Origin of the sequence: Colwellia sp. 1_MG-2023 (assembly GCF_030546755.1) — a bacterium.
GTDB lineage: Bacteria > Pseudomonadota > Gammaproteobacteria > Enterobacterales > Alteromonadaceae > Thalassotalea_H.
In genome coordinates this window covers 1-57671 of sequence record NZ_JAUOPE010000013.1, presented here as the reverse complement: position 1 = coordinate 57671, position 57671 = coordinate 1, and the positions used below count along the sequence as shown (strand labels likewise).

49 protein-coding genes and 3 tRNA genes (1 of these 52 running past the window's edge) are annotated in these 57671 nt (G+C 35.4%); 21 read left to right on the top strand and 31 right to left on the bottom strand.

The features are described from left to right. From Q4493_RS14385 to Q4493_RS14370, 4 genes are all read right to left on the bottom strand, one after another. Nucleotides 1–5, bottom strand: partial view of a TonB-dependent siderophore receptor gene (locus Q4493_RS14385; protein ID WP_303453980.1) — the beginning only. 1942 nt of this gene lie to the left of the window's left edge; only the first 5 of its 1947 coding nucleotides appear in the window; its start codon is at nucleotides 3–5; its stop codon lies beyond the left edge, outside the window. A 21-nt stretch (nucleotides 6–26) separates the two neighbouring features. After that, nucleotides 27–2402 (bottom strand): PVC-type heme-binding CxxCH protein, encoded by a 2376-nt coding sequence (locus tag Q4493_RS14380; RefSeq protein ID WP_303453978.1) that lies wholly within the window; start codon nucleotides 2400–2402, stop codon nucleotides 27–29. A 204-nt stretch (nucleotides 2403–2606) separates the two neighbouring features. Then, complete coding sequence (locus Q4493_RS14375; protein WP_303453976.1) at nucleotides 2607–4433, bottom strand: ATP-binding protein; 1827 nt, start codon at nucleotides 4431–4433, stop codon at nucleotides 2607–2609. Between the two features lie 7 nt (nucleotides 4434–4440). Next, a complete protein-coding gene (locus tag Q4493_RS14370) occupies nucleotides 4441–6720 on the bottom strand; it encodes a TonB-dependent receptor (protein ID WP_303453975.1) in 2280 nt (759 codons plus the stop codon). A gap of 259 nt (nucleotides 6721–6979) precedes the next feature. Here Q4493_RS14370 and Q4493_RS14365 point away from each other — a divergent pair. The 5 genes from Q4493_RS14365 (at nucleotide 6980) to Q4493_RS14345 (ending at nucleotide 9817) form a co-directional block, all read left to right on the top strand. Continuing rightward, nucleotides 6980–7070 (top strand) — tRNA-Ser (locus tag Q4493_RS14365). Between the two features lie 527 nt (nucleotides 7071–7597). Next, entirely contained in the window at nucleotides 7598–7972 is a 375-nt protein-coding gene (locus tag Q4493_RS14360) for a hypothetical protein (RefSeq protein WP_303453973.1), read from the top strand. A gap of 109 nt (nucleotides 7973–8081) precedes the next feature. Beyond that, nucleotides 8082–8453: a hypothetical protein gene (locus Q4493_RS14355; RefSeq protein WP_303453971.1), complete on the top strand. Its 372-nt coding sequence runs from the start codon at nucleotides 8082–8084 to the stop codon at nucleotides 8451–8453. A gap of 227 nt (nucleotides 8454–8680) precedes the next feature. Continuing rightward, complete coding sequence (locus Q4493_RS14350) at nucleotides 8681–9430, top strand: hydratase (RefSeq protein WP_303453969.1); 750 nt, start codon at nucleotides 8681–8683, stop codon at nucleotides 9428–9430. A gap of 84 nt (nucleotides 9431–9514) precedes the next feature. Continuing rightward, nucleotides 9515–9817 (top strand): YdeI/OmpD-associated family protein, encoded by a 303-nt coding sequence (locus tag Q4493_RS14345; protein ID WP_303453967.1) that lies wholly within the window; start codon nucleotides 9515–9517, stop codon nucleotides 9815–9817. A 36-nt stretch (nucleotides 9818–9853) separates the two neighbouring features. On the opposite strand, the gene Q4493_RS14340 is transcribed toward Q4493_RS14345, so the two are convergent. The 3 genes from Q4493_RS14340 to Q4493_RS14330 form a co-directional block, all read right to left on the bottom strand. Further along, nucleotides 9854–9930, bottom strand: a tRNA-Pro gene (locus Q4493_RS14340). A gap of 117 nt (nucleotides 9931–10047) precedes the next feature. Then, nucleotides 10048–11742 (bottom strand): DUF3413 domain-containing protein, encoded by a 1695-nt coding sequence (locus Q4493_RS14335; RefSeq protein WP_303453964.1) that lies wholly within the window; start codon nucleotides 11740–11742, stop codon nucleotides 10048–10050. A gap of 83 nt (nucleotides 11743–11825) precedes the next feature. Then, on the bottom strand, nucleotides 11826–12038 hold the full coding sequence (locus tag Q4493_RS14330; protein WP_303453962.1) for a DUF1414 domain-containing protein: 213 nt from the start codon (nucleotides 12036–12038) through the stop codon (nucleotides 11826–11828). Nucleotides 12039–12115: 77 nt separating this feature from the next. Here Q4493_RS14330 and yejK point away from each other — a divergent pair, with 77 nt between their 5' ends. The 5 genes from yejK to Q4493_RS14305 all read left to right on the top strand — a co-directional run bounded on the left by yejK (nucleotide 12116) and on the right by Q4493_RS14305 (nucleotide 16856). After that, on the top strand, nucleotides 12116–13177 hold the full coding sequence (yejK, locus tag Q4493_RS14325; RefSeq protein WP_303453959.1) for a nucleoid-associated protein YejK: 1062 nt from the start codon (nucleotides 12116–12118) through the stop codon (nucleotides 13175–13177). Between the two features lie 111 nt (nucleotides 13178–13288). Then, nucleotides 13289–14320, top strand: coding sequence for a dihydroorotase (gene pyrC, locus Q4493_RS14320; protein WP_303453956.1), 1032 nt, complete (start codon nucleotides 13289–13291; stop codon nucleotides 14318–14320). 9 nt (nucleotides 14321–14329) lie between these two features. Continuing rightward, the gene (locus tag Q4493_RS14315) at nucleotides 14330–15211 is read left to right on the top strand and encodes a 6-carboxytetrahydropterin synthase (RefSeq protein WP_303453955.1); all 882 of its coding nucleotides are present in this window, start codon (nucleotides 14330–14332) and stop codon (nucleotides 15209–15211) included. Then, nucleotides 15204–16043: a M23 family metallopeptidase gene (locus tag Q4493_RS14310; protein WP_303453953.1), complete on the top strand. Its 840-nt coding sequence runs from the start codon at nucleotides 15204–15206 to the stop codon at nucleotides 16041–16043. The genes Q4493_RS14315 and Q4493_RS14310 overlap by 8 nt, the downstream gene beginning before the upstream one ends. Before the next feature lie 24 nt (nucleotides 16044–16067). After that, nucleotides 16068–16856, top strand: coding sequence for an ABC transporter substrate-binding protein (locus tag Q4493_RS14305; RefSeq protein WP_303453952.1), 789 nt, complete (start codon nucleotides 16068–16070; stop codon nucleotides 16854–16856). Nucleotides 16857–17451: 595 nt separating this feature from the next. Here Q4493_RS14305 and Q4493_RS14300 read toward each other — a convergent pair. The 10 genes from Q4493_RS14300 to rluC form a co-directional block, all read right to left on the bottom strand. After that, nucleotides 17452–18693 carry a tyrosine-type recombinase/integrase gene (locus Q4493_RS14300; protein ID WP_303453949.1) on the bottom strand — a complete coding sequence of 414 codons (1242 nt, stop codon included), beginning with the start codon at nucleotides 18691–18693 and terminating at the stop codon, nucleotides 17452–17454. A 149-nt stretch (nucleotides 18694–18842) separates the two neighbouring features. After that, nucleotides 18843–20054 carry an EAL and HDOD domain-containing protein gene (locus tag Q4493_RS14295; RefSeq protein ID WP_303453946.1) on the bottom strand — a complete coding sequence of 404 codons (1212 nt, stop codon included), beginning with the start codon at nucleotides 20052–20054 and terminating at the stop codon, nucleotides 18843–18845. 128 nt (nucleotides 20055–20182) lie between these two features. Further along, nucleotides 20183–21388, bottom strand: a complete 1206-nt coding sequence (locus tag Q4493_RS14290) for an ectonucleotide pyrophosphatase/phosphodiesterase (RefSeq protein WP_303453943.1) — start codon at nucleotides 21386–21388, stop codon at nucleotides 20183–20185. 94 nt (nucleotides 21389–21482) lie between these two features. After that, the gene (locus Q4493_RS14285) at nucleotides 21483–22040 is read right to left on the bottom strand and encodes a phosphoribosyltransferase (protein WP_303453941.1); all 558 of its coding nucleotides are present in this window, start codon (nucleotides 22038–22040) and stop codon (nucleotides 21483–21485) included. A gap of 81 nt (nucleotides 22041–22121) precedes the next feature. Next, nucleotides 22122–23045: a M20/M25/M40 family metallo-hydrolase gene (locus Q4493_RS14280; RefSeq protein WP_303453938.1), complete on the bottom strand. Its 924-nt coding sequence runs from the start codon at nucleotides 23043–23045 to the stop codon at nucleotides 22122–22124. 34 nt (nucleotides 23046–23079) lie between these two features. Further along, complete coding sequence (locus Q4493_RS14275; protein WP_303453935.1) at nucleotides 23080–24267, bottom strand: tetratricopeptide repeat protein; 1188 nt, start codon at nucleotides 24265–24267, stop codon at nucleotides 23080–23082. A 247-nt stretch (nucleotides 24268–24514) separates the two neighbouring features. Further along, nucleotides 24515–24946 carry a hypothetical protein gene (locus Q4493_RS14270; RefSeq protein WP_303453932.1) on the bottom strand — a complete coding sequence of 144 codons (432 nt, stop codon included), beginning with the start codon at nucleotides 24944–24946 and terminating at the stop codon, nucleotides 24515–24517. A gap of 144 nt (nucleotides 24947–25090) precedes the next feature. After that, nucleotides 25091–25378, bottom strand: coding sequence for a hypothetical protein (locus tag Q4493_RS14265; protein WP_303453928.1), 288 nt, complete (start codon nucleotides 25376–25378; stop codon nucleotides 25091–25093). 112 nt (nucleotides 25379–25490) lie between these two features. Continuing rightward, complete coding sequence (locus Q4493_RS14260; RefSeq protein WP_303453926.1) at nucleotides 25491–26138, bottom strand: HAD-IA family hydrolase; 648 nt, start codon at nucleotides 26136–26138, stop codon at nucleotides 25491–25493. Nucleotides 26139–26149: 11 nt separating this feature from the next. After that, nucleotides 26150–27106, bottom strand: a complete 957-nt coding sequence (rluC, locus tag Q4493_RS14255; RefSeq protein ID WP_303454138.1) for a 23S rRNA pseudouridine(955/2504/2580) synthase RluC — start codon at nucleotides 27104–27106, stop codon at nucleotides 26150–26152. A 595-nt stretch (nucleotides 27107–27701) separates the two neighbouring features. Between rluC and rne the strand changes: the two genes are divergently transcribed. Beyond that, nucleotides 27702–30695, top strand: coding sequence for a ribonuclease E (rne, locus tag Q4493_RS14250; RefSeq protein ID WP_303453924.1), 2994 nt, complete (start codon nucleotides 27702–27704; stop codon nucleotides 30693–30695). 128 nt (nucleotides 30696–30823) lie between these two features. Here rne and Q4493_RS14245 read toward each other — a convergent pair whose 3' ends face one another. The 5 genes from Q4493_RS14245 to Q4493_RS14225 all read right to left on the bottom strand — a co-directional run bounded on the left by Q4493_RS14245 (nucleotide 30824) and on the right by Q4493_RS14225 (nucleotide 38502). Beyond that, nucleotides 30824–32026 (bottom strand): hypothetical protein, encoded by a 1203-nt coding sequence (locus Q4493_RS14245; RefSeq protein WP_303453921.1) that lies wholly within the window; start codon nucleotides 32024–32026, stop codon nucleotides 30824–30826. A 106-nt stretch (nucleotides 32027–32132) separates the two neighbouring features. Then, nucleotides 32133–32705 carry a tRNA-(ms[2]io[6]A)-hydroxylase gene (locus Q4493_RS14240; protein WP_303453919.1) on the bottom strand — a complete coding sequence of 191 codons (573 nt, stop codon included), beginning with the start codon at nucleotides 32703–32705 and terminating at the stop codon, nucleotides 32133–32135. Nucleotides 32706–32800: 95 nt separating this feature from the next. Beyond that, nucleotides 32801–36529 (bottom strand): choice-of-anchor U domain-containing protein, encoded by a 3729-nt coding sequence (locus Q4493_RS14235; protein ID WP_303453914.1) that lies wholly within the window; start codon nucleotides 36527–36529, stop codon nucleotides 32801–32803. A 76-nt stretch (nucleotides 36530–36605) separates the two neighbouring features. Further along, nucleotides 36606–37187, bottom strand: coding sequence for a hypothetical protein (locus tag Q4493_RS14230; RefSeq protein ID WP_303453911.1), 582 nt, complete (start codon nucleotides 37185–37187; stop codon nucleotides 36606–36608). A 133-nt stretch (nucleotides 37188–37320) separates the two neighbouring features. Next, complete coding sequence (locus tag Q4493_RS14225) at nucleotides 37321–38502, bottom strand: hypothetical protein (protein WP_303453909.1); 1182 nt, start codon at nucleotides 38500–38502, stop codon at nucleotides 37321–37323. A 451-nt stretch (nucleotides 38503–38953) separates the two neighbouring features. On the opposite strand from Q4493_RS14225, the gene asnB reads away from it, so the two are divergent. Next, nucleotides 38954–40618, top strand: a complete 1665-nt coding sequence (asnB, locus tag Q4493_RS14220) for an asparagine synthase B (RefSeq protein ID WP_303453907.1) — start codon at nucleotides 38954–38956, stop codon at nucleotides 40616–40618. A 166-nt stretch (nucleotides 40619–40784) separates the two neighbouring features. Next, a complete protein-coding gene (locus tag Q4493_RS14215) occupies nucleotides 40785–41561 on the top strand; it encodes a hypothetical protein (RefSeq protein ID WP_303453905.1) in 777 nt (258 codons plus the stop codon). Between the two features lie 326 nt (nucleotides 41562–41887). On the opposite strand, the gene Q4493_RS14210 is transcribed toward Q4493_RS14215, so the two are convergent. Next, nucleotides 41888–41978, bottom strand: a tRNA-Ser gene (locus Q4493_RS14210). Nucleotides 41979–42118: 140 nt separating this feature from the next. On the opposite strand from Q4493_RS14210, the gene Q4493_RS14205 reads away from it, so the two are divergent. The 6 genes from Q4493_RS14205 (at nucleotide 42119) to Q4493_RS14180 (ending at nucleotide 44965) form a co-directional block, all read left to right on the top strand. Then, nucleotides 42119–42721: a DNA-3-methyladenine glycosylase I gene (locus Q4493_RS14205; protein WP_303453903.1), complete on the top strand. Its 603-nt coding sequence runs from the start codon at nucleotides 42119–42121 to the stop codon at nucleotides 42719–42721. Nucleotides 42722–42842: 121 nt separating this feature from the next. After that, nucleotides 42843–43511, top strand: coding sequence for a Bax inhibitor-1/YccA family protein (locus Q4493_RS14200; protein ID WP_303453901.1), 669 nt, complete (start codon nucleotides 42843–42845; stop codon nucleotides 43509–43511). A gap of 80 nt (nucleotides 43512–43591) precedes the next feature. Further along, nucleotides 43592–43966 carry a sulfurtransferase complex subunit TusD gene (tusD, locus tag Q4493_RS14195; protein WP_303453899.1) on the top strand — a complete coding sequence of 125 codons (375 nt, stop codon included), beginning with the start codon at nucleotides 43592–43594 and terminating at the stop codon, nucleotides 43964–43966. Further along, nucleotides 43966–44337, top strand: coding sequence for a sulfurtransferase complex subunit TusC (tusC, locus tag Q4493_RS14190; RefSeq protein WP_303453896.1), 372 nt, complete (start codon nucleotides 43966–43968; stop codon nucleotides 44335–44337). The genes tusD and tusC overlap by 1 nt, the downstream gene beginning before the upstream one ends. A 2-nt stretch (nucleotides 44338–44339) precedes the next feature. Further along, nucleotides 44340–44633, top strand: coding sequence for a sulfurtransferase complex subunit TusB (gene tusB / locus Q4493_RS14185; RefSeq protein WP_303453893.1), 294 nt, complete (start codon nucleotides 44340–44342; stop codon nucleotides 44631–44633). After that, the gene (locus Q4493_RS14180; RefSeq protein WP_303453891.1) at nucleotides 44633–44965 is read left to right on the top strand and encodes a TusE/DsrC/DsvC family sulfur relay protein; all 333 of its coding nucleotides are present in this window, start codon (nucleotides 44633–44635) and stop codon (nucleotides 44963–44965) included. The genes tusB and Q4493_RS14180 overlap by 1 nt, the downstream gene beginning before the upstream one ends. A gap of 16 nt (nucleotides 44966–44981) precedes the next feature. Here Q4493_RS14180 and Q4493_RS14175 read toward each other — a convergent pair whose 3' ends face one another. Together Q4493_RS14175 and Q4493_RS14170 are read right to left on the bottom strand one after the other, a co-directional pair. Continuing rightward, entirely contained in the window at nucleotides 44982–45182 is a 201-nt protein-coding gene (locus Q4493_RS14175) for a hypothetical protein (protein ID WP_303453889.1), read from the bottom strand. A 125-nt stretch (nucleotides 45183–45307) separates the two neighbouring features. Then, complete coding sequence (locus Q4493_RS14170; RefSeq protein WP_303453887.1) at nucleotides 45308–46756, bottom strand: glyceraldehyde-3-phosphate dehydrogenase; 1449 nt, start codon at nucleotides 46754–46756, stop codon at nucleotides 45308–45310. A gap of 155 nt (nucleotides 46757–46911) precedes the next feature. Between Q4493_RS14170 and Q4493_RS14165 the strand changes: the two genes are divergently transcribed. Then, entirely contained in the window at nucleotides 46912–47715 is an 804-nt protein-coding gene (locus tag Q4493_RS14165; RefSeq protein ID WP_303453886.1) for a DUF2989 domain-containing protein, read from the top strand. Between the two features lie 12 nt (nucleotides 47716–47727). On the opposite strand, the gene msrB is transcribed toward Q4493_RS14165, so the two are convergent. Both msrB and gndA read right to left on the bottom strand, forming a co-directional pair. Beyond that, nucleotides 47728–48114 carry a peptide-methionine (R)-S-oxide reductase MsrB gene (gene msrB, locus Q4493_RS14160; protein ID WP_303454136.1) on the bottom strand — a complete coding sequence of 129 codons (387 nt, stop codon included), beginning with the start codon at nucleotides 48112–48114 and terminating at the stop codon, nucleotides 47728–47730. Between the two features lie 2 nt (nucleotides 48115–48116). Continuing rightward, the gene (gene gndA, locus Q4493_RS14155) at nucleotides 48117–49640 is read right to left on the bottom strand and encodes an NADP-dependent phosphogluconate dehydrogenase (protein ID WP_303453884.1); all 1524 of its coding nucleotides are present in this window, start codon (nucleotides 49638–49640) and stop codon (nucleotides 48117–48119) included. 239 nt (nucleotides 49641–49879) lie between these two features. Here gndA and gap point away from each other — a divergent pair, with 239 nt between their 5' ends. After that, nucleotides 49880–50875: a type I glyceraldehyde-3-phosphate dehydrogenase gene (gene gap, locus Q4493_RS14150; RefSeq protein ID WP_303453880.1), complete on the top strand. Its 996-nt coding sequence runs from the start codon at nucleotides 49880–49882 to the stop codon at nucleotides 50873–50875. 229 nt (nucleotides 50876–51104) lie between these two features. Here gap and Q4493_RS14145 read toward each other — a convergent pair whose 3' ends face one another. The 4 genes from Q4493_RS14145 to rlmKL form a co-directional block, all read right to left on the bottom strand. Beyond that, the gene (locus Q4493_RS14145; protein WP_303453878.1) at nucleotides 51105–52859 is read right to left on the bottom strand and encodes a DUF3466 family protein; all 1755 of its coding nucleotides are present in this window, start codon (nucleotides 52857–52859) and stop codon (nucleotides 51105–51107) included. 25 nt (nucleotides 52860–52884) lie between these two features. Next, nucleotides 52885–54801: an ABC transporter ATP-binding protein gene (locus tag Q4493_RS14140; protein ID WP_303453875.1), complete on the bottom strand. Its 1917-nt coding sequence runs from the start codon at nucleotides 54799–54801 to the stop codon at nucleotides 52885–52887. Nucleotides 54802–54867: 66 nt separating this feature from the next. Continuing rightward, nucleotides 54868–55119, bottom strand: coding sequence for a glutaredoxin family protein (locus Q4493_RS14135; protein ID WP_303453873.1), 252 nt, complete (start codon nucleotides 55117–55119; stop codon nucleotides 54868–54870). 5 nt (nucleotides 55120–55124) lie between these two features. Next, complete coding sequence (gene rlmKL, locus Q4493_RS14130) at nucleotides 55125–57251, bottom strand: bifunctional 23S rRNA (guanine(2069)-N(7))-methyltransferase RlmK/23S rRNA (guanine(2445)-N(2))-methyltransferase RlmL (RefSeq protein ID WP_303453870.1); 2127 nt, start codon at nucleotides 57249–57251, stop codon at nucleotides 55125–55127. Nucleotides 57252–57671 lie beyond the last annotated feature (420 nt).

The following is a 57671-nucleotide window of genomic DNA, read 5'->3' as shown; positions in this document are numbered from 1 at the left end:
TTCATTTGATCGTCTTTTAGATGATTTTATTGGTCGTTTGCTGATGGGAAATCTTCAAGCAATTCTTGTTCGGTATAAGCTAAGCTTCTATCGGTTGTATCGTTGAGTACCTTATTGACCGACTCTATAGAGATGAATGAGCCTTGGTTCCCCCAGCTATTACGTAAATAGCCAACGAGGGCACTAATTTCGGCTAAGCTAACATTATTATTGCCCTTTAACCCAGGCATATCGATGCCCGGATTATATAAAATACCATCCACATGAATTGGTCCCGTTAACCCATGTAATAATAACGCGGTAAGACGGTCAGGATCGCCAGTTACCCATTCACTATTTGCTAATGGGGGGCCTGCAAAGTCAACACCTTGCCCTTCAGTTCCGTGACAACCTCCACAACCTGTAGCGTTAAAAACATGTTTACCTCTTAAATAAACCTGTTGGTCTTGTTCATTGAAATTGGCTTGAGGCTTATTGTTCATTTTAGGTTTGGTTATTAAGCTCAATAACTGCGCTTTAATTTCATTATCCGTTAAAAGCGCGATAAATGCTGCTTCACGCCCAGCTAAACCGCTTAATGCGAGACTACTAATTGTTGATGATTGCTGCCAGTTAATAACAAGCGACATTAATAATTTGTCGCTTAGTTCAAGGTTATATTGACCAAGCGTTGTAGCAAGTGCCATGGCAAAGTCATACGAAGTCGTTTCCTCGGCGTGTTGTTGTATCAAGGTATTAAGAAAGGTTTGTTTATGCTGCTTACTTAACTGACTTGAAAGGGTAACAACGTGTGCTTTGAGTTTATTCGATGAAGCGGTATTCGTGATCAGAGTACTTAGTAATGACTCAGATAAAGCGTTTAATCCTTCAAGGGTCCAAAGGGCACTAATTTGCTGATGATCTTTTAACGCTGTTAAGGCTAACTGAATTAATGGTTCTTTTACTGAAAGGTCTTGTCTTTCAATCAGTAATCGTTTGGCGGTATCTCTGTGCCAACTATTTTGATGGGTTAATAGATCGACCAATTGAGAGCTAGATAATTGGCTTAAATTAAAATTAGATTCTAGTGAATTATTTGGATCAAAAACGCGGTAAATGCGACCAAAATGCACACCTTTATCTAATTTATTCCCTAATATATATTCAGATAAATATTGAGTTAAGTAAAATCGATCTTGAATAATGCCTCGATACATATCAACAAAATACATACTTCCATCGGGGGCTGTATAGGTGTTTACTGGTCGAAAACGTTCATCAGTAGATGTTAGAAATTCTTGCTGATGGTAAAAAGGTTTACCAATGACAACAGCGTTTTGTTCTGAAATGTTAATCGCGGATATTAAATTACCTGCTGGCTCAGGGCTAAAAGCGTGACCATAAAACTGAGGCATGTTTGAACCTCTATAAATCACAGGCCCACTTACCGCCGTAGCTTTTATCATTTTATTGGCTTCATTGAGCTTACTTTTATCATAGGCTCTATTGATGCCAAGTGTTGGTCTGTTTGGGTAGACATTATTATCTGATAATCGTTTTTGGGTGTTTTCTGTAAATTTTATTTTTGGGTTTCGACTACTACTATTGGCAGGCACGCTATCAGCAATGAGCAACGTACTATTATTGGTGTAAAAAAGACGGCCATAATCATCTTTGGTAATACCCCATTGACCACGGTTTTCGGTACGAGCTTTCACTAATTGCCAGTCTTTGGTTTTATAAATAAGTTTACTGTCAGTTGGTAAAGAGGCATTTAACGGGTAAAGGCGGTATTTTTGATTAGATTTAGCGTTATATAACCAATTATCTAAACCATACATTAAGCCATTTTCTTTATGCTCAACATTTACTCCCGAGGCATAGTCATTATCAACAACGACAGGAGAGCCTGCTACGTCTTTACCATTTATCACAGTATGAGAAGCAAAATGTAAAGCGTTATCGTCAGCAAACAATATGCCGCCTTTTACGTGCGCAATAGCACGAGGAAGAGCGATACCGCTTAAGAAAACAATGCGTTCATCAATTTTACCATCCAAATCAGTATCTTCTAATATGACAATATGACCAACAGGATCTGTTTCACCTGTACCTGCGACATCAAGCATATAGTTGGTCATTTCAGCTATCCACATTCTGCCATTAGCATCAAAGCTAATTAATACCGGATCACGAACGAAGGGCTCAGCTGCGACATTTTCTATCGATAAATTATCTTGTAGTTGAAAAGCTTTCAAGGCATCAGAAGGGGATAATGGGTGTGACGACGGGCCATTAATCCACGCTTCATATCCAGCTCCATGAACATGTTCAATATTGTTGTCGTTTTCTGATTTATGATGAAAGTAAGTGACGAAAAGTAATGAGAGTAAACAAATACTGAAAAGTTTAAATTTATACATGAAAAAAAATACCGCTTTAGAAAAACAAAAAAATATAGGTATGACCAATTTATTTGAAGCTATCTTACGTTTAAAATTATCAACTAACAACCGTGTTCAACTAAATTTACTTGAATCGTTAATTGTTTGTAATAGCTTTATTAAATTAATGTTTTCATGAATTAACTAAGGTAATTTATAATAAAATTAATACATAAGACTACATTAAACAGGTAACCAATTTTTCAGTACTTTAAGCATTATATTTTTTTCAATAGGCTTTGCGATAAAGTCATTCATGCCGGTTGCTATACATTTTTCACGATCGCCTGTCATGGCATTTGCAGTCATCGCAATTATTGGTACATTTTTATATAAACCGCCACACTCGCCCGATCTGATCCGTTTAGTTGTTTCATAACCATCTAGCGTAGGCATTTGACAGTCCATTAAAATACAGGTGTAAGGATCATCTATTTTTAAAGAGAGTTTGAGTTTAGCGATAGCAATAGCACCATTATCTGCAACATCGCAATTTAAATTAAAACTTTTCAATAATTGAATAGCAACGACTTGGTTAATACGATTATCTTCGACTAAAAGTATTTTTATATTGGCCTGCCACACAGGTAGTTGAATTGAAATCGACTCTGCTGTGTTTTCAACACTATGTGATAATAACTCAATAGGAATTGAGACAGTAAACGTACTACCATGATGGTATTTACTCTCAACTGTAATATTTCCATTTAATAAATGACTTAATTGTTTTGAGATGGATAAACCTAATCCGCTTCCACCAAAATTACGGGTTGTAGAGCTATCGGCCTGTTGAAACGATTCAAATACTGTGGCTAACTTACCTTCATCAATACCCACACCCGTATCGATAATCGAACACACGAAATAATCGAGCTTGTCTTTATGAATTTGTTCAGCCTTGATAATAATTTGGCCTTCATTAGTAAATTTCACGGCATTGCCGATAAGGTTCAGTAAAATTTGCTTAATACGTAACGGGTCAGACTTCACGTGTTGGTGAGAAATTGCTGAAGTGTCTAATATTAAAGCTAAACTCTTGTTTCTCGCTAGATTTTCAACCGTGTGATAAATCTCGTTTAAAAGTTCTACTAAATTAAACTCAACATTTTCTATGGACAGCTTACCGGCTTCTATTTTTGAGTAATCTAACACTTCATTGACCACATCGAGGAGAATTTTACTTGAGGTAAAAGCAATGTTTATCTTTTCTTTATGTTCTGCTTCTAAATCTTCTTGTTGCAATAGTTCAAGCATACCCATGACACCGTTTATCGGGGTTCTTATTTCGTGACTCATATTTGCCAAAAATTCACTTTTCGTTTTATTCGCCTTTTTAGATTCCTCTAAAAGCTCAAGTGCTGATGTTTCTGCTTTGAGCATTCTAAATTGAAAGCGTTCTAACACTAAGTAGGCAAAGTAAAGGTAAATGATTAAGTTGATTAAATTGCCCGCAAAGTAGCCGTATGAGAGCCAAAGTGGATAACCAATAGCAATTGGATAAGTTAACCAATGCATGGCATATAAAACAAAGATGGATAAAAGATAGAATGGCCTTTTTAAATACATGTATTTTTTATTCTTTGACAGCATTCTCATTAAATATAATAAGAAAAAAGCTTGCGAGATAGAAAAAACGATCATGCTAAAAAATGAAGCATCTGCACCATATTTAAGGCCAAGGATTAGTAGGAAAAACAACAAAGCGTATGAGAACACTTTTACATATTTCTTTAAAGAGATGCTTTTATAAAAGAAATAATATAAGCCAAAGACTAAGAAAACTTTTTCAATTAATAATAAAAGCATATAAATCGTTTGTATTTCTTCTTGAGGAAGATACTCAGGTAAAAAATACAGATTTACTCTGCCTAAAAGTATAGCGATGACAGAGATTAACCAATAATAAGTACGAGATAGGGTGTTAGGAACTAACATAACCCAAAGAAAAAATATCGCTAATAAAGAATAAGCCGTGATCCCGACAATATTTATGATTGCTGATAATTCCATAATCTTATTACTCAAACGTCATTGTAAAAGTTAAGCCAAAAGTTCTTGGGCTTCCCCATACGCCAATAATGCCTGGCCCTAAAACATAACTATGCGCAATATATTGTTGGTCACTTAAGTTTTCACCCCAAAGAGTCCATTGATATTTTTCATCTTGCGAACGCCAAGTTAACCGGGCGTTTACTAAGTTAATTTGCGGCAAAATCACGTTCTGATTAATATAATCGCCCAGTTGCTCACCCGTATATTGGTAATTTAGATTGAATAAAATATGGCTAGCATTAGCTAAAGGGTAGTCAATATCAGCTGAAACAAAAGCTTTATGTGTTGGTGATTGGCGCAATGAAGAACCACTTAAATCAATCTCGCCATTAAAGGTTGTAATGATAAAACGATTTATTTCAGAATCTAAGTAAGCATAATTACTGGTTAATGAAAGATAGTCATTAACCAGATATTGCATTTCTATATCGGCACCGGTAATTTTTGACGTATCAATGTTGGTCGAAACGAAACTACCAAAATTAGGATTTAAAGCAGAAGGACCAAACCAAGTTACTTGTAAGTTTTCATAATCAGTATAAAAAGCACTGCTATTAACGCGTAATGTTTGATTTAACCAATCTGATTTCATCCCTATTTCATAACTAATCGCTTTTTCTGGCTCAACAAATTGCAACGATATATTTTCTAATCCTGGAGAACCTGGAAAGCCACCTGATTTATAGCCTTTTGACATGCTCGCATAGGCCATTATGTTTTTGCTAGGTGAGTATTGAATAGCGACTTTAGGCGAAAAGTCAGACCAAGTTTTATCAACTTGTGTATTAAAGGTTTCTTGTAAAATATTAAGACTGCCTTGGCCTGAATGACAATATGGACTATTGATGGTAAGTATGTTTTCTTGATGACCACAATTGATTGTCAAAAACTCAGCTTCTTTGGTATCGTGACTGTATCGGCCCCCTAATATCAGCTGCCAATCAGGCATAAATTGCCATTGTGCTTGTGTATATATAGCAGCGCTTTGCGTTTTATTCTTTTGACTCGAAACTTCATTTCCTAAGGTAGTTTGTCCGGTATCTTTAGAATTGAAATCAAGCTTATATTGTTCCAGACGGTCCGTTGACTCCTGTAAATAAAAAAGTCCAAGGGTGAAATCTAACTTTGAGTTTATTTGTGTTGTCCAACGCGACTCGATGGAATGTTGTTTAACTTTTTCATAAATATCATCATTAACATCAGCACCTAATATGTCATTATTGAGATCATAGTTGCCACCTAAAGGAACGCCAACGCTAGCCATTTCCCAATCCGACAAGTTATCTCGCCAGCCGAGTATCGTGGTGATTTTTCCATCTGCGAGTTGGTAATCATTTTGTATCGTGATACTTTCGCTTTCTCGTAATGAAAACCCAGAGATAGGAGAGGTTGCTAAATATGGTTTTCCTCCTAATGTTTGCCAGGTACCTACGTAGTCAAAATTACCATTAACAATGGGAGTTCTCCCCATGTCAGCTTGATCATCGGAATTCCTTTCATAAGATAAATACCATTGATAATTTGCTTCATTTATTGATAACTGAGCCCTAAAAATGTCGCTATCTTCATTTTGATTTTCTTCATTGAGCAAAATGTTTTGGGTAAAACCCTCATGTTCTCGATGGCTATAACTTATTTTACCTTGGATAAATTCATTGATGGGCCCAGAAATAGTACCGTTATAGCGTAAAATATTATAATTACCGACTGTCGTTGATAAGCTAGCTGTAAAATCTTCTTCTGGTTTTTTTGTGATGATATTAAGCGCACCGCCAATGGCATTTCTACCAAAAACCGTACCTTGTGGGCCTCTAAGTATTTCAACGCGTTCTATTTCGTAAAGTTCAGTATTTAAATGTGCTAATCGTCCCTGATATAAACCATCAATAAATATCGCCACTGAGCTATCCATACCAGCGCCATCTTCACTAGATAAAATGCCTCGAATTGACATATTACCTTGACCAGGCGCGAAGGAAGTAAATGACATGCCTGGGGTGATGTTAGCAATATCGGTAGCATTGTTGATATCTTGTGCGGTTATTTGCTCGTCATTGATCACTGAAGTGGAAATTGCAATTTTTTGTACGTTTTCTTTTTTAAACTGAGAGGTTACTTCGATAACTTCTAAAGTATTTTCTTGAGCATATACAGATAAACAGCAAAAGCTGGAGAGGAAAAGCCTAGATGTTTTTATTACCATAGTTTGGAAACAACTAAAATTTAATTTTATTAATAAAAACATAGCACAACCTTAAAGTTAATACAGTTTTAGCTATAATTTTTATTGTTTTATTATCTAATGGTTGAATGTTTTTTCACACTTTAGTTTTTTGCGAGACAAAGGATTAAATGGTTTATGTTGGTTAAAATATTCGATTGGAGAGTGCAAATGCATTTGAATGTACGATTTTTGATAAAAAAGTCAGAAAATGGCAAATAATCCTTTACAAATATATTACTAGTCCTTATTATTCGCACCGCTTCAAACGAAGCAACACATAGGTGAGATGGCTGAGTGGTCGAAAGCACCGGTCTTGAAAACCGGCAAGGGTTTGTAGCCCTTCTAGAGTTCAAATCTCTATCTCACCGCCATATTCTAAGAAACCGCATCTTTAATTAGTTGCGGTTTTTTTTTCGTTTTAAATTTGCATAATTAACTACAGGGTTTGTAGTGTTAATCCTTCGAGTAGAGTTCAAGCCTTTATCTCACCGCCATATTCTAAGAAACCGCATCTTTAATTAGTTGCGGTTTTTTTTCGTTTTAAATGTGCTAAATTAACTACAGGGTTTGTAGCGCTAATCCTTCAAGTAGAGTTCAAATCTCTATCTCACCGCCATATTCTAAGAAACCGTTAATTGAAAAATTAGCGGTTTTTTTTCGTTTTAAATTTGCTTAATTAACTACAGGGTTTGTAGCGCTAATCCTTCGAGTAGAGTTCAAGCCTTTATTTCACCGCCATATTTAGAAAAGCCCGTTACGAAAGTCACGGGCTTTTTGCTTGCGAGCTATCCTGTTATCAATGAGTTTCTCACCAATAAACATGATATTAGTTTGCTTCTATTAAAGCTTTAATCTACTTTATTTGTTCAGGTTCTTTCTAAGGGATTTAGGAGTTTACGTGTATTTTATTGCATCATTTGGATTGTTAATAATTGTCTTAAGTGCCATTATGATTATTGCTCCAAATTATTGGTCAAATGGAATTGTTCAGTTTAGTAAAAAAGAATATTTTCATTGGTTTGAAGTTACAAGCCGTTTACTTATTGGCTGTGTTTTTGTGCTATACAATGAAACAACACAACAACCTATGTTAATACTAGCGTTAGGCTATTTACTTATTTTCGTTGCTACGGGGCTTTTATGTATTGGTTCTTCAAAGCATCGTCAATTTGCTGTTTGGTCAGCTGATAAATTTAAACCAGTATTTAGGCCAGCAGGTTGTGGCTCTTTCTTTTTAGGTATGTATTTAATTTATATTTCTATCAGTATCTGAGCCGAAATCGAATTGTTTTGTTTTTTTAATTCATGTAATTTTTATCATGTTATTTTGTTACAACGGCTACTTTATTTTTAGTTTAGATCATTAAATTTTCGGAAGGTGTATGAGAACAAAAATTGAGGTAATTAATAACTCAGAAATTATAAAAGTTGTTTTTACAGGTAATGTCACCTTTGACGACCGAATAAATGTAATACATGAGCTATGTACAGATTATTACCCTTTATTTACTAAACTTAGAATCCTTATCGACACCAGACAAGTAATAAAAAAACTCACGGAAAGTGAGCAAATAATCTTAGGAACTTTTGTTGCTTCAAGAATAGAATTAAAAGAAGCGTTAGTGGCTGTGATCGTCGAGAAAAATATCATGCTTAATGAACAAGCCATAAAAAAATCCTCTCAGCTTGGTCATAATATCAAAGTATTTTATACAGAAAAGGAAGCTTTAACTTGGTTAAATGTTAAGTGCTGAATGTTATAGGCTTAACTGATTATTATAAATAGTAACGGTATCGATATCTGTCTATTTTTACTCTGGAAAACTGTTACATTATTTTTATCTTCCTCATAAATTTAACTTCTTAGTCAATAAATCTCCATAAATGTATAATAATATTCATATTCTATGGATGTTTACTTAGGTAAATTATTAGTTACTGAATTTGTGAACGTTCAATTTTTTTATCATTTGGAGATAACATGACAGCCTTTAAACAAGCTGCACAAGAACTTTTTAATCGCCGAAAAGCAGGCACTAAAGAAAGCCGACTTGAAGAATCATTTCGTCCTACCTCAATTGATGACGCTATGGCTATTCATGAAGAAATGTCTGACATTGCCGAAGTAGGCGGTTGGAAATGTTTATTACCTCCGGCAGAAGATAAAATTATTGCTGCTCCTATTTTTAATGTTCAAAAAGACAGCGCAATTGTTACGTTATTTGAAGATAACTCAGTTGCTCGTGTAGAGCCTGAAGTTTGCTTTGTTCTTAATCAAGATTTACCGGTTAAGACAGGTGACTATAGTGAAGCTGAAATTATCGAAGCAATTGGTAGTGCTCACATGGCGTTAGAATTAATGCAAAGCCGATTTTCTGAAGACGCAGAGCAGAGTTTTTATGAGAGTTTAGCTGATTGTATGTTAAATCAAGGGGTGTTTGTTGGCCCAGAAATCGATAAAAAAACGGCAATAGCGTTAAAAAAGATTAAAATAAACGTTACCCAAGGGGATGAGCTAAGAAAGCTTGATGGTGTTCACCCAAATGATCGTGCAATTGATGGCTTGATTTGGCTAGTCAATTATATGAATAGTCGTGGCCTTTCTTTAAAAGCAGGTGCTGCGATCATTACTGGTTCATTTAAAGGGATCGTAAACATGGCGTTTGATATTGAAACCAGCATAGAATATGAAGGCATTGGTGAATATTCGGTAACGTTTAAACGAGCTTAAAAATAAAAGATGCTCAGCTATTTACTGGCGATAAATAGCTGCATGCTTGTTAATTTTATCTTTTAAAATTTTATAGGAACAATAGTGAAAAGTACTATTTCTAATGGGCTAGTTCATAACATACCTAATGATTTAGCCCAATTGTTAGCAGATAAAGCAATGATTAAGCAGTGGGAAAGCCTAACACCTATTGGCCGAAATGAATTTATTTGTTGGATTGAAGATGCTAAGCAAGAAAAAACCAGAATAAAACGGCTCACTCGAACTATAGATGACTTAAATGAAGGTAAGAAACGCCCTTGTTGTTGGCCTGGCTGTATACATCGAACAGATAAAAAACCAAGCAAATGGCAACAAGATGTTTTGATTGACAAAAAAGCGAAATAAAAACTTAAACTAACGAAAGGATAAATGCATTAAATATGGTCGGAGTGGCAAGATTCGAACTTGCGACCTCACGTCCCCCAGACGCACGCGCTACCAAGCTGCGCTACACCCCGAATATTTAATTTTTAAGCACATGGTAAACCTAAGGAGGGATAATCAGTTTACCGCTTGTATGATAATGAATTAGTCAGTTAATGCAAAGAAAAAACTATAGCTGTTAGGCTGTTAGCTTATTTATTCGTCACTTTTTGTTGTTGAGCAAAACTTTTAATAAAATGTACACCATCAATCATTAATGGAAAATCAGAACTCACCATGATCGGCGATTCTAATTCACGAGAATAACTTTGAAAGTTACCATTTTGGTCAATAAACACTGATTTATCTTTATTAAAAACAATCATGCCGTTATCCATTGTATTAGCGATCACACGGTCATTGTTAATTTTTACCATGTCTTTGCCTGAACTGTAGGAACCGGCTGAAATATCGCAAGCTAGCCAGTGCTTCATTAAAGTAGGTTGAATATCCATATGGCTGGTTAAATGGTGTATTTCTTGTTCATTCTCATGTGGCAAAATAAATAACGCAGGTTTAATGGTTAAACTGGTTTCTTCGGTTTTATTGCCAACAGAGCTGATCCACACAATGTCTTTATTATTTTTATTTTTTTGAGAAAGTAATAGGGCATCAATAAACAATTCATATTGATAATGATCAGAGGCAGTAAAATAAAAAATATGTAAACCAGTGGATAAATGATTTAAGCGCTGGCTTAACACTAAACTGGAAATATCTTTTAAATGACTGACCTCATCAAAAAGCCCTTGGTAGTTTAATAAAGCAGCAGGCAAATCAGACATTGCTTCTTTTAATTCATCAACAACGGTTAATGACGCGCTTAAATTATTTGCTGTTAAGGCTGAAAAGAGTAACGGTTTTTTATTTTGCTCAACTACGCCTTGTTTATAGATAGAGGGCAAGCTATATAAGAGATTGAACCATGCATCTTTTGGTAACGCGTTATCAATGTGATTGGTTAATTGCAGTTTATTGCTGGTTGCACGTCGAGCAAATTGACTAATTTGTTGCTCGTCTAATAACCGATCGGTTAATACTAAAATAGCCGATTGCTCCACCTCTTTTAACTGCGCACATTGCTGGTTAAGTTCAGGGTAAGTTGGCAAAACATCTGTAAAAGATAACGGGCTAGTTTTACGGGCAATATAATCATCTTTATCAAACATGCCATATTTAGTCAGTAAAGTTTTGGCTGTTGACGGATACGATAAAGGCAAAACAGTATCTTGCCTTAAAATATCATAATTTAAATTAGCGTCTGCCCAAATATGTAATAGGTGACTGATAAAAAAAGCAGTTACTAATCCCATGACAATAAAACGAGCAAATACTGTTTTTTGCAGTTGCCTTAAGTGTTTCCACGCGTAATTACTTACCACCAATTGAAAAACAAGAATTGAGATAAACAATAAAACACTAACAAACCAAAAAACACAACTGTTATCAGCAATTTGCGTTTGTATTAATGCAATGATTTGATCGCTTGACGATGCATTTAAATGATATCCTAGGCGTGAATATATAAAAGCATCCAGTAAAAGTAATAATAACCCTAACGTGAAAACAAGCGAGGCAGAGCCTCTGATAAATCGTGTTTTAGGGTAAATAAGCGTGAGCGGAAAAATAAGTAAAACAAAACCAATAAAAGTCAAAAAACTCATATGACTTAACCAAGTCATCACTAAATACAGCTTACCTAGTAAAGTTTCAGGACTCGCTTCATTAAAAAGATACAACGAAGATAATAATATTGAGGCAATAATATTAAAAAACGTAAACCAATGGCTCCAACTTACTAAAGGTAATAGCCGTTTACTGTATGTAGAAGAACCAAATGAAACCATGGATACGTATGCGCTCTGTTTATTTTGTTATTAATTCAAAAGTAAGGTATTGAATTATCTATTTTATTGGTTTTATTAATTTTTTACTTTATAGACTGTTTTAATGCATTAGTAAAATTTTCTACCATCGCCGCTCGTTGGCTTTCGGGTACTTCATTATGAATAATGTCAGTAATGGTATTTCCTAAACACATTAAGGCTAGATCTGGTGTTACTTTTTCAGAAACAAGGACATTTAATAGCTCTTGGATAATTTTTTCTACACGTTCGTTCGAATACTTAGATACAATAGGCATATAATTTACTAAATAGCATTGGATAATTTGTCGTAAGTTTATCAAATGCGTTAACAATATAATACTGACCTTTAATTATGAGCTTAATTATTTCTAATATTGCACTACATTATTTATCGAAAAAAGAAGAAACGGGCGAAGTTTTGCTTCGTTTAGGACCTGAATCGGTTGACGTTACCCACAAAATAGAAAACTTTGTAGATGCCTTACACGGTATTTACAATAGCAAAGGCAGTAAAGCTTATGGTCATTTTGCTACTATTCCAGCAGAAGGTGATAAAGCACGCTTTGTTGATATTATGGAAAGCTATTTATCAGATGCACAAAGTTTTTATGACTTTAGCTGTCAGGCAGGTAATTTATTAAAAAATGAATTAGAGAAATACGAATTAGCGGAAACGGGCTATTTAGTAGTTTGTCATTATGAATATATGGGAGGCCGTTATTTACTGGCAGCAATTATTCCTATTTCAGAGCATTATTCAGTTGATGGCGAATTAAATATCTCGGCTGATCAACATCTTGATACGTCACGATTACAATTGGCGGCAAGAATCGATTTATTTGATTACCAACAAAATGCTAATGGCAATAAATATATCTCTTTTATAAAAGGCCGTGCAGGCAGAAAAGTCTCTGATTTCTTTTTAGAATTTTTAGGTTGTGAAGAAGGTTTAGACGCAAAAGAACAAACACAAACCTTAGTACAAGCGGTTGAAGACTTTGTTGCGGTTAATCAACTTGATGCACAAGAAAAACAAAAAACGCGCAAAGAATTGCTCAGCTATTGCAAAGAGCAAAAAGAATCTGCTCAAGATGTTTCAATCAAAGAATTAGGGCACGTTATTGGGGAAGAAGGCAGCGAGCAAGATTTTTACAAGTTTTGCCAAGACCAGTCTTATCCTATTGAAGAGTCATTTCCTCATGACCAAGCCGTTGTTAACAAAATCACTAAATATTCAGGCTTTGGTGCTGGGATCAGTTTAAGTTTCGAACGCAGCCATTTCGGACAAGATGTCATATATAATGCTGCGAATGAAAGTATCACTATTTATAAAGTGCCACCAAATTTGAAAGAACAATTATTGAGCTTATTACAAGCTCAAGACAAACAAGAACAACAAAATGAAGAATTCTAAAGTGTTAGCTTTTACTTGAAACACGTTTTGTGTAGCATTTCACTGCAAAATGACTTTAGAAATAAATCGAAAAATATACAGAAATACAGATAATTGAAAATAGGGTAAAAAATGACAACATTAACGATAACTCGTCCAGACGATTGGCATGTACATTTACGCGATGGTGATGCTTTAAAAACAACCGTTGCAGATATAAGCCGCTATTTTGGTCGTGCCATTGTTATGCCAAACCTTGTACCGCCAGTAACTAACGCCGAATTAGCTCAACAATACCATCAAAGAATAATGGCTGAAAAACCAGCCGAACATTTTCAACCGTTAATGGTGTTATACCTAACTGACAATACCACACCAGAAGATATCAAGCAGGCAAAAGCTAGTGGCATTGTGTTTGCAGCAAAATTATATCCCGCCGGTGCGACAACCAATTCATCTTCAGGTGTTACCTCAATAGATAATATTGCACACGTGCTAGCCGCCATGCAAGAAGTTGATATGCCCTTGTTGATCCACGGTGAAGTGACCGATAATCATATTGATATCTTTGACCGTGAAGCGGTTTTTATTGACACAATTTTAAAGCCATTAGTGGCAAATTACCCTAATTTAAAAGTAGTGTTAGAACACATCACCACAAAAAATGCGGTTGAATTTGTTAAGCAAGCCGGTGAAAACGTTGCTGCAACCATTACCGTGCATCATTTATTATATAACCGCAACCATATGTTAGTGGGGGGCATTCGTCCTCATTATTTTTGTTTACCAATTCTTAAACGCAACATTCACCAACAAGCATTAATTGAAGCGGCAACCAGTGGTTCAAGTAAGTTTTTCTTAGGAACAGACTCTGCGCCACATCCAAAACATGCCAAAGAATCATCGTGTGGTTGTGCCGGTGCGTATACAGCGCATGCAGCAATTGAGCTTTACGCTGAAGTATTTGAACAAGAAAATGCTTTAGACAAATTAGAAGGCTTTGCTAGTTTACATGGCCCTGCATTTTATAATTTGCCAGTTAATAGCGATAAAATCACCTTAGAAAAAACAACGTGGAATGTGCCAGAAACACTTAGTTTTGGTAATGATGTTGTTGTGCCTATTCGTGCAAACGATACCATTGCTTGGCAAGTAAAAGATTAAGGACAAAGTATGCAACTTTTTGTAAATGACTTAACCGTTATCGACTTTTCATATTGTTGTCCACTACGCGGCATTGTTGGTGAAAGCTGGATTGTTGATGTATTACTTGACGGCTCATTAAATGAAATGAGCATGGTGTTAGATTTTGCGGTAGTTAAAAAACAAATTAAAGCCATTATAGATGACGCGGTTGATCATAAATTGTTATTACCTATGAGTAACAAAATGATTGAATGTACCGACTCAACAGAAAATCAAGATCATGAATTTGTTGATGTATACACAGAACGGGCTGATTATTTTTTGCAATCACCTAAATGTGCTTTTGCTAAAATTGCCGCAGAAGAAATAAACATTACATCAGTGACCGAACATTTAACCGATATTATTTTGAGAGAATTACCTACAAATGTTCAAGGTTTGACATTAACTTTGCGTCCTGAAAATATTCCTGGTGATTATTATCATTACACGCATGGCTTAAAGTTACACGATGGAAACTGCCAACGTATTGCCCATGGTCATCGCTCTAAAATTACCTTTTTTATTAATGATGAACGATCAGCAGATCTCGAACATTTTTGGTGTCAGCGCTGGGAAGATATCTATATTGCTTCAGAAGATGATCGCGTCGCAAAAGCAGACATTCAGTTATCTGAACAAGCAAAAGCTAAATTAACGGAAGAACATCAGTACTTTGCCTATACTGCGCCGCAAGGAAGATTTGACATAGCAGTTGATAAAAACGTTTTAGAAGTGGTTGATTGTGATTCAACAGTAGAGTTATTAGCCGATTATATCGCCCGACAAATAAATAAACCTAAGCCAGGCCAAACGATCAAAGTTATTGCTTATGAAGGCGTTGGCAAAGGAGCTATTGCCAGTGCATAAACACAACATATTCACTAAATTATGCTTAATTGGCTGTTTTATCTTGAATAGTGCAATGGTAAAAGCAGTTGAACTTTCTTTTGAACTATCCGGTAAGATAGAACAGGGTGGTTTTGTTTTGGGTAAAATTAACGCGGGCAATGTGGTGAAGCTTGATGACAAAAAACTCACCGTTTCCGCTTCAGGTGATTTTGTTTTTGGCTTTAGTCGTGATGATGATAAAACGCATACCTTAACGATTACCGATACAAAGGGCAAAACGTTCACTAAAACGCTAACCCCTAAAACGCGACAATATAAAATACAACGCGTCGAAGGCATCGCTAAAAAAATCATGAAGCCAAACCCTAAAGCAGTGGCTAGAGCGAAAAAAGATAGCAGCCAAGTGAAAGCTGCTAGAGCTAAATTTAGTGATAATAACGCGTTTTCTCAAGGATTTATTGCACCTATACAAGGCATTATTACTGGCGTTTACGGAAGTCAGCGTTACTATAATGGCGTGCCAAAAAGCCCGCACTATGGCTTAGACTATGCTGGTAAAACAGGCGATCCTGTAAAAGCTCCGGCTAAAGGTACTGTTGTACTATATGTTGCAGATATGTTTTACTCAGGTGGCACCATGATCATTGATCATGGTCATGGCATCACATCAAGCTTTCTTCATTTAAGTGATGCTTATGTTAATGTTGGTGATACTGTTAACCAAGGTGATGTTGTTGCAGCAGTTGGCTCAAGCGGTAGGGCGACGGGACCACACTTAGATTGGCGCATCAATTGGTACCAAATGCGCTTAGATCCTATGTTAGTATTAAAAACTAAGCCTATAAAATAAAATAAAAGAAACATGAGGTAGATAATGATGAAAGGATTTATTAAAAAACTATCCGTTATTGGACTGTTATTTATTTCTTTTCATAGTTTATCTCAACAACCACCATTATCTGTAGGTTGGGAATTATGGTATCCCTATCAATATCATAATTCAAAACAAGAACTTACCGGTCTCGATTTAGATATTTTTAACGCCATTATTAAGCAAACAGAGCTTTCTGTAACGTATACCGAACTGCCTTGGAAACGTCATTTAAATTACCTAAAAACTGGCGATATGGACTTAGCAATGGGAGCTTCTTATAGTCAAGAAAGAGCTGAATATGCCGATTATTCAATTCCTTATAGGAATGAAACCGTAAAGTTATATGTTAAAAATGGCAAAGCAAACAGTATCATATTAAACAATTTAACGGATTTAATTGGTAGTCCCTATATGATCGGCGTTGAAGGTGGTTACTATTACGGTAAAGCATACCAAGAACTCATTAAACAGAATAAATTTCGCACTCAAATCAACGAAGTGATTGATATTGAACAAAATGTTCAATTATTACTCAAAGGGCATATCGACGGATTTTTAGTTGATCCTGTAACCATGAAAGCGTTTGTTAATAAATATAAGCTTCAAGGTGAATTTGAACAGCATTCTATAACCATTTACAGCGATGATATTTATATAATGGTTAGTAAAAAGATCAAAGATAAAACAGTGTTACCGAAAATCAATAAAGCGATCGCTCATTTGATACAAAACGGCAAGCTCGATGACATTATAAAAAATTGGACAAAACTTCAAAGCAACACCAATTAATCAAATTCACCAATCCTCATCTTTATCTTATTAACACGAGCAGTTTAATCTGACGACCAATGGCTGGGTAAAGTATTTGATAATCATCTAAATTTTTTAGTCACGTAGCGTTACGTAAAATAGGATTCTTTGTTAACTTACAAAGTGAATCTGGAAAGCCAAATTTTTCAAATACCAATAGCGATAACTTCAAATAGTTTTTTTTATTCAAACGCTTTAACGTCTGTTAATTTGTTAATGGAAGCTTAAAGCGTTTTTATTTTAAATTGGGTTAACAAAAGAGAGTTGAAAATAACAAAGTAAGAAGCACCTTTATAAATACAAGCCACTATGTCCGATACTCTTTAGTATCGGACATAGTGGTGATTTAGTTTAGTAGCCAATTGATTAGGCTTATTTATCTTAAAACATCCTAAATTTTGTTTGTTTAATGATTTATAGGCATGTATTTACGTGACGCTACGTGAAATATGAGAAATTTTGTGAGTATTTGTAGGTAAAATTCACAGAGAGTCATCAGAAATTTTGACAAACTATTTGTTTAATATATGAGTCAGATTCGTGAAATATGAACATATGATAATTGAAATTGTTTTTAATCGACTTTTCGTTTTTTACCACTTTCAGCGCGCATTTTATTTTCTGATTGTACATAAATGGTATCTGTCGTAGCCATGCTTGCATGACCTAAATCTTCAGATAAATCTTTCAAAGCACGACCACGTTCAATTTCCATACTAGCACCAGTATGTCTTAGCCAATGTGTTGTTGCTTCTTTTAATTTTAATGCTTTATTTTCACCTGACGCTTGTTTCATTTTTAAATAAGCTTGGTCAAATACATCTTGCACTAAACGTCTTAAATGACGTGAACTCATACCGCCTTGACCACGTATTTTTTCAACTAGCACATTATTCTCTCCACTTGATGGTAAGCCAGAAAGTCCGCGGGATAATCTATAACGTTGTAAAAAAGGTAAAAAGTCTGGTGGTACCGTGGTATCTCTTAGTTTTCGGCCTTTACCATAAATTTTTAACCACCAGTTTTCATCTTCATCTTGCCAAAAATGTCCCATAACTGGTGACCAAGTTTCTCGCTCAGAAAGCTCTGAAACCCTTAAAAATAGTGTTTTTAGCGCAGCGATGACAAATAAATTACGTTCATAAATTTCGTCTTCATTTGCCAGTTCAATGGCGGTATCGAGTAAATATTGCCATTGTTCAGCCGTTAAACGTTTTATTTCTTTTACTTGGGCATCATTGATGAAATGTTTACAGTCTTTTTTTGCAATTTGAGCCGGGTTTCCATAGCAAAATTCCTCACCCATCAAATAGTTATAAAAAACGATAATGCCGGTAAAACTAGACGTTAACGTTTGCTGAGATGGCCGATATTTCTTTTTGTCTATGTCTTTAATTTGCTGGCTTTTAGGTGCTTGTATTTTAAATGGCCGCCAAGATTCGTTGACCTGGAAATAAGCATTTTGTAACTTAAATCGTTCTTGGTTGCTCGAACCTATCCAAGCAACTGGGGGCTTCCAGCAGAAATCAGCATAGTCTAAAATGTCAGATTTTCGGTATTCATCAATTGGCGATTGCTTTATGAGAAAAGCCCAAAGAAGAAACTTCTCAACTTCGTTTCTAAAGCGATCATAAGTATGAACTGATTTATTACGGCCGGTATATTCAAGAAATGATTTTCCCCATTGCCATAACGTTAAACGCCAAGGCTGACTTGGATCATTTACAAATTGTGATAATTGAGGATAATCAGAAAAATCGAGTTCTATTAATTCATTATAAGTTGGGAATAAAGGAATTAATTTCAACGTAGCCATGAATACTCTCTATTTATGATCCATCAAGTAAATAAGCACTATTTTAAATATGATATTGGATGGCAGGCTTTAATAATTTTAGTGATAAACTATTATTTTATTGCGGGAATTTGTCTTTAAGTAACTCCCACAATATATAAGCGCCCTTTTTAAATTCCGAGCTCTTGACACCAACGACTTGCTTCAACAAATTCTTTGTGGATAAACTCAGCGTCTAAAGAATATGCTGTGATAAGTGGCTCAATATTGTCTTCTGTGCCAGTAATATAATTTGTGGTTAATACTAATAACTCACCTAATAAACCATCATGATTGACAAGCGCTTTTTCTATCGGTGAAGCTAAAGGCATTGTTTTAACAATTTCATTAATTGGCATACTTAAAATCACTTCTATCGCACTTAATAAACCGGTGATAAAGGCAAAATCACTTATTTCAGCAAATGCTTTTTGGGTGGCAATTGCCGTCATTAATTTTGCGGTGATTAATGCTTGTTTTGAAACTTCATTCGTTTTATCAGAAGTTAATTTTGATAAAGCAAGTATAGTGACAAATTGCTTAAGTTTATCTTCACCTAAATAAGCAGTTGCTTGTTTTAAAGAGGTAATTTCAACTCTGGTACTTGTCGCGACATTGTTGACCATCTTCAATAAGCCAACAGTTAAGTTAATGTCGTGACTAATAATTTCAGCAATAGCATCGTAATTTAATGGGATGTTAAATGTTTCACTGATCAAGTTTAACATTTGCGTTTTAATAGGCGCCAAGGTTTGCCCTTCTAAAATTTCGGGCTCATGATAGAAAAATCCTTGGTAATAATTAAAGCCAACTTCAGCCAAAGATTGAAGCTGATAGTTTGTTTCAACTTTCTCTGCGGCTAATTTAATATTATAAGGTTTAATACGCTCAACTATCGGTTGTAAACGTTTAGGGTTAATTGTTTCAATATCAATTTTAATTATTGAAAGATAAGGAAATAAAGCATCCCATTTAATATCTAGATCGTATTCTGTTAACGCAATTTTATAACCTTTTTCGCTGTAATATTTCACAATTTTAATTAAGCGATCAGTTGCCGTGATATGGCCAACTAATTCTATAACAATAGATTCGCGATCAAACATTAAAGGATATTTATTAATTAAACATTTTTCTGTGAAATTTATAAAAGCTAATTTACCTAAGCTTATTGCTTTTATATCACCTAACAAGTGATTTTGAATAACAAGCTTTGAACTAGCGACATCTTGATCAATTTCAGGAAATGAGTTTTCAGAGCTATCGCGAAAAAGTAGCTCATAACCGATGGTTTTTGAGTTTCGATCAAGAATCGCTTGACGAGCTATATAAGTACTATACATCTAATTAAATGGCTTCTAGTTATTATTAATAATTAATAGTTAAACATACCCTACTTTCCCTATAGAAATAAAGTATTAACTGCTAATAATAAGGGTTTTGTTAATTAATTTTGCTTTAGTCGCTAATTTTAAATTTTATCTTTTAAGATTAACTTTGATAACACAGTTGAATTGCTATCTACATGGCTTGTAACGGGTAACTCCAGTAAGGTTTCCATAAGTGAATATATATGGATATTTTCAAAAGCATTGATCGTTAAACCATTTTTTATATCGGGGCCTTGAGCAATAAAAATTGCCGATAATTCTGGATGATTAATCGCATCATAGCCATGTGTTGCCGAGCTAGTATAGCCGATTTCGTCTTTAAATATGGTGGGTGGTAAGGCATTAACAATCATGTCAGGAATAACAGCATTTTTGTCGTTTAAGTGCCAATGTTTAGGAAAATCTGATTGCTTAAAAACTTGATAATGTTGTTTTTCAGGAATAGAGATTAAATGTGATCGGACATCGTTTAATAACTTTTCATCATCTTCGTAAATATATAGTTGAGTTTGACCATTAACCACATGTAATTGTGGGAAGTTTGAAAGTAAATTTTCTCGAAGAATAATTCGTTGCTTATCTATGGGTGTCATACCGTGATCAGACACTAAAAGAATATTGGGCGTAACTTTAGTCTCTACGGTAATTTTTTCAATTAACTTCCCAATTAAACTATCAATTTCCTTTATTGCATTGGCAAGTTCTTTAGCGTCTGGGCCAAATTTATGACCTGCATCGTCTATCGTTGAAAAATAGCCGGCAATAAATCCTGGTCTTTGCGGTTCTGGGAGTTTTAACCAGTCAACAATTTGATTTATTCTATTTATATTGGGTTCGCTGTGTTTATATTTAAAATAGTAACTAGGTAAAACCCCGTCGGCTTTAGTTTCTGATTCAGGCCAAAAATATATCGCAGATTTAACGCCTTGTTGTTCGGCAACTGTCCAAATAGGTTTAGCGGTAAGCCAGGTTGAATTGTTTTTTCCTGCGCCTAAAGAGTATTGTTTTTTTAGCTCTCGATGGTAAAAACTATTATGAACAATGCCGTGATTTGCCGGATACATTCCTGTCACAATGGAAAGGTGATTTGGAAACGTTTTAGAAGGAAATACGGGTGTTAAACCTTTTGCCATAACACCTTTATTAGCGAGAGATAGTATATTTTTAGGTTTGTATTGCGCTAAATAATCATGTGAAAATCCGTCAATAGATAATAATATTAGCGGATTATTCGCAAAACAATTTGTCGATAAGGTTAACAAACAAATAATAATGAAACGATTCATTACTCTTCCTTTTGATTTATTAAAATTTAGTTCCTAGAACTAAAAAAGCACAATAACTTAGCTATTGTGCTTTAATTTATCGCTTAAATAGAGTTTAAACAAATAAATCTTTGATATTGGCAAGATCTGTTTTGCCAGAAAGTAATTCTTCTTGCGTTAAGCCAGAAAGTTCATGCGGAAAAACTAACCATTCTTCAGATTCATGGACATAATAGTCAGGTTTAATATCTACCTTTGAATTTTTTGGTTTATACCATGGACATGCGATGCGAACATCTGTCGGCATGTTTTTTCTAGTTAATAATTTTAATTGAGTGATCAAAGCTTCGATACTTCGACCTGAGTCGAACACATCATCGACAATGAGTAAGCCGTCATCAGCATTCGCATTTTCAATAATATAATGTAAACCGTGTACTTTTATTTCTTTACTTTGTTGATTAATACCGTAATAAGAAGAAGTACGCACAGCAATATGATCAGTATCTACTTTCTTAAAATCAAAAAACTCTTGTACTGCAATGCCAATAGGTGCCCCACCACGCCAAATACCAACAATAAACTGAGGTCTAAAACCATCTTCATATACTTTTGCAGCAACACGAAATGAGTCTTCTAAAAGCTCTTGTGCTGTAATGAAACGCTTTTGCATTTTCAAATATCCAATAACTAATGTTCAAAATTTTTATCATTATAACGTGCTTTGGCATTAAAAGTTAATGGTAGGATGTGTTTAAATTATTTGATCGATAAATAAAAGCTGCTGAAAAATAGCATTTGATGAGTTTATGAATAATTGGTGATTGGTCTTTGAAAACACATCATTTTCACTATGGTAATTATGGTGAGTTCCAACACCATAATAGATAAAAGGCACCCCTTTTTTATGAAAACTGCCATGATCGCTAGCGAGTAGCCAATTAATCCGTTTATTTAATGTATGTCTATTTCTGGTGAACCCTTTAACTATCGGCAATTGTTCATAGAGATGATTATTATTAAACTTATCTACGGTGTGTTGAGGAAATAGCTCATTTAATCCTCGATATACATAGTGAAGTTTTTTACTGGTTTTACTACCGGCTAACATATCAATATTAATATTTAACTTAATACGAGTGAGTAAAGTTAAATTATCGTCGACGAAAGCTTTACTTCCCTTTAAACCTTGTTCTTCTGCATCAGTAAATAATAGGATTACATTATGTTTTATAGGTTGCTTAACTAATAACTCACTTATGCCAAGAAGTGCAGAAACGCCAGAGGCATTATCGTCTGCACCATTATATATTTTGTTTCCTTTTTTGCCTAAATGATCGAAATGCGCACTAAGTACTATATAGTCACTACTTTTATTACTACCTTCAATAAAAGCAACAACATTACTTCCTGTTTTTTCACCAAACGAGCTTGAATATTTGAAAGGATGAATGAATTTCCCTTTAAATGGTTGCACAGAATATTGGGTTAACTGTTCAATAATATATTGTTGAGCTTGGATATTGTGCTTAGTTGAAGTTTTTCTCCCTTGAAAAGTGTCTGAGGATAAAATTTTTAAATGTTGCAGTAACTTATTTGGCTCAAGGGTAATAAACAATGTTTGTTTAATGCTTTTCTCAGCGCTTGTTGATTGACAAGCGCCTAATAAAATGGACATAGAACTTAGTATGCTAACTAAATAAATAAAACGTTTAATTGTGAAGCTCCAGATCTTTTAAAAAGTTTAATTTTGCTAGGTATTGAGATTCAATAGCAGTCGTTCGATTATAAGCAAGTGCTTTATTCATGGCACTTTCAGCACGTTTTATTTGATTCAATGCATAATAAACTTTTGCAATGCCAAAATAAAATTCATGGACTTTATTATCCATACGAATCGCGCGTTTATAATGTTTGATTGCCTTGTCATTTTCGCCTCGATAAAAAGCTTCGTCGGCTAATAACGCATGGTAATAAGGATTCGTAATTCTTTTATTATGTAATTGTTGTTCTATTTCACGAGCTTTCTCGAATTCTTTATTACTTTCTAATAAGAAAGATAAATTAGTCAGCGCTGTTAAATTATCGCTGTCTAAATTTATGGCATGTATGTAGGATTTTTCAGCATAATCATTAATGCCATTTAGTTTATATAAAATGCCTAAATTTCCCCAAGCTGAAGAAAAGGATGGATCAACAAGCGTAGCTTTTTTCAAGTATTTATATGCAAGTGTGTAGTTTTTATCAACCAGTGCATGCCCGCCTTTATTATTGTAAAACATCGCTAAAACGGTATTTTTATCAATCACTTTTTTTGGAAATGATTTTTTGTACACATCTGGATCGAAATCGATTTGTAATAACTCTCTTCCGTAAACGATGGTTTTATTTGGTACTCGCGCTTCCGTTAATATTAAATTTACATGACCTGTTAACATATTGTATTGACCATTTCTCACCCAATACTCAGGTACTTCTACATCTTGAAATTTTACGTCTAATCTGGCTTCTTTAGCTAAAGCATAAGCCATAATTGTCAGCGACATACAATTTGCAGTTTGACTATGATACGCCTCACTAGCCGTTAAATTAGCCGCACTTTGGTAAGCTAAGTCTATATTTTCTTTTGCAAAAATGTGTCTTAATAAGCGTTTGGCTCTTTTTTTAGGCTCACGAATCGTTAAAAGTTTCTCATTAACCATCAATTTCATTTCGTCATCAAGCGCGAATATTTCTTCTTCAGTCTCTATGGCTTCGTCTGAGTCATGATCAAATTTATTATCTAAATATAAGGCCGTATAAATAGGAGCTTTTTCGATGTTTGCGGTAGTAGATTGGCATGAAACAAGGAAAATACTAATGATGACAACCAAAGATCTGATATAAATTAAGTTAAGCATAAAACCTCCATAGGATTTCTCACTAAGTTAATGGCTTACTCTATTAACTATATATTAACCTTTTAAGTTTTGTTTATTTTCTGGCCATTATTCATAGTTTATTACAATTTAAATCATATAAAAAAAGCCTATTAACGGCTGGTTAATAGGCTTAAATAATGTGTACGGTTTAAAAATATTAGTTGTTTAATGTTCTGATATTAACAAAGTAATACCTTAAACATCACAATAATTAGCTTAAAGGTTTTTATTCGCTGTCATAACAATCATTGGTGTAAAACGCTGCATAAGCAAGGGTAAAAAGTGTTGATATAAATGCCAACGCACCAAAGATTAGATTAAAGAATAAGCTTGCATCATTAGTAAAAGAGAGAACGGTGAAGATAATAAAAGCTAATGATAATGGCGCGTTGAATAATAAATTAAAGAAATTTTTGTTTTTGAATACTTTATCGGCTTTCTCTGCATGATGGTCGTTTGTATAATACGCAGCATATGCAAGCGTACTCAAAGAGAAGTATATTGCCATCCCAATAAATATTAATTTAAATATAAATATACCTGATGACATCACAGAATTGGCTGCTATGATCACAAAAAAGATAGCAAGTGGTGCTGTTACTAATGCACGAAACAAGTTTTCATTTTCTATCCCTTCAACATTATTTGCATTCGCCATAAAACTTCCCCTTATTAATTATTATCATTTATGGTTTAAATACCTACACTAGTCGGTTGATATTTATACAATAACACTAACTATTTATTCTTGTAATTACAACCTTTTGTATGAGTTAGCATTTATTATTAATAAGAAGACGTTTTAACACATGTAATTTTTATTGCCGACAAGGTACTCAACATTATTAAAGTCGGGCGCAGGACACTGTTGTGCATTTTCAAGTTTTAAATACTTTTGAAAACTTTCAGATAAAAATAACTTTGTTTGACAATGTACCGATTGGGACTCATATCGGTAAACGGCTAGCATTTTTTTTGGCTGCCCGTTTTGATTAAAGACATCAGTTAACGATTGTTTAAGCTCACAAAGTGTTAATTGTGAAATATTAGCATCACCTAAATTTACGCAGAACCATGTATTTATCTTCATAAAATCAACACTATTACCGCAATTGTTATCAATATGTCATATTAAGTATTAACGAATCATAGAGAATAAATACAATGTCGTTAACTAAACTTAACTAAATTGATAAAGTGACTTAACCTAACAAATTTGATAACTCTGCTAATGAGTCAACAATCGCTTGTGGTTGAAACTCACTTAATGCTTGACGATCATGCACTCCAAACGTTACTCCAATACGATCGACATTAGCATTTTTGGCCATCAACATATCGTGAGTAGTATCACCAATCATCACGGCTTCACTCGCATCGATATTTAATTCCGCTAAAATTTGATTGATCATATCGGGATCTGGTTTCGATTTACATTCTTTTGCACATCGCGAAGTATGGAAATAATGCTTAGTATTGGATAATTCAAACACTCTTTCTAAACCATCTCTACCTTTACCCGTTGCAACAGCTAAGTATTTTCCTTGTGCTAATAAATGAGTAAATAATTGTTCCGCATCAGGAAATAAAGGAGATGGTGTTTCATCAATCTCAATATAATGCTTTTTATAATTTACTCGCAAAGCTTCAGCTTGTTCAGCAGTACAGTGTGGAAACAATTGTCTTGTCGCTTCAGGAATACTTAAACCAATAATTTGCTTTACATGATTTGGCGTCGGTACTGGTAAATCAACGACTTTTGCCGCTGAACGCATGGATGAGACTATGCGATCAACGGAATCCATTACTGTGCCATCCCAATCAAATATAATAACTTTATAGTGATTCATTTAGCTTCAGCCTATTGTTCTTTTTTTAATTGAGTTAAGAGTTTTTCTAGTGATGGTTCAAGTGGGGCTTCAATTTTTAAGCGTTGTTCAGTAAGAGGATGAGTAAACTCAATGCTCGCAGCATGTAAAAATAAGCGTTTTAAACCTTTAGCTTTCATATCAGCATCGAAATCAGGATGACCATATTTTGCGTCACTTGCAATGGGATGGCCTTTACATTGACAATGCACACGAATTTGATGAGTTCGACCAGTTACTGGAAATGCTCTTACTAAAGTAGCGCCTTGAAAGTGTTGTAACACTTTATAGCGTGTTTCAGATTCTTTGCCATTAATATTATCAACAATAACAACTCGTTCGCCTGATTTTAAATCATTTTTCTTCAACGACTCAGTCACTTTCGTGAGTTTAGCCGACCAACGACCTTTAACAAGCGCATGGTAAAACTTCTGAACTTTTTTATTTCTTAATTGCTCATGCAAGTTTCTTAGCGCTGAACGTTTTTTAGCGACGACTAAGCAGCCAGAGGTATCTCTGTCTAAACGATGAACCAATTCTAGCATTCTTGCATCGGGTCTGAGAGCTCTTAACGCTTCAATCAAACCAAAGCTAAGGCCACTCCCTCCGTGAACTGCCATACCAGAGGGTTTATTGATAACAATGAGCCTGTCATCTTCAAATAAAATTTGTTTCTCTAAATTAGCAACGACATTTAATTGCGTTGAAACGGTATTGGTATTTTCAGAAACCCGAATTGGGGCAATACGAAGAATATCTTCATTAACCAATTTATATTCGGGTTTACAACGTTTTTTATTGACACGGATCTCCCCTTTACGCAACAGTTTATAGATCATGCTTTTCGGCACACCTTTTAGCGTTTTGAGGAGAAAATTGTCGATTCTTTGTCCAGCATCTTCACTGTCAACAGTGATAAATCTGACTTTGGGTTTATTACTTTCATTCATAGGCGGGAGTTTATCACACTTTTTTACGGTTTCAGCTAAATAAACTAACGATTTTATTGCGTTTTTCATAAAAAGAATGGGATAATAGATAAGTTGTATTATAATTAATCTTGCAACACAGTAATGGAAGCTTTTAGCGAAACGTAAGAGGCGAATTGCGGCCACATTAATAGGCATTACGACAAAAATGACTTATTAACAGAACGGCCAATTGCGAAAATGACTTAAATATCATGTCAAATAGAACGCATAAACAATTTTGTCCAGCGAGAATAAAGCACTTTTTAAATAAGAATTGATAACTTTTACCTTTTTCAAATGATAGCGACACTTAAGAAAAGTCTTAAGCTGATTATCACTAAGTAAACAGTTATCAAAAGAGCACAGCACGCTTGCTGAGCACATAAAGAATACACAAACAGTAAGGTAAGCCTTATTGTAATAGTTACAATCAGAAATTTTTAGCAGCTTATTGCGTAATATGGCGCAATAATAATGACACCCGAGAGGCTGACAAATCGCTGTTACCTTAGCGACAGATTGCTTTGTGCACTAAGCAAATAGTGTGTTGTGACATAATTGAGTCACAAAAACTATGAAACGTATGTTAATCAATGCTACACAATCAGAAGAATTGCGTGTAGCGCTTGTTGATGGTCAACAACTTTATGATCTAGATATAGAAAGTCCAGGTCACGAACAAAAAAAAGCTAATATCTACAAAGCAAAAATCACCCGTATCGAGCCGTCTTTAGAGGCAGCTTTTGTTGATTACGGTGCTGAACGTCACGGTTTCTTACCAATGAAAGAAATCGCTCGCGAATACTTCCCTAAAGGTTATACATTCCAAGGCCGACCTAACATTAAAGATGTGTTAAAAGAAGGCCAAGAAGTTATTGTCCAAATTGATAAAGAAGAACGTGGCCAAAAAGGCGCAGCGTTAACAACCTTTATTAGTTTAGCCGGTAGCTATTTAGTGCTAATGCCAAATAATCCTCGTGCTGGTGGCATATCACGTCGAATCGAAGGTGACGAACGTACTGATTTAAAAGCCTCATTAAATAAATTATCTCTACCAAAAGGCATGGGCTTAATTGTACGAACTGCTGGTGTTGGTAAAGATTATGATGAATTAGAATGGGATTTAAATCTGTTATTAGACTATTGGCAGCGTATAGAAACTGCTTCTCAAAGTCGCCCTGCTCCGTTTTTAATTCACCAAGAAAGTAATGTTATTGTACGTGCCATTCGTGATTATTTACGCCGAGATATTGGTGAAGTACTTATCGATCGCCCAAAAACTTACGAAAGTGTAAAACAGCGTATTGAAGTGATGCGCCCCGACTTTTTAAGTAAAATTAAACTTTACGATAATGACGTGCCGTTATTCACGCATTATCAAATTGAAACACAAATAGAATCAGCATTTCAACGTGAAGTTCGTTTACCTTCAGGTGGTTCTATTGTAATCGACCCTACCGAAGCTATGACTTCGATTGATATCAACTCTGCCCGCGCCACGAAAGGTAGCGATATCGAAGAAACGGCCTTTAATACCAATTTAGAAGCTGCTGACGAAATCGCCCGTCAATTACGTTTACGTGATTTAGGTGGTTTAGTGGTTATTGACTTTATTGATATGACACCAGTTCGTCATCAACGTGAAGTTGAAAACCGTATGCGCGATGCAGTAAAACCAGATCGTGCTCGTATCCAGTTAGGCCGTATTTCTCGATTTGGTCTTTTAGAAATGTCTCGCCAACGTTTACGCCCTTCTATTGGTGAAACTAGCCAAGGTGTTTGTCCTCGTTGTAATGGTACAGGTCATGTCCGCGGCGTAGAGTCATTGGCATTATCAGTGCTTCGATTAATGGAAGAAGAAGCGATAAAAGACAACACGCAACAAGTACAAGCACAAGTACCTGTACCAGTTGCTACATACCTATTAAATGAAAAGCGTCGTTCTGTCTTTCACGTAGAAAAACATCATGGTGTGAGAGTATTAATTATACCTAACCCAAATATGGATACGCCACAATATGAAGTGGTACGTGTTCGTAAAGATGAGTCTGTTGAAGAAGCAAGCTATCTTGTGAAAGTACAAGAAGCAACCGCTGAAGAAGCGGTTATGCCGAAGTTTGACCATACAGCAGTAAAAAAAGATGAACCTCTTTTACAAGGCATGTCGGCGCCTAAACAAGCACCAACAACACAAAAAGCTGAAGTTAAAAAAGAAGCTGTGAAGTCTGAAGGATTATTCGCTGGGTTAACTAAATGGTTAAAATCTATCTTTACTGAAGAAGTTAAAGAAGATAAACCTAAAGCGAAAAAATCTAACGAACAGAATAAAGGCCGTAATCAAGAACGTCGTCCTCAACGTAATCGTAATAGTCAACGTCGTAATAATAGACATGACAATAAAAACGATAAACGCACTGATAAACGTACTGCAAAAGATCAACAAGAGACGAATGAAGGTCAAAGCAAGCCGAATCGTAAACCTCAAGTTGCTCGCAATCAAAAGCCAAAAGAAGAGAAAGTCGCTGAACGTCGTCAACGTAGAAATAACCGTAAAAAAGTTCGTGTAACCGAAGATAAAGCGCCAGTAAAAGCAAATGATAATACTGCGCCACAATCGGAAGTTACTGCGAAAGAAGTAGCCGTTCAATCGAATGAACAGCAAGATGTTTCAAACGTAGTGAAGTCAGACAAGCCAGCTCGTGATGAACAACGTCCTAGAAATAGACGTTCTCCACGTCATCTTCGCTCTCATGGTCAACGTCGTCGTCAAAACAATGAAGTTAAAGACGGTACTGAGTCTAATAACTTTGAAAGCAATGTTGATCCAATTGAAACGCGTTATCCAGAAAGTGAAACTGCACCAGTGCAAGCTTCAAATTCAACAGAAGTTCAACAAGATTTACCGTTTGAACCAGCGATTGAAAAAGTTGAAACTAAAGCTGAACAAGTTACTCCTATCATTGAAACGACGGAAACCATTGTTGAAGAGTCAAGTGATACAGCAAATACTCAAGGTGACATGTTAACGGAGCAAGCTTCTGACAGCTTAACGACGGAAAATGTTGTTACTGAAAGTACAGAGGAAGCAAAAGCAGAACCGGAAACACTATCGGCTGAAACTGCACAAGAAAATGTTGAAACTAAAGCTGCATCTACTCAGCCAGAAACTGTTGAAAAAGCCAAGGTAGAAACTGTTGTAGAGACAAAAGCTGATTCTGAATCAGAAGCAGAAGCAGAATCTGTCAAAACCGATGAGCCTGTTGAAACTGCAAATTCTGAACAAGCCCAAGTAAATACTATTGAGGTTGAAAAAGCGGATACTAACGTTGCAAATAATAAAGCAACGCCAGCTAAAGCACCGGCTAAGTTAAAGAAAATAACCAAGAAAGTGAGAATACAACACCGCTCTTCTTCGGATATGGCTAAACCTGAAACCATAAATACCGTGAATGAAATTCCTCGAGAATTTTATACTAATGAAGATCGTAAAGCGGCACTTATTTCTGGTCGAATGGCCATGGTTTCACATGTTGTTAATAGAAGCGCTGCTGGGCCCACTAAGCCTTAACACCTACTTAATAACATTAAACACAACTAAAAGCGGATGAAGTTTATACCTTATCCGCTTTTTTATTAACGTAAAAAAGCAAAATTTTGCAGCGAGGCGTTTTATATCGTTAAGCCAAAATTAATTATTTAAAGTGAAAATGGAGCCTGATTAATCGCTTTTTCGATTGGGATATTGGGATAATAATTATCTTTTAATGCATGAATAAACTTTAAGGTTTTAAATGCATCAAACCAAACAAACAATTGTTTATTGAATTGTTTTTCACTCATTTCCTTTTGTTTTTCGACAAAGGGTTCAAAACCAATCATTTTTAATGCACATTCAATATCATCAGCACAGAAGTTATACCAAGGTAAAAGATTATTTCGATATTGATGTAAGCTTGAAAAATTGCTCAGCACTGTTTTTAAACGTTCAAAAACTAAAGGATGATAATAGTGATAACTTTCATCTTTTTCTGATAATTCAACTATTTGTTTAACCGCAGGTCCGGTACCAAAAGGAACACGATCTGACATTCTCGCTTCAAGTTTAAGTACACAACTTTTTAACCAAAGAATATCGCCTAGTTTAGCGAGTTTATTTAATAAGTAAAAATCTTCCCCGGCACTTCGTTTTGGAAAACCACGAACAGCAACATACGCCTGTGCCCTAAAAGCTAACACACTGCCAATAGTAAAATAATTATAAGGAGAGTTAGCGTAACTTAACCCTGCAACGTAATAACGTAACGCTTGCTCATAAATAGCATTGGCATGTTCAATCGTTTTATCATCACAGGTATGGGTAAAGTTATAACAAGCAGCGACACTGGACTTGGTTTGATTTTCAACTAAACAGGTAAAGTAACTGTCTGGTAGTTTAGTATCGGCATCGCTTGAATGTAACCAAACAGATGAAATGATGTTTTGAGAAATTAACGCACAAGCGATATCAGCACCAATTTTTCTAGCTAGTCCTACGCCTTGTTTATCTGGTAAAGGGGCTGTAAAACGATCAATAAGTAATATTGACGAGTTACTATCAAAAATGTCAACCAAGGTTAAATTGTTCTCTTGCCAAATCACTTTACCTTGATTTAACCCATGTTGATAAAGCGCCGTTTGCATAGATAGGTTATTTTCGTATTCAGGTTGATTGATCACGATAATAAGCAATACGTTTTGATGGACTAATTTTGATTGAATAAAGGCGTCAATAAAACTGGGGTTTTCTTTATAAGCCGGAATAATGAGTGTATGCGAATAACTATTGTGCTGAGGAAAAGTTGCAAGTAAGTTAACTTCATCCTCAGCATAGTTTGTTAAGTATTTATCAAAGTTATTCATCTAAACTGCTTCCTAAAAAGAACGAAAACGTTGATACATAGCACTTTGTATCACTTCGACTATTTTCAATGAAATAAGAGCAATTAAGATTTAACACAATTATTGATTAATGTAAGGCTGCACGAAACGGTAATTTTGCGCAAATTTCACCTTCCGCCACTAGAATTTCTTCCAATCGAATATCCACTTCAGCTTTGTCAAAATATTCATACGCAAGTTCAACAAAAAGATTTTTATGTTTTTCTTCTGATTTGGCAATCGCAACATAAAAGTCTTTTTCTTTTCCTTCTGGCAAAGCTTGGGCAACCAATGAAAAACGTTCATGACCTCGCGCTTCAATGACGCCAGCTACTAGTAATCGATCCATAAAAAACACTTCTTTGCCATGGCGAAAAAGCGATCTAATTTCTTTGATATAGATGTCTTTTGAATCGTTAGCTAGTTGAATATCTTTCGCTTGCATAAGTTTGAGTACTTGCTTGAAATGGATTAACTCTTCTATAGCGAGGTCCGCCATCGCTCTAACAAGAGTCTTACGATCTGGATAATGTGACAACATAGTGATCGCCATTCCCGAAGCTTTCTTTTCTGCTGCGGCATGATCTTTTAGAAATTCATTAAAATCTGCCATTACTGCTTCTGTCCATTCAAATGGCGTATTGTATTTCAACTCAAACATTATTTAATAAAACCTACACTTTAATCATATAAGCAGACATTTTATCAATGAAAGCTTTTATGACAAAGTGTTAGTTAATTTTTCTTTGTTTAAATTTAAAACCCATTACGATTGGAAAGGTTAACTTTTAACAGTAATGCAGTTAATAATAATATAAACAGCGTATAAACTCCCCCGCCGCTACTGGATTTCTCAGGATCGACAGTTTTCGCTACTTCACTATTTGGTATTAAGGCTACAACACCGGGATCGTCGATAACACCATTGGCTACACCATCGGCATCATTAGCACCACCATCTTCTATGGTTAAACGAATACAGACATCACCTTCATTTAATCCTTGCTGATAACTACTATTATCTGCAAAAGGACAAACGCCATTGACTAACGGACTCGATGAAATTGAATTTTCACTATTTTCAACAAAGTTTTGCCAACCATTATCGGCAGAGAATTTACGATACACCGCATTACTCGGAATAGCTTCTGTTAAGGGTATAGTCACCGAAACAGTGCGACCAAATGGTACGATTTTATCAATGATGAAATCAAAATATCCACCGATATGAGTCAAGTTATCAGCCGTAATAAGTTGTGTATTTTCAATTTCTAATGGTGATAATTGTACGCCATCAGAAAACTGTAATTTAGCATATTTTCCAAGCCCTAGACGCAAGCCAGGTTCTGTTTCAATGATTTTAGTTTGGGCAGCATTTACATGTAAGGGTTGCATATAAGCGATGATAGAATTATCCATAAAGGCTGGAATCCCATCACCGTCTTGGTCGGAAAATCCTTCAATGTTATCAGCAATACCATCTAAATCAGTATCTGTGGAATCTAATCTTGCTCGTTGGTCAAATAAAGCAAGATCAACGAACTGTTGTTGGCTAAGCTCACCTGTTCCACTGTCAGTAATAGTCACAGAAAATGACATTAAGTTATGGACATCTTCAGGAAAAACAACTTTTTCTGGATCAATATAAACGCTCAATTGATTAGCACTTATTTCAGCATTTAGATAATCTGGAATATCCCAGCTGATAATATGTTTATCCGTGGTATTGGCATCATCAATTGATAATTGAATGTGCGCCTCGCCTAAGTTTTTAACAATAGAAGAAACTTGTTCGCCTTGTTGAAACACACTAATAGTGGATAAAGGGGCAATATTATCTTCAGAAATAAAAATAGTATGTTGCTTATTATTGGCACTATTAACACTGGAACTAAAGGTAACGATTAATTCTTCTTGTCCTTCTTGTTGGTTGTCTTGTCTTATATAAAGCTCGACAAAACCGCTGACTCCAGATTCTATAACAACTTTTTGTTCATCTATTTGGTAATCAAAACTATCAACATCACCCGTAATGCTAAAAGGTATCTCTAAAGGATATTTTGGCGATTGACCGGATAATTCAACATTAATTTTTACCACACTCCCTTCTGCAGAGATTTGTTGTTTGGCAAAACTCACCAACGGAGCAAAATTTACGGCTTGTTTTACTGTTGCGATATTGCCGGCAAGATCTTCTGTACGCCAGGTGATCAAATTCTCACCTGATTGGAAGTTGGCGACGCCATTTTCAAAGCCAAGTGGCAGTATTTCGCAACAATTTGGTCCATCTTTACCGTCATAAGCAGTTATTTGAGTAAGAGACAGCAAAGTTTCTAACGTCAACTGCGTATAGGTATGTTCGGCATTAATATTAATGGCAACAGGTGTGGTTAGCTCTGGTGCATAATCATCTACTAACGGATTGGTATGATTGGCTTGTTCTTCATGATTTAATACGCCATCGCCATCAGAATCTAAGCTAGCATCCGTTGCATTACGAGGATTCAAACCATACAGCACTTCAAACTCATCACTCATGCCATCATTATCATCGTCGAGATCGGCGTTATCACCTAAGCCATCGCCATCTGCGTCAAAAGCCTCGTTAGAATTTAAAGGGAATTCATCAATAAAATCTAAATAACCATCGTTATCATCATCAATGTCATTGACGTTGCCAATACCATCACCATCTGTATCTAAATATTCGGTAGTATCAAAAGGGAAAGCATCTTCTTCATCTAAAACGCCATCATTGTCATCATCACTATCGGCATTGTTCCCGATACCGTCGATGTCATTATCATGCCATTCCAGTTTATTCAGTGGGAATAAATCTGCGCTATCAAGATAACCATCATTGTCGTCATCAATATCAATGTTATTACCTAAACTATCGCCATCTGTATCTAACCATTCACTGCTATCGAAAGGAAATACATCTGATGAATCTAATACACCATCATTATCGTCGTCAGCATCGGCATTATCCCCGACACCATCGCCATCAAAGTCATACCATTCCAAATTATTTAACGGAAAGATATCGTCTGAATCAATATAACCATCGTTATCATCGTCATTGTCAGTATTATTACCTAAACCGTCGTTGTCAGTATCAAGCCATTCACTGCTATCAAAAATAAAATCATCATTTGAATCAATAACACCGTCATTGTCATCGTCTGCATCAGCATTATCTCCTAACCCATCGCGATCAAAATCATCGGTTTCATTAGGATCTAAAGGAAATAAGTCATTGGCGTCGTTAACACCATCTCCATCATCATCCAGATCATCAATGTTAGCAATGCCATCGCCATCAGTGTCGGTGGTTCTTAACATATCTAATGGCTCAGGATCATTGACATCTAAAATTCCATCACCATCATCATCGTCATCTTCGTTATTGCCACGACCATCTCCATCGGTGTCTATATATTCTGATGCTCTTAAAGGAAAGGCATCATCACCGTCTAAATGACCGTCTCCGTCATCGTCAGTATCGGCATTGTTACCAATACCGTCACCATCGGTATCTAAATATTCATTAGCGTCCAAAGGAAAGGCATCATTACCATCAGCAATACCATCATTATCGTCGTCATTGTCAGCATTATTGCCAATACCATCACCATCAGTATCTAGATATTCGGCAGGATCAAGTGGGAAGGCATCATCAGCATCTAAAATGGTGTCGTTATCATCATCGGTATCGGCATTATTACCAACGCCATCGCTATCGCTGTCTAGCCATTCATTGGGATCATCACGAAAAATATCTATGGCGTCAGCAAAACCATCGCCGTCATTATCACTGTCAGCATTATCTCCTAAACCGTCACCATCTAGATCAACACTTTCTAAATTATCAAGTGGAAACGCGTCATTTGCATCTAATACACCATCGTTATCGTCATCGGGATCGGCATTATTACCAATACCATCGCTGTCTGTATCAATTTGCTCTAAAGGATCTTTTGGTAAATCATCATAAATATCAATTACGCCGTCACCATCGTCGTCATTATCTGCAATATCACCAATACCATCACTGTCAGTATCTTCAAACTCTGAAGCATTTAATGGAAAAGCATCAAAGATATCTAATGTGCCATCATTATCGTCATCGGTGTCTTCATTATCATCGAGACAATCACCATCAAAATCTAACCAACGTGTAGCATCTTCAGGAAAAGGGTCATGAAAATCGACAACAGGATCACCGTCGTTATTATCATCAAGATTATCAGCAATGCCGTCACCGTCATCATCAGTATCGGCATTGTTACCAATACCGTCTAAGTCAGTGTCGTACCATTCGGTAATATCATTGGGGAATATATCAAAGCTATCGTCATAACCATCACCGTCAGCATCGTTTATCGGTGCAGGAACAGGACAAGCAGCAGCAAGGGCTGTATGGCTATGAAGACAAATAGCATTGATTAAAATAAAAGCAGCAATTTTGGATTTAGACGGCATAAACTTTCCTACAGTTGCATTACTGACAATAGTGTTGGGATAACGTATTTATTATAGTTTAGGATTTAAAAATTCATTAATAACCAAACTGATTACCGAACTTATAGGTAAAGCCCAAATATAGCGTGGTGATATCTTCAAACTCACTAAAACTGGGGTGATACTTAAAACCAAGGTTTACCGCGGTATTTTTACTCATATCATAATGCACGTTAAAGCCAAGCATGGCGTTAATATCATTAGATTCACTAAAATACTTTTCTTCATTTAATTCAGGCCAAACAAATTTATTTTCGGTTAATGCCATGGTGGCACCAATTTGGTATTCAAAAGTGAAATTTTTCATCGTTTGGTTATAGGTTCTAGGTTTATATCGATAACTGATAATGGCGTCGACTGTATCTACTTTAAAAAATAAGTCACTTTGATTCCATTCTACTTTTACATCATCTAAATAGCTGTATCCGAGGTTCCAATAAAAATGACTTCCTTTACTAATAGTGTCAGAAATCGTAAAAGAAATACCTTGAGTGTTTGATTCACTACCCTGATGTAATGAAAAATTAGTTTCTATCGCCTGGCTTGGTAAAGCCATGAAGCTACACATGGCTAACACTTGAAAAGGTTTTGTAACTAACATTTGTTTTTTAGCAGTCATATTTTTCACTCATCTGTCAATTTTTTAACGAGGCTTGTTTATCGTAAACAAATGCAATTATTACACCATTTTTATCCTACCTTAACTACAGTATTAAATTAATTACCCTAAACCAGATTGAAGTAATCGCTATCTAGATAGCGCTTATTGTATGAGTTAACATCTGCTTGATTTGTTTAACGATAGAAGCGGACTTTTTAGGCTGATAAGCTTTGATTTTCGGAGTATGTATATGACCTACAGGCAAAACTGGATTTATTGTATTACGTAAAATGATACTGCGATAAGAAATTTCATTTGATAAATAACCGCCGCCGCTTCCTTGAACGGATGTTTCTGTTTTTAAATCACTTAATGCTTGCGCGTTAAACTTTTTAGTTAGTGTAGTTACCGCGTTATTGTTATTAATGTTGAATTGACCGGTTGCCTTTTGCATAGCCGTAACCGGTAAACTAAATTCTACGAATTCATCTAACGGCAAATTATTGCCTTTAAACGATGGGATTAATGGTTTCTCTGGCGTTGCACCAGTAAAAACATTTAAATTATCAGGAGCTTGAGCACTTCTTCGTAGTCCTGGAAATCGTTCTAAATCAAAATCCTCACGACCCATACTAATCGTTATGATCATATCAACTTGTCGATAATAAGGCGCAAGCAAGGTCTCGATCATTCCTTGGTCAAAATCGGCAAAACGTACCGGCACTATTAAAGCTTCTATTTCAGCGCTTTTACCATCACGACTGATCACTAAATCATCTAACGCTAGGGCGGCAACACCAGAAGGATTACTTTGATCAATGTTTTTATCAAGAAAGAAGGGATCAAAGCCAGTAATCAGAATTTTTTTATCGGTACCTTTATCAAACTTAACATCGTTTTTACCACGAGAAAGTAATTCTAATTGCCACAGTAAACTTTGCTGTTGCATGGGTAATAATTGCTGAAATGCAGTACTTAACTGCAATGCTTCTCTCATTTGTAAACGGGACCAATATAAAGATCGGTCATCAAAACGCCCTACTTCATCAAATGACTTAACCGCTTCTTGCCAGAGTTTTTCACCGTGTCGAATTGTTAATTGAGTCAATGCCGTTAAATTTCTGGCTTGATTAATTTGCGTACGATATTGTTCAACGCGACTTGTTAATGATTCAAAAACGTGCGGCATCTGTTGTTTTGCTTTTTCAATTCTTAATTCTTCAACATTGAGTAGGCTTTTATCAACCTCATTTGCTTGAGCAAAAGTTGCTAAGTTTACTGGAATTAGCATTAACGTAGAGATTATCAAGTTAGCTTTCAAACAAAGTTTCATTATTATTGTTCTCATTAAATGTAATTTTGATATTAAAGATTTAGTGTTTATTCAATCACTTGGTTAATATCTATAATAGTAGACACAATGAGATGTTAACACCCTTATAATGACAATAACCTAAAAATAATAAATCATTCTATAACCTAGAGAATAAACAATAATTAGAGTAATAACTCATCAAAGGCGTGTTTTTAAAGGGATTGACTATAGCCCTTTAAAAATGTAGCAATCAATACATGTAATTTTATTACAAAAAGTTAAAATTAACGCTTGATTTTTATTTTGATGCTGTCAAAGTGTCTGCAACAGTTAAGTTTCACTTACTGTTGTTTTTGTCGTTATTATTTCCACCTTTATGAAAATAGCACGCACTTAACAACCCTTTAGCTGTCCACAATCAATTTTTAAAATTGTATAAATCAAAACTATATTAAGGAGTAGCGCTTCAATGTGTTCGATATTTGGTATATTAGATATAAAATCAGGGGCTGAAACTTTACGCCCAAAAGCTTTAGAATATTCTCGTTTATTACGTCACCGTGGTCCAGATTGGTCTGGCATTTATCAAAATGATAATGCAATCTTAGTGCATGAACGTCTTTCAATTGTTGACACAGAACATGGTGCTCAACCTTTATATAACGCAAACAAATCTCATGTTTTAGCCGTGAATGGTGAAATTTATAACCATAAAACACTCGCTAAAGCCTTAACCGTTGATTACCAATTTCAAACAGGCTCTGACTGTGAAGTAATTTTACCTTTGTATGAAGAATTTGGTACTGAGTTTGTTGATAAGCTACAAGGCATGTTTGCTTTTTGTCTTTATAACGCTAACGACAATAGTTATTTAATTGCACGTGACCATATTGGTATTATCCCGCTTTACACTGGCTATGATGCTGATGGTAACTTTTATGTTGCATCAGAAATGAAAGCGTTAATGCCGATTTGTAAAACGGTAGAAGAATTCCCTCCCGGGCATATTCTTGATAGTAAAGTTGGTAAAGTGCAAAAGTACTATAAACGTAACTGGCACAAATACGATGCTATTAAAGATAACACTACAAGCACTACTAAGATCCGTGAAGCGCTAGAAGAGTCGGTAAAAAGTCACTTAATGACGGATGTACCCTATGGTGTTTTGCTTTCTGGCGGTTTAGATTCTTCACTTATTTCAGCTATTACCCAAAAATTTGCTTCTCGTCGTATTGAAGATAACGATTTAGCTGAAGCTTGGTGGCCAAAAGTTCACTCTTTTGCTTGTGGGTTAGCAGGCTCACCAGATTTAGTAGCAGCACAAACCGTTGCTGATAGTATTGGTACAATACATCACAGTGTTATTTTTACCGAACAAGAAGGTATAGATGCACTTAAGGAAGTAATTTATCACCTTGAAACTTATGACGTAACAACTATTCGTGCTTCTACCCCAATGTATTTAATGGCTCGAAAAATAAAAGCCATGGGGATTAAAATGGTACTTTCAGGTGAAGGCGCAGATGAGATCTTTGGTGGATATTTATATTTCCACAAAGCACCTAACGCACAAGAATTTCATGAAGAATTAAACCGTAAACTTGATCGCTTACATAAGTTTGATTGTTTACGTGCTAATAAGTCGATGTCGGCTTGGGGGATCGAAGCTCGCGTACCATTCTTAGACAAAAACTTTATGGATGTTGCCATGCGAATTAACCCACAAGATAAAATGTGTGGTAACGGTAAAATGGAAAAAGCCATTTTGCGTGAATCTTTTGAAGGTTATTTACCTAAAGAAATTTTATGGCGTCAAAAAGAACAGTTTTCTGATGGCGTAGGTTATAACTGGATTGACGGGTTAAAAGCTTTTATCGATACGCAAGTAACAGATCAACAACTTGAAAGCGCAGCTTATAAATTCCCGGTAAACACACCAGACAGCAAAGAAGCGTACTTTTACCGTTGTGTCTTTGAAGAAAAATACCCACTACCAAGCGCGGCAGATTGTGTGATTGGTGGAAAATCTGTAGCCTGTAGTACCCAAGAAGCGTTGGCATGGGATGAAAGCTTTAAAAATAACGCTGATCCGTCAGGCCGTGCTGTACTGAGCGTACATAACGAAAGTTATTAAACTTTTCCCCTCACTTAACAAACAGAAAGTAAAAAACCGATGAATATGCTTATTCATCGGTTTTTTTTATAAAATATACCAGCTTTTTAGCAATAACTTGTTAAATGTTACGTCATTTTGTTTTAAAGTTACCTATTAGCTGTTTAATTTTCATATAGGTATTATTTTGTCTAATCGTGTAGAACCTGAGATCCCAACCATTACTTTAGATCAAGATCAATTGAAAAGCGTGAATCCTTCACGTTCAACTCAATCGAAGAACAGTAAACAACTAGATAAAACGGACCAGCAGCAAAGCAAGTCATCGCCGGTAAATATTTTTCTAACTGTGATTATTTATTTTGCCTTAGCAGGGGCATCTTGGTTTTTTTATCAAGAAAATTTAAAGTTACAGCAATTAATTGGCGAGTCTGAAAACCGAATTCAGCAATTAGAGAATCAACTTTCTGCCACCGGCGAAGAAATGGGTGAGTCAACCATTGCCTTAAAAGTAAAGCTTGAAGCGATTAGTGAAAAAACCGAAAAGCTTTGGGATGAAATGGATAAACTTTGGGCATCAGCGTGGCGTAAAAATCAAAGTGAAATTAAAGCGCTTAGATCAACGAGTATCAAGCAAGACAGCTTAATTAAAAACCAAAGCCAAGAGATCAGTAAAGCAAACACTTCAATTAATAATGTTAGTGATAAACTCACCTCAGCAGAATTTAATATTACCGCTTTAGCAGATCAAATATCAGCGGCGAATAATTTACAGCCGAAAATTGCAGAGCTAAATTCACTTATCTCGACACTTGAAGAGAAATCATCAGGTAGAGACAACCAACAAATGGAAATTGCCACCACTGTCAATCAGCTTGAGATATCTATTACGCTATTAATAGAACGTTTAGAAAAAATCGAAAAAGCAAACCAAGCACAACAAAGTGTAAGCCCTGCTTTATAAAATTCTAAAATTTATCATAATAACTCACTGAAATTGTCAGTTGAGCTATCAATAAAAGCCTGTTACCCATGTAACGGGCTTTTCTATGATGGCGGTAAGAAAAGGCTTGAACTCTGGTTAAAGGTATTCTGCTACAAACCCTGAATTTAATTAAAGCTTAGAAAGCAAAAAGCCCGTGACTTTCGTAACGGGCTTTTCTAAATATGGCAGTAAGATAAAGGCTTGAACTCTACTCGAAGGATTAACGCTACAAACCCTGTAGTTAATTAAGCAAATTTAAAACGAAAAAAAACCGCGACTAATTAAAGATGCGGTTTCTTAGAATATGGCGGTGAGATAGAGATTTGAACTCTAGAAGGGCTACAAACCCTTGCCGGTTTTCAAGACCGGTGCTTTCGACCACTCAGCCATCTCACCAGATATCTTTAGGCGCTTGCCTTAAGACGAGGCGAATATTAAAGTGTCATTAATCGCTTGTAAAGTATTAATTTGCTAAAAATGTTTGATTGCTAAAAAATTAATCACTTTGCCTGTCATTCAACCATTTAGAGAATAATATGACTAAAAATGAGCCCTGTAGATGTCCTTGGTTAGATACCTCAAAACCTGATTATGTGAAGTATCATGATGAAGAATGGGGAGTGCCTGTTTATGATGATCAAAAATTATTTGAATATTTAACACTTGAGTCAGCACAAGCCGGTTTGAGCTGGTACACCATTTTAAAAAGACGTGAAGGTTATCGAAAAGCGTTTGCAAATTTTGATGTAAATATAGTGGCACAATATGATGACGCTAAATTTGAAGAGTTATTATTGAATAAAGATATCATTAGAAACCGTTTAAAAATTAACGCGGCTATTAACAATGCACAACGCTTTATTGAAATACAAAAAGAATTTGGTAGTTTCAGTGAATATATGTGGGGTTTTGTTAATCACAAAACCATCGTTAATGAGATAAGCACACCAGAAGATTATCAAGCAACAAGTCCTGAATCTGATGCTTTTTGCAAAGATTTAAAAAAACGAGGCTTTAAATTCGTCGGTTCGACTATTTGCTACGCTCATATGCAAGCCTGCGGTATGGTAAATGACCATAGTTTGTCTTGTTACAAACGATCACAAATAATATCTGAATTTCATCAACAAAAAGCATAGTATTTTACAATTCACGTGTCATAATATGTCAAAGGTAATAAATGAAAAGTTGCTTTGCACTTGAACTTCTCAATAAAAGCCTTATCTTACAAATATAACTAAAGTTCTTAGAGGAATGTTTATGCAATCTAATATGAGTTTTCAAACAGCGAGCAAAAGCTCAGCAATTGAAATCAATAAAGTGTTAAAGAATACCTACATGTTGTTATCAATGACATTAGCATTTAGTGCCGTTACAGCAGGTATTTCAATGTCTATGGGCTTGTCTCATATGGCAGGGTTAATTATGACCCTTGTCGCTTTTGTTTTATTATTTGTGGTTCATAAGCAAGCAGATAAAGCGAGTGGCATATTTTGGATATTTGCTTTTACCGGTTTAATGGGCGCCTCTCTTGGGCCAATGTTAAATTATTATGCAGCAATGCCAAGTGGTCCTTCTTTAATAATGCAAGCATTAGGTGGTACAGCATTAATATTTTTTGCTTTATCAGGTTATGCATTAACAAGTAAAAAAGACTTCTCATTTATGGGTGGTTTTTTGATGGTAGGTTTAATTGTTGCAATTATCGCTTCTATTGCTAACATATTTTTCGCTATCCCTGCACTATCGTTAGCGGTTAGCGCAGCTATTATCATGATCATGTCAGGTTTAATTTTATTTGATACCAGCCGTATTATTCACGGTGGTGAAACTAACTACATTAGAGCGACAGTATCTTTATACTTAAATATCTATAATATCTTTGTTCATTTATTACATTTATTAGGTGTATTTGGTAGCGATGATTAATCTCTGCTAAAAATTCAGATATAATATAAAGCCTCGAATTATCGAGGCTTTTTTATTTAATAATGTTTTAGGGGGAACAGATGAAAACAATGGCAGTCATTATTACTACACCTCCAACGAGTCATTTAACACAAACAGCTTTTCAATTGATTGAAACAGCCCTTCGCCAACACTCAAAAGTTATAGGGGTATTTTTTTATCAATCGGGTGTTTTAAATGCAAGTCAGTATTTATCGATACCTAATGATGAATTTCCTCTACAGAAAAAGTGGCAACAATTAAACAAAGATCATGCTGTCCCCTATTACCTTTGTAGTACAGCGGCTGAAAAACATGGTTTAATCAAAGCTGATGAGCCAATGAGTACTAGTTTATTAATGGATGAATTTACTATTGCAGGATTAGGTGAACTAGTAGAGTTATCGCTTAAAGCCGATCGTGTGGTGCAATTATAATGTCTGAATATACGCCTAAAACTATCTCTATTTTAAATACTAGTGCCCCTTTTGGACAACCGAACGCCAAGGATGCGTTAGATGTTGCATTGATTATGGGAACATACGAACAAACTACGCATTTATTTTTTCAAGGTGATGGTGTCTGGCAATTAGTGACACATCAGCAGCCAGAATCTATTCAAGTTAAAGATTTTTTAAAAACATTTAGTGCCTTTGAATTTTACGATTTAGAAAACATCTACGTTTGTAAACAAAGCTTAGTTGAGCGTAACTTATCGGAAAATTTCCATATAGAAAATGTTCAAGTATTGGAAAAATCAGATTTTTCAATAAAGCTAACGTCAAGCGATGTTATTTTAAGGTTTTAAAAATGAATAAAAAAACGCTTCATTTGTTGAGGCAATCACCATTTAATAATAATGATGTTGAACTTTGTTGTGCAAACTTATCAACAGAGGACGCTATAGTGTTGATTGATGATGCTAGTTATCTTCTTAATCATCCCCTGTTGACTGATATATTACTCGCTTGCCAGAACATATATATAATTGAACAACATGCATTAGCACGTGGACTAACCTCTACAGGAAATATCCAAGTAATAAGTATTGAAAAATTAACCCAACTTATTTTTGACTATGACAATTCGGTGACTTGGCAATAATGACGATAGTATTTGAAGGGAAAGAAATAGCAACAGATTCACAAGGATATTTAGTGAATTATTCTGACTGGCATGAAGCATTAGCGCCAATAATTGCACAGGCTGATAATACAGAGTTAACACAGGCGCATTGGGAAGTGATCACGTTTGTAAGAGAGTTTTATCTAAAATATAAGACATCACCGGCAATTAGAGCCTTAACAAAAGCGATGAAAGCAGAGTTTGGCGAAGAGAAAGCAAGTAGTCGGTATCTTTACCGGTTGTTTCCAGAAGGCCCGGCTAAACAAGCAACAAAATATGCAGGCTTGCCTAAACCTGCACGTTGTATTTAATTTTATTTTTTAAAATCTAAACTTTAATATTGATATTATGTCCACTACTCGCAGTTGTTGGCAGTTGCGCAGCGTCAACACTAGCACCTTCAATTAACTTAACGGCCATTTGCCCTTCCAGTTCTTGTTGACCCTGAACTTTTTTCGCAGTGAGTAATGCATGACCTGTTTCGATATCTGAATTAACAGGATTTGATGAAGCGATGGTAATTGACATATAAACCTCTTTTTACCTATGTACTGAATTTAAATATAGCGCTCAAAACTGTTATCGGCAGCAAAATAAAAAACATGAATAAAAAAAGGCACATTAAGTGCCTTCTTCAATATTCAATGCATTCATTAACTAAGCGGTAATGTTGGCACTGTAATACCAGACATTTCAAGCATAACACGAACCACCTGACAGCTATAACCAAATTCATTGTCATACCATACATATAAAACAGCGCGGTCACCATCAACAATAGTTGCTTGTGAATCAACCACACCCGCATAACGAGAACCAACTAAATCTGTTGAAACGATTTCACTTGAAGCCGTGTAATCTACTTGATTTTGCAATTTTGAATTTAAAGAAATATTACGCAAGTAATCGTTTAATGCTTGCTTATCTGTGTCTTTTTTCAAGTTTAAATTCATGATTGCCATTGAAACATTTGGAGTAGGAACACGTATCGCGTTACCCGTTAATAAACCTTTCAATTCTGGTAAAGCTTTAGAAACAGCTTTAGCAGCACCTGTAGTACTAATAACCATATTTAAAGGAGCACTACGACCACGACGAGGCGCTTTATGATAATTATCAATTAAGTTTTGATCATTAGTATAAGAGTGAACCGTTTCAACATGACCATTTTTAATACCAAAGTTATCATTAATCGCTTTTAAAACAGGCGTAATAGCATTAGTAGTACAACTGGCGGCTGAAACAATTTTATCGTCTGCTAAAATCATATCTTCGTTAACACCATAAACAATGTTTTTGATATCACCTTTAGCAGGAGCGGTTAATAAAACTTTAGCAACGCCTTTTGATTTAAGATGTTGACCTAAACCTTCTTCGTCAGTCCAGATCCCGGTATTATCAACAACTAGCGCATCATTAATACCATAAGCTGTATAATCTATTTCAGCAGGTGATTTTGCATAAATTACTTTAATAAAAGCACCATTAGCTCTAATAACGTTATTTTCTTCATCAATAGTAATGCTGCCATTAAATGCACCATGTACCGAATCGCGACGTAATAAACTGGCACGTTTAGCTAAATCCCCTTCTTGACCAGGGCGAATAACGATAGCACGTAAATTTAGCGTAGCACTTGGACCCGCACGCTCAATTAATAAGCGGGCAAGTAAACGACCAATACGGCCAAAGCCATATAAAACAATATCTTTGGATTCAAGTAAGTCGTTAGTTTTAGCAATGTCTATTAATTCTTTTTCTAAAAACTGTTCAATTGATAAGCCATTAGCTTCGCCTTTGAATAAATAACGATATGCTAATTTACCGACATCGATTCTAGCCGGTGCTAAATTCATTTTACTTAATGCTTCTACAAACGGAAAACTTTCGCGTAAACGAAGTTTGCTTTCTTCATGTAGTGCTACTGATTTATGTGCTTTAATTATATCGATTGCCGAAGCATTCACTAAAGGACGACCATAAACAGATATTTCGATACCATTATTTCTGAAAAGTTGGCCGATGATTGGCTGCATATTTTCAGCAAATGTTTGGCGTTCTTGCCAACTAGTTTGATATTGTTCCTCAAGATGAGAAGTCATTGCGTAAACCTTTTTATTTCAGTCAATTGAACGATGTACTATTATAAATTATAGTAATAATTCACAATAGTGAAATGCGGTGCGTATTGTAATGGAACATGAAACATTTCGCCATAGGTTACATAAAATTTATCAAGATTAGGTTAAGCTTACATATGCAAACGTCATCCATAACACTTATTATTTTATTGTTCTTAGTTTCAGCTTGTGATTCGGGCCCTAGCTTTGCTCAATTGTGTGAGCAAAACCCAGAGATTTGCGGTGAATTTCATGAAGACTCTTGGTGTAAAAGAGAGAGAATTGCGGTAGGTAAAGCCAATATTGATTATAAAATCAAACCGGGTGATATTCAGCAGTTTAATCAGTTAATTGCCTATGAAAACTATAATACCTGTGTAAGCCACGCCTCTAAAATTGAACATATTAAGTTAAAAGAAAAGCAAACCCGCCGTATAGAAAACATGATGAAAGCAAGGCAGCGCATTGAAGAGATAGCAGAGCTAACCCGTGATTCTGAGCATCCGCGTCTCCTCTATTTTCATTGGACTCGATATTTAAACGAACAAGCGTTAGAGAAGTTTTTAGCACTCGAAGGGACAAAAGTGCTAGAGACACCTGAATCTCAATACGAACTTGCTACGTACTATATTAAAAGGGATCAAGATAAAACCTTACAACTACTCTTTCATGCTTTAGAACTTAATAAGCTTGAAAGTGAAGTTAACCCAGAAATATTTAAGTCGCTATCCTCTATATTTGCTGATAAAAAACAACCAAAGCAATCCTATATTTGGTTGAGGGTTTTACAATTATATATGCCTGAAGATACCAGTCTTTCTCAAAGTACTTTAGATAACTACGTGCAGTTAAATAATCTAGATGTGAATTTTTTAAATAAAGTGGCTGAAACCACTTTAGACAAAATTATCAATGCGAGCTTCACGTCACCCAAATTTTAACCCAAATATGTGTTAATTTTTTGATGCGATAAAATGTAGACTTAAAGAATTAACACAATATCTTTTACCCGTAGGCTCAGGGCCATCATTAAAAATATGACCGAGATGAGAATCACAAGAAGCACATTGAATTTCAACTCTTTGCATGCCATGAGAATGATCAGGTAAATACTTTACCCGATCATCTAAACTCTCAAAAAAACTAGGCCAGCCACAACCGGCATTAAATTTTGCTGAAGATTTAAATAAAGCTTGCTCGCAACACGCACAATGATAAGTACCTTCTAACCAATGATCATTATATTTACCCGTAAATGGCTGTTCGGTAGCGGCTAAACGACAAACGCGGTAAGCATCATCGCTTAATTTATCTTTATACAAGTCATCTTTATTCGTCATCATTAAAGCTCGATCATATTTTTCTCAGCTGTTCCCCATTGAACGTGAAACTTTTTACCTTTTGGTTTATCTACACGCTCAAAGGTATGGGCACCAAAGTAATCTCTTTGGCCTTGTAGTAAATTAGCAGGTAAAACAGATGTTCGCATAGAATCATAATATGATAATGAAGAAGATAAAGCCCCTGCAGGTATTCCCATCAAGGTAATATTTGCAATCGCTTTACGCCATGACATTTGATTATTACTTAATTGCTTAGCGAAAAATTCATCTACTATAAGACTTTCAAGTTCTTCATTTCTTTCAAAAGCATCCGTGATTGATTGTAGAAATGCGGCTCTGATAATACAACCTGCCCGCCATATTTTGGCAATACCAGCGAAATTCAAACGCCAACCATGTTCTTTTTCTGCTAATTTCATTAATTGAAAACCTTGAGCATAGGCACAAATTTTTGAACAATATAATGCGTCATGTAAATTATCAATAAACTCTTTTTTCGATTCAGAGGTAAATGAAATGAGTTCTGGACCGGATAAAAGAGGTTCAGCTGTAATTCTTAAGTCTTTGAATGATGAAATAGAGCGAGCATAAACTGCTTGGGTTATTGTTGGTGCAGGCGCCCCAACTTGTAAACTACTGACGGCGGTCCAAAGGCCGGTACCTTTTTGACCTGCTTTATCTAAAATCAAATCAACTAAAGGTTGCCCTTCACTGTCTTTATGACGAAGTACTTCAACAGAAATTTCCATTAAATAACTATCTAATGGCCCTTTATTCCATTGTTCGAAAATATCAGCAATTTCATTAGTTGATAATGATAAACCAGCACGTAATACATGATATGCCTCACAAATGATTTGCATGTCAGCATACTCAATACCGTTATGAACCATTTTTACATAATGACCTGCTCCTGCTGGCCCAATATATGTAGTACAAGATTCACCATGTTCGATGATCTCTCCAGGTTTAGTTCGCTCTAATGGCTTACCTGTGACTGGATCTACTTTCGCTGCAATCGCTTCCCAAATTGGTTTAATTCTCGTCCAAGCATATGGTGCACCACTTGGCATTAATGAAGGACCAAACCTAGCTCCTTCTTCACCGCCAGAAACAGCAGAAGAAAATAAGATAAAGTTATTCTTATATTTTTCTTCTCTTGCTACGGTATCAACCCATAAACTATTCCCTGTATCGATAACAATATCATCAGGCTGAATTCCTGCACCAATTAAACTCTCAGATACTTGATCGACAGGCTCTCCAGCAGGTACTGACAATACAATTAAATGTGGTGATTTTAATTTTGATAAAAGTTCTGTATAGGACGAACAGCCAATAACTCTTTCATTGTCTGAGTTATTTTCTAGTTTGTCTTGTTTTATTGCATCCGCAACTTTTTCATTGTCTAAATCAAATGCTGCAATAGTAAAGCCGTTATCAGCTAAATTTAAAACGAGGTTTTTGCCCATTACACCAAGGCCTATAAAACCAATGTCACACAGGTTTTCTTGTTGAGTCATGTGTTATCCAGAGAGTAAATTATTTTTTATACAATTATGATTATTTTATCATGGTATTTGCTGACTTCACATTATATTGCTTATAAAAAATGCTATATGGTTAAATAAATGTAATATATTTTTATTTTACTGTAATAATATTAATTATTTCGAGGTTTTTTCATGGTTTTATCAATTTTTTCTTGAGTTTTTTCATAAATAATGTAATTTTACTACATTATTGTTATTAAGGATCCATTATGACTATTAAAGTAGGTATCAACGGTTTTGGCCGTATCGGCAGATTTGTTTTTAGAGCAGCAGCAGAAAGAAGTGACATAGAAATCGTTGGTATTAATGATTTAATAGACGTTGATTATATGGCATACATGCTTAAATATGACTCAACGCATGGTCGTTTTAAAGGAACTGTTGAAGTTGAAGATGGACAATTAATCGTTAACGGAAAAAAAGTTCGCGTTACTGCAGAAAGAAATCCTGCAGATTTAAAGTGGAATGAAATAGAAGTTGATGTAGTTGTTGAATCAACAGGTTTATTTTTGACTGATGAAACGGCTCGTAAACATATTGAAGCAGGCGCGAAAAAAGTTGTGTTATCTGCTCCATCTAAAGATGATACGCCAATGTTTGTTATGGGCGTAAACCAAGATAAATATACCGGACAAGAAATTGTATCTAATGCTTCTTGTACTACTAACTGTTTAGCTCCTATTGCTAAAGTATTAAATGATAATTGGGGCATCACGGATGGTTTAATGACTACCGTTCATGCAACAACTGCGACACAAAAAACAGTTGATGGTCCATCGGTAAAAGATTGGCGTGGTGGTCGCGGTGCTGGCCAAAATATTATTCCTTCATCAACCGGTGCAGCAAAAGCCGTTGGTAAAGTTATTCCTGAATTAAACGGAAAATTAACAGGTATGTCGTTCAGAGTACCGACACCAAACGTTTCAGTAGTTGATCTTACCGTTAACTTAAAGAAACCAGCCACCTATCAAGAAATTTGTGATGCAATGAAAGCGGCATCATACGGTGAGTTAGAAGGTGTTTTAGGTTATACCGAAGATGATGTTGTTTCTAATGACTTTATTGGTGAAACCTGCACTTCAGTTTTTGATGCTGGAGCAGGTATTGCGTTAACAGATAATTTTGTCAAAATTGTTTCTTGGTATGACAATGAAATTGGTTACTCAAATAAAGTATTAGATTTAGTTGCTTATATCAGTAAATAACCAATTTTCTTTTCAAGAAAGCAATAAAAGTTAGTTTCTAAAACGTCAATTTAATTGGCGTTTTTTTATGCCCAACTTCCTGCAATTATTAAAAAATATCTAGTAAATATTAATATTACCTTATTCTCAAATATCAACGATCAGGGATTCACTTTCTCTAGACAAAAAATATGCACCCTAAGGTGCATATTTTATAAAAGTTAATTTACTAAAACAGAGTAAATTTATTTTATATGTTATTTTTAATGCTTAATCGTCTCGCCAATCCACAGATAAATAATGAAAATATTGTAAAAGTACCAAAACCTGCACCTTGACGTTCAATTTTATCTTCAACCTCTGAGCAGTCTTCAATTTCCCCGGCAACAGGAGCCATTTTAACAGCACGTACAACGTCTTCCTTTAATGGATCACCTGATGAGTTATACATTAATTCACCTTTCGAATCTCTTCTGTGAACTTTTACTAAAGCAGTTGCTGAAATTTCATTGTTTTCATTAATATCACGCGCTTCAATAATCGTATATTCACTTAGACATGGTAAAAAGTCATTTAAATTAGTAAAGGTATTAGTATTGATATCAAATAGAAAACCATTCGTACGACGAGGGTTACTTGTGCTGTCGTTATGGGTTTCAACTTCACCTTCGCCAACAATTAAACCATGCTCGTTTATTGCTCGTGCAGTACTGGCTGAACCCGTAAAATACCCTTGCGGTAAAATCATTTCAGGATTTTCGGCGTTAGTATCTACATAGTAAAATTTTGTACGATAAGAGCCATTACTTATTGTGGTAGCGTGACCTACAGCGATACCCGCATCGTTAATATCATAAGCACGAGACTCAAAGTATTTACCATGATCTTCAGTAAAATCAGTTACGGTACCATTTTTAAAGACGACGGCATAAGTACTGGTTGATTCAGTAGCACTAGGATCAGTTTCGTTCTCATCAATCCAGCCAGTAGAATAACCAACGGCAACACCATGGTTGTTAATCGCTTGTGCAACACTAGTAAATTGTCGTTGATCATCAGGATGCGGGGTTACAAGATAACCTAACGCTTCACTTGATATTTCACCCGAGGCATCAACATTCCATTTAAATGCTTCAGTATTGTACATAGTTGAAGCGATTGTTTGTACACAGGCTTCAAAAAGCAAATTCTCTAGTCTTTCTTCGTCAGCACAACCACCGTCCGTGCTTTCAATGAACTCAAGCGCTGCTTCGTTGATCACAGTACTCGCATAACCAACAGCAACACCGTTATTGTTTATGTGTAAAACAGCCGATTCACCACCATATCTATTCTCTGGTGGCATAATTGGAATAATGGTTTGACCTTGATCAGTAGATAGGAAACCACGTGTGGTAAACTCACTGACCCAGAAAGTTACCTCATCACCATCACTTTCAGTAAAATCTACCGGTAAAAATGGTGCTGAGCCATTACCGTAAATCCAACCTTGGTCAGTAACACCGTTAATATAATCAACGGTTGAACGTGTATAAGTTTCAGTTCCTTCAAAGTATTGATCAAACACAGTAAATTCAACCGACTCACCACCAAAGTTTGTCATGGCAATGATATCGCCATATTTTTGATAATAAGAATCTGCGTTCTTGCCTTTTAGAAATTGAATCGCCCAAGATAAATCGTTCGCTGTAGGTGTTCCCGCTCTTAAAGCATCTTCATCTTCAATATCTTCAAGTTCATGGATACTTTCATGTTGAGTATTTGCTAAGTAAACGATGTTATCTAAATCGTCTTCATCTAAATATTGAAACAATACGGGGAAGTTATAAACATCTGTACCTGATATGGCCATTTCCCCGATATTATTCTCTTGCTGAGAATATGTGTATTTCAGTTTTTCTGCGGCACCTTTATCAATTATTTGATAAGTTGCAGCATTGACTGAAGAAGCAGTTAAAGCACTACTTATACCAAGGGTTAATACTGATTTAAAAAATTTATTCATTTAACTACTGTACTCTCACTTCTTGCTATAATTCATCTAACTCTTGCCACCTTGCGAAAGCAACTTCAAGCTTCGACTCAGTTTCTTCAAGCTGGTTCAATATTTTTTTAGTTATTTCACTGTCTTGATTAAAAAAATCAGCTGAATTAACTTGTTCTTGTAATGATGAAATTAATTGTTCATATTCATCAATTTGCTCTGGTAACGCTTCTAACTCTCTTGATTCTTTAAAAGAAAGCTTCTTTTTTGCAACGACTTTCGTTTTAGCCGCAACAGAAACTTTAGTGGTGCTGTTTTCTACCGGTTTATCAACACCTTCAGACATTTTTTTGCGTTGTTCATCTTTTAACGCTAAATATGAATCAACATCATCGTAGCCACCAACGATTTGTGTGACATGACCACTGCCATCAAAATACAAGCAAGTATTAACACAATTATTGACAAAATCACGATCATGGCTGACTAAAATAACTGTTCCTGCATAATTTGCAACGACTTCTTCCAATAACTCTAAAGTTTCTATATCTAAATCGTTAGTTGGTTCATCGAGAATCAATAAGTTACTGGGTCTTAAAAATAATCTTGCGAGTAATAAGCGGTTTTTTTCGCCACCTGAAAGTGCTCTAACAGGTGTTCGTGCCCTTTTAGGACTAAATAAAAAATCTTGTAAATAACCAAGTACATGACGCGTTTTACCGTTAACGGTGACTTCTTGTTTACCTTCTGCGACGGTATCTTGAACTGTCATATCTAAATCTAAAGCATCGCGATGTTGATCAAAATAAGCAATATCAAGATTTACCCCGATACGCATTTTGCCAGAAGTCGGCTTTAGTTGTTCCATAAGTAATTTAATTAAAGTCGACTTACCTGTGCCGTTCGCGCCAATTAATGCCAGTCTATCGCCGCGGGTGATCAATAAATCTAGGCCTTTAAAAATAATTTTTTCATCAAATGCCATTTTTAATTGTTCAGATTCAAATACTAGTTTACCTGAACGTTCACCTGCTGATATTTTTATATCACCTTGTTTTTTCACATCACGGCGTTGCTGACGTTCTACACGCAATTTTTCTAATGCTCTAACTCGGCCTTCGTTTCGTGTTCTTCGTGCTTTAATCCCCTGCCTTATCCAAACTTCTTCTTCCGCCAATCGTTTGTCAAATAGCGCATTTTGAGTCGCTTGTACTTCTAAGTCATGAGCTTTTTGTTCAATATATAAATCATAATTACCTGGGTAACTGACAAGCTGACCTCGATCTAAATCAAGGATCCTTGTCGATAATCCACGAATAAACGCCCTGTCATGACTGATAAAGATAATGGTACCTTTAAAGTCTTTTAAAAACTGTTCAAGCCAAAGTACGCTACTGATATCAAGATGGTTAGTAGGTTCATCGAGTAATAAAACATCTGGTTCACAAACAAGCGCTTTTGCTAATGCAAGTTTACGCAACCAGCCCCCTGATAAGTCACTCACCATCTTATCAGCATCCAATGCGAGTGTTGTAAGTACTTTTTCAATACGTTGTTCATCTTGCCAAGCATTCGCTTGATCAAGTTGTTGTTGGACATTTGCTAGTTTATTCAAGTTTTCTTCAGACGGGTCTTCATCAATTAAATGAATTACCGCATGATATTGCTTTATTAACTCAGCGTTTTCTTCAACGCCTTGAGCGACATAATCAAACACCGTCATCGCGCAAGATTCTGGAGGATCTTGCTCAAGCATAGCTAACTTAACATTATTAGAGATCAGCATAGTGCCATCATCTAACGTTTGTTTGCCCATCAATACTTTCATTAATGACGATTTGCCTGCGCCATTTTTCCCAACTAAACAAACTCTTTCACCAGTTTTAATGGTTAATTCAGCTTTATCTAAAATACTATCTTCGCCAAAGGCTAATTCACCTTGGCTAATACGAATCAATTCCATACTAACGTTTAACTCTATTTATTTAATTATTTACTTGCGTTACTTAACTCTACGTTCTGAACTTAATCAATTATTTTGAATAAACGCGGTAATTTCTCTGATATCAAATGGCCAAAATAACTTTTGCTTGTCTGATAATCGCTCTAGAACTGGAATATGAATACCGTAAAGTTCTACTAAGTTTTCTTGATTTAATGGGTTATCTACAATATCAATCACTTTTAGGTATTTGTGTTGTGAAGTCCTCAAAAAAAGTTCAACCGCTTGTTCGCACAAATGACAGCCTTCACTACTGTATATATGATATTTAATTGTCATCAACCTTAACTCTTTCTACAGATCAACCAACTATTATGGATATGTTTATTGCGTTCAAAGTCTTTATCACGGGTTATATCACTAATATTTTTTGCCGTTAAGCCAAGTTGAGCGATGGCGTCACTGTCCATTTTGAAATTACGTTTATTGTTAGTAAAAATAATTTCACCGCCTTGTGATAATGATTTTAAAGCATCCGTAATCACCTTAATATGATCACGTTGTACATCAAAACTATCTTCCATTCTTTTAGAGTTTGAGAAAGTGGGAGGATCAATAAAAATGATATCAAATGTTTGGCTATTTGCTTTCAACCACTTTAAACAATCTGCTTGAATAAATTGATATTTATGACCCGATAAATTATTTAAAGTGAAGTTGTCTTGAGCCCAGTTAAGATAGGTATTAGACATATCAACCGTAGTGATAGATTCAGCACCATGCAGTGCAGCTTGTAACGAAACAGAGCCAGTGTAAGCAAAAAGGTTTAATAACGATTTACCTTTGGCTTTTTTCGCAACCATTTGACGAGTTTTACGATGATCAAGAAACAAACCAGTATCGAGGTAATCCCAAACATTTATTTTTAATTTTGCGCCGTATTCAGTCAAAACGATAGACTGTTTACTCTCTGATACTTTTTGGTACTGATTACTGCCTTTTTGTTTTGCTCTTGTTTTCAAAACTACTTTTTCGGTCGGCACATTGAGCACTTTAGGCGCAAAATAAATCACTTCTTGTAATCGTTTAGTAACTTTAGCTTCATCAATGGTTTTTGGTGCGGCATATTCTTGAATAACAAGATAATCACCATATACATCAACAGCTACATTGTATTCAGGAATATCAGCATCATAAATCCGATAACACGCTATTTGTTCTTTCTTAAGCCAACTCTTTAAATTTTTCTTATTTTTTGACAAGCGGTTAGCAAATGCTGAATCTTTTTGTTCAAACTCTACATCATTACTGTGTCCTGCTGCTTGCTTTTCATCAATGTTATATAAAGCAAATTGACAATCTAAAGGACCATTTTTAAATTTATAGCGTTTAAAACTGGCTAATTTCATTAATGTTAATAGTTCAGTATTTGCGGTTAAAATAGCAATACGCCAATCAATAAATTGAGCTTTTAATTTTTGGCCCAATAAAACAAAGTTTTCTACTAGCTCAGGTAATTCACCGATACGTTCTCCATAGGGTGGATTAAACAAAAAGGTTCCTTTTGTCCCGAACGCATTGTTTAGTTTATTAATGTCTTTGCAAGAAAATTCAATAAATTGTTGTAAACCTGCATTTTTTGCATTTTGTTGAGCGGTTTTTAAAACACGGCTGTCGATATCAACACCAAACACTTTGGTTTTAAGCTTTTCTAACCCTAACTGTGAAGCATGTTTTGCTTGAGTTAATTGCTCAAACCACACATCTTCGTCGTGCCCTTGCCAATGAGAAAAACCCCATTTTTCTCTATCGATACCAGGTGCATAATTAGCTGCCATTGACACAGCTTCAATTAAGATGGTGCCTGAACCACACATAGGATCAACTAAAGGTTTTGAAGGGTCATCAAGCCAACCTGAACGCAGAATAATCGCAGCAGCTAAATGTTCTTTTAAAGGAGCCGCACCAGTATGCTGACGGTAACCACGTTTGAATAAACTACGGCCAGAAAAGTCGAGATAAAGCGCAACTTTCTCTTTTAATAGTCGTGCTTGAAAACTAATGTCAGGGTCATGCTTATCAACAGAAGGTCTATCAAACCCTTGATCTCTAAAGTTATCAACCAAAGCATCTTTTATAGTTAAAGCGCCAAATTGGCTATTTCTTATATTTTCAGAGACGCCAACAAAGTCGATGGCAAAGGTGCATTCTGATGAAAAATGTTCTGACCAATTAACACTTTTTGCCGCTGCGTATAACGCTTCTTTATTTTCAGCATCACCTTCACCTAGTTTCAGTAAAATACGAGTCGCTAAGCGTGAGAACAAGCAAATATGATAAGCATTCTCAATGGTGGAGGTAAAATATACCCCTTCTGGCTTTTGTATAATTTGTTCTGCTTGTAATTCTTTTAACTCTTGCACTAAAAGAATTTCAATACCAGGCGATGTTAATGCTAAAAACTGTTGCATGTATATTTTCAAGACCTATAAAGACCGAATTTGTATTGCCCGCGATTATAAACAAAGACAGGCATTACTGATATAGCAATCATTATAAAACAAGGTTAAATACCGGAATATTTATTGAACGTTGTCACTGCTTTAAAAATAAGCATTAAATTGTTTATATATCCCTCTCATTGTTGATAAAAAAAGCAATTAGCTCATTATTGGAATAAATAACAAAAAACTTCACAAAACGCCTTGCATTATTCGGTAACTATCCTTAAGATACGCCTCGTTTTCACAGCAGTGAAACCTTTCTTTAATAACGGAAATAAAACGTTGTTGGCTTGTTTAAGTTCACTTAAACCATTCGGACGCGGGATGGAGCAGCCTGGTAGCTCGTCGGGCTCATAACCCGAAGGTCGTCAGTTCAAATCTGGCTCC

Excerpts from the sequence above, each read along its gene's own strand:
- Q4493_RS14380 (WP_303453978.1), bottom strand. The coding sequence starts at position 2,402 with ATGTATAAATTTAAACTTTTCAGTATTTGTTTACTCTCATTACTTTTC.
- Q4493_RS14375 (WP_303453976.1), bottom strand. The coding sequence starts at position 4,433 with ATGGAATTATCAGCAATCATAAATATTGTCGGGATCACGGCTTATTCT.
- Q4493_RS14370 (WP_303453975.1), bottom strand. The coding sequence starts at position 6,720 with ATGTTTTTATTAATAAAATTAAATTTTAGTTGTTTCCAAACTATGGTA.
- Q4493_RS14355 (WP_303453971.1), top strand. The coding sequence starts at position 8,082 with ATGAGAACAAAAATTGAGGTAATTAATAACTCAGAAATTATAAAAGTT.
- Q4493_RS14350 (WP_303453969.1), top strand. The coding sequence starts at position 8,681 with ATGACAGCCTTTAAACAAGCTGCACAAGAACTTTTTAATCGCCGAAAA.
- Q4493_RS14335 (WP_303453964.1), bottom strand. The coding sequence starts at position 11,742 with ATGGTTTCATTTGGTTCTTCTACATACAGTAAACGGCTATTACCTTTA.
- Q4493_RS14330 (WP_303453962.1), bottom strand. The coding sequence starts at position 12,038 with ATGCCTATTGTATCTAAGTATTCGAACGAACGTGTAGAAAAAATTATC.
- yejK (WP_303453959.1), top strand. The coding sequence starts at position 12,116 with ATGAGCTTAATTATTTCTAATATTGCACTACATTATTTATCGAAAAAA.
- pyrC (WP_303453956.1), top strand. The coding sequence starts at position 13,289 with ATGACAACATTAACGATAACTCGTCCAGACGATTGGCATGTACATTTA.
- Q4493_RS14315 (WP_303453955.1), top strand. The coding sequence starts at position 14,330 with ATGCAACTTTTTGTAAATGACTTAACCGTTATCGACTTTTCATATTGT.
- Q4493_RS14305 (WP_303453952.1), top strand. The coding sequence starts at position 16,068 with ATGATGAAAGGATTTATTAAAAAACTATCCGTTATTGGACTGTTATTT.
- Q4493_RS14300 (WP_303453949.1), bottom strand. The coding sequence starts at position 18,693 with ATGGCTACGTTGAAATTAATTCCTTTATTCCCAACTTATAATGAATTA.
- Q4493_RS14295 (WP_303453946.1), bottom strand. The coding sequence starts at position 20,054 with ATGTATAGTACTTATATAGCTCGTCAAGCGATTCTTGATCGAAACTCA.
- Q4493_RS14290 (WP_303453943.1), bottom strand. The coding sequence starts at position 21,388 with ATGAATCGTTTCATTATTATTTGTTTGTTAACCTTATCGACAAATTGT.
- Q4493_RS14285 (WP_303453941.1), bottom strand. The coding sequence starts at position 22,040 with ATGCAAAAGCGTTTCATTACAGCACAAGAGCTTTTAGAAGACTCATTT.
- Q4493_RS14280 (WP_303453938.1), bottom strand. The coding sequence starts at position 23,045 with ATGTCCATTTTATTAGGCGCTTGTCAATCAACAAGCGCTGAGAAAAGC.
- Q4493_RS14275 (WP_303453935.1), bottom strand. The coding sequence starts at position 24,267 with ATGCTTAACTTAATTTATATCAGATCTTTGGTTGTCATCATTAGTATT.
- Q4493_RS14270 (WP_303453932.1), bottom strand. The coding sequence starts at position 24,946 with ATGGCGAATGCAAATAATGTTGAAGGGATAGAAAATGAAAACTTGTTT.
- Q4493_RS14265 (WP_303453928.1), bottom strand. The coding sequence starts at position 25,378 with ATGAAGATAAATACATGGTTCTGCGTAAATTTAGGTGATGCTAATATT.
- Q4493_RS14260 (WP_303453926.1), bottom strand. The coding sequence starts at position 26,138 with ATGAATCACTATAAAGTTATTATATTTGATTGGGATGGCACAGTAATG.
- rluC (WP_303454138.1), bottom strand. The coding sequence starts at position 27,106 with ATGAATGAAAGTAATAAACCCAAAGTCAGATTTATCACTGTTGACAGT.
- rne (WP_303453924.1), top strand. The coding sequence starts at position 27,702 with ATGAAACGTATGTTAATCAATGCTACACAATCAGAAGAATTGCGTGTA.
- Q4493_RS14245 (WP_303453921.1), bottom strand. The coding sequence starts at position 32,026 with ATGAATAACTTTGATAAATACTTAACAAACTATGCTGAGGATGAAGTT.
- Q4493_RS14240 (WP_303453919.1), bottom strand. The coding sequence starts at position 32,705 with ATGTTTGAGTTGAAATACAATACGCCATTTGAATGGACAGAAGCAGTA.
- Q4493_RS14235 (WP_303453914.1), bottom strand. The coding sequence starts at position 36,529 with ATGCCGTCTAAATCCAAAATTGCTGCTTTTATTTTAATCAATGCTATT.
- Q4493_RS14230 (WP_303453911.1), bottom strand. The coding sequence starts at position 37,187 with ATGACTGCTAAAAAACAAATGTTAGTTACAAAACCTTTTCAAGTGTTA.
- Q4493_RS14225 (WP_303453909.1), bottom strand. The coding sequence starts at position 38,502 with ATGAAACTTTGTTTGAAAGCTAACTTGATAATCTCTACGTTAATGCTA.
- asnB (WP_303453907.1), top strand. The coding sequence starts at position 38,954 with ATGTGTTCGATATTTGGTATATTAGATATAAAATCAGGGGCTGAAACT.
- Q4493_RS14205 (WP_303453903.1), top strand. The coding sequence starts at position 42,119 with ATGACTAAAAATGAGCCCTGTAGATGTCCTTGGTTAGATACCTCAAAA.
- Q4493_RS14200 (WP_303453901.1), top strand. The coding sequence starts at position 42,843 with ATGCAATCTAATATGAGTTTTCAAACAGCGAGCAAAAGCTCAGCAATT.
- tusD (WP_303453899.1), top strand. The coding sequence starts at position 43,592 with ATGAAAACAATGGCAGTCATTATTACTACACCTCCAACGAGTCATTTA.
- tusC (WP_303453896.1), top strand. The coding sequence starts at position 43,966 with ATGTCTGAATATACGCCTAAAACTATCTCTATTTTAAATACTAGTGCC.
- tusB (WP_303453893.1), top strand. The coding sequence starts at position 44,340 with ATGAATAAAAAAACGCTTCATTTGTTGAGGCAATCACCATTTAATAAT.
- Q4493_RS14180 (WP_303453891.1), top strand. The coding sequence starts at position 44,633 with ATGACGATAGTATTTGAAGGGAAAGAAATAGCAACAGATTCACAAGGA.
- Q4493_RS14175 (WP_303453889.1), bottom strand. The coding sequence starts at position 45,182 with ATGTCAATTACCATCGCTTCATCAAATCCTGTTAATTCAGATATCGAA.
- Q4493_RS14170 (WP_303453887.1), bottom strand. The coding sequence starts at position 46,756 with ATGACTTCTCATCTTGAGGAACAATATCAAACTAGTTGGCAAGAACGC.
- Q4493_RS14165 (WP_303453886.1), top strand. The coding sequence starts at position 46,912 with ATGCAAACGTCATCCATAACACTTATTATTTTATTGTTCTTAGTTTCA.
- msrB (WP_303454136.1), bottom strand. The coding sequence starts at position 48,114 with ATGACGAATAAAGATGACTTGTATAAAGATAAATTAAGCGATGATGCT.
- gndA (WP_303453884.1), bottom strand. The coding sequence starts at position 49,640 with ATGACTCAACAAGAAAACCTGTGTGACATTGGTTTTATAGGCCTTGGT.
- gap (WP_303453880.1), top strand. The coding sequence starts at position 49,880 with ATGACTATTAAAGTAGGTATCAACGGTTTTGGCCGTATCGGCAGATTT.
- Q4493_RS14145 (WP_303453878.1), bottom strand. The coding sequence starts at position 52,859 with ATGAATAAATTTTTTAAATCAGTATTAACCCTTGGTATAAGTAGTGCT.
- Q4493_RS14140 (WP_303453875.1), bottom strand. The coding sequence starts at position 54,801 with ATGGAATTGATTCGTATTAGCCAAGGTGAATTAGCCTTTGGCGAAGAT.
- Q4493_RS14135 (WP_303453873.1), bottom strand. The coding sequence starts at position 55,119 with ATGACAATTAAATATCATATATACAGTAGTGAAGGCTGTCATTTGTGC.
- rlmKL (WP_303453870.1), bottom strand. The coding sequence starts at position 57,251 with ATGCAACAGTTTTTAGCATTAACATCGCCTGGTATTGAAATTCTTTTA.